Origin of the sequence: Paenibacillus sp. FSL H8-0260 (genome assembly GCF_045040625.1) — a bacterium.
Taxonomy (GTDB): domain Bacteria; phylum Bacillota; class Bacilli; order Paenibacillales; family Paenibacillaceae; genus Paenibacillus_AQ; species Paenibacillus_AQ odorifer.
This window is the reverse complement of record NZ_CP150298.1, coordinates 5,824,059-5,881,729: the sequence shown is the minus strand read 5'-3', so window position 1 is coordinate 5,881,729 and position 57,671 is coordinate 5,824,059. Positions and strand designations below refer to the sequence as shown.

43 protein-coding genes (2 of these 43 cut by a window edge) are annotated in these 57,671 nt (G+C 45.6%); 24 read left to right on the top strand and 19 right to left on the bottom strand.

Translation table 11 applies throughout. The features are described from left to right. Positions 1 to 1,370, bottom strand: partial view of an exosporium glycoprotein BclB-related protein gene (locus MHI51_RS26070; RefSeq protein ID WP_405173360.1) — the 5' portion only. The gene continues 562 nt to the left of window position 1, outside the view; the window shows 1,370 of its 1,932 coding nt (coding positions 1–1,370); the start codon lies at positions 1,368 to 1,370; its stop codon lies off the left edge, out of view. Between the two features lie 200 nt (positions 1,371 to 1,570). Then, positions 1,571 to 2,563: a LacI family DNA-binding transcriptional regulator gene (locus tag MHI51_RS26065; RefSeq protein ID WP_076220791.1), complete on the bottom strand. Its 993-nt coding sequence runs from the start codon at positions 2,561 to 2,563 to the stop codon at positions 1,571 to 1,573. Between the two features lie 372 nt (positions 2,564 to 2,935). Between MHI51_RS26065 and gtfA the strand changes: the two genes are divergently transcribed. Further along, positions 2,936 to 4,378, top strand: a complete 1,443-nt coding sequence (gene gtfA, locus MHI51_RS26060) for a sucrose phosphorylase (protein WP_342410144.1) — start codon at positions 2,936 to 2,938, stop codon at positions 4,376 to 4,378. Between the two features lie 86 nt (positions 4,379 to 4,464). Here the strand turns inward: gtfA and MHI51_RS26055 are convergent, their stop codons facing one another. Continuing rightward, positions 4,465 to 6,699 carry an AraC family transcriptional regulator gene (locus tag MHI51_RS26055; protein WP_342410143.1) on the bottom strand — a complete coding sequence of 745 codons (2,235 nt, stop codon included), beginning with the start codon at positions 6,697 to 6,699 and terminating at the stop codon, positions 4,465 to 4,467. A gap of 503 nt (positions 6,700 to 7,202) precedes the next feature. Here MHI51_RS26055 and MHI51_RS26050 point away from each other — a divergent pair. The 3 genes from MHI51_RS26050 (at position 7,203) to MHI51_RS26040 (ending at position 10,662) form a co-directional block, all read left to right on the top strand. Further along, positions 7,203 to 8,078, top strand: coding sequence for a sugar ABC transporter permease (locus tag MHI51_RS26050; protein ID WP_144024754.1), 876 nt, complete (start codon positions 7,203 to 7,205; stop codon positions 8,076 to 8,078). Between the two features lie 11 nt (positions 8,079 to 8,089). Further along, positions 8,090 to 8,983 carry a carbohydrate ABC transporter permease gene (locus MHI51_RS26045; RefSeq protein ID WP_036685379.1) on the top strand — a complete coding sequence of 298 codons (894 nt, stop codon included), beginning with the start codon at positions 8,090 to 8,092 and terminating at the stop codon, positions 8,981 to 8,983. Between the two features lie 68 nt (positions 8,984 to 9,051). After that, the gene (locus tag MHI51_RS26040; protein WP_143761921.1) at positions 9,052 to 10,662 is read left to right on the top strand and encodes an extracellular solute-binding protein; all 1,611 of its coding nucleotides are present in this window, start codon (positions 9,052 to 9,054) and stop codon (positions 10,660 to 10,662) included. 77 nt (positions 10,663 to 10,739) lie between these two features. Here MHI51_RS26040 and MHI51_RS26035 read toward each other — a convergent pair whose 3' ends face one another. After that, a complete protein-coding gene (locus MHI51_RS26035; protein WP_076220150.1) occupies positions 10,740 to 11,621 on the bottom strand; it encodes an AraC family transcriptional regulator in 882 nt (293 codons plus the stop codon). 159 nt (positions 11,622 to 11,780) lie between these two features. On the opposite strand from MHI51_RS26035, the gene MHI51_RS26030 reads away from it, so the two are divergent. Then, positions 11,781 to 13,181 (top strand): MATE family efflux transporter, encoded by a 1,401-nt coding sequence (locus tag MHI51_RS26030; protein WP_405174076.1) that lies wholly within the window; start codon positions 11,781 to 11,783, stop codon positions 13,179 to 13,181. Between the two features lie 317 nt (positions 13,182 to 13,498). Here the strand turns inward: MHI51_RS26030 and MHI51_RS26025 are convergent, their stop codons facing one another. Together MHI51_RS26025 and MHI51_RS26020 are read right to left on the bottom strand one after the other, a co-directional pair. Continuing rightward, entirely contained in the window at positions 13,499 to 14,362 is an 864-nt protein-coding gene (locus tag MHI51_RS26025; RefSeq protein WP_405174048.1) for an IS3 family transposase, read from the bottom strand. 11 nt (positions 14,363 to 14,373) lie between these two features. Further along, the gene (locus tag MHI51_RS26020) at positions 14,374 to 14,691 is read right to left on the bottom strand and encodes a transposase (protein WP_036683594.1); all 318 of its coding nucleotides are present in this window, start codon (positions 14,689 to 14,691) and stop codon (positions 14,374 to 14,376) included. Between the two features lie 1,249 nt (positions 14,692 to 15,940). Between MHI51_RS26020 and MHI51_RS26015 the strand changes: the two genes are divergently transcribed. Together MHI51_RS26015 and MHI51_RS26010 are read left to right on the top strand one after the other, a co-directional pair. Beyond that, on the top strand, positions 15,941 to 16,657 hold the full coding sequence (locus tag MHI51_RS26015; RefSeq protein WP_339188459.1) for a hypothetical protein: 717 nt from the start codon (positions 15,941 to 15,943) through the stop codon (positions 16,655 to 16,657). A gap of 131 nt (positions 16,658 to 16,788) precedes the next feature. Then, a complete protein-coding gene (locus tag MHI51_RS26010; RefSeq protein WP_076128027.1) occupies positions 16,789 to 17,799 on the top strand; it encodes a ketoacyl-ACP synthase III in 1,011 nt (336 codons plus the stop codon). A gap of 121 nt (positions 17,800 to 17,920) precedes the next feature. On the opposite strand, the gene MHI51_RS26005 is transcribed toward MHI51_RS26010, so the two are convergent. Continuing rightward, on the bottom strand, positions 17,921 to 18,940 hold the full coding sequence (locus tag MHI51_RS26005) for a LacI family DNA-binding transcriptional regulator (RefSeq protein ID WP_076128026.1): 1,020 nt from the start codon (positions 18,938 to 18,940) through the stop codon (positions 17,921 to 17,923). Between the two features lie 306 nt (positions 18,941 to 19,246). On the opposite strand from MHI51_RS26005, the gene MHI51_RS26000 reads away from it, so the two are divergent. Both MHI51_RS26000 and MHI51_RS25995 read left to right on the top strand, forming a co-directional pair. Further along, positions 19,247 to 20,605, top strand: coding sequence for an S-layer homology domain-containing protein (locus MHI51_RS26000; RefSeq protein ID WP_405173359.1), 1,359 nt, complete (start codon positions 19,247 to 19,249; stop codon positions 20,603 to 20,605). Continuing rightward, complete coding sequence (locus MHI51_RS25995; protein ID WP_405173358.1) at positions 20,596 to 24,483, top strand: carbohydrate binding domain-containing protein; 3,888 nt, start codon at positions 20,596 to 20,598, stop codon at positions 24,481 to 24,483. The genes MHI51_RS26000 and MHI51_RS25995 overlap by 10 nt, the downstream gene beginning before the upstream one ends. A 74-nt stretch (positions 24,484 to 24,557) precedes the next feature. Here the strand turns inward: MHI51_RS25995 and MHI51_RS25990 are convergent, their stop codons facing one another. Then, a complete protein-coding gene (locus MHI51_RS25990) occupies positions 24,558 to 25,115 on the bottom strand; it encodes a GbsR/MarR family transcriptional regulator (protein ID WP_036685364.1) in 558 nt (185 codons plus the stop codon). A gap of 256 nt (positions 25,116 to 25,371) precedes the next feature. Here MHI51_RS25990 and MHI51_RS25985 point away from each other — a divergent pair, with 256 nt between their 5' ends. The 8 genes from MHI51_RS25985 (at position 25,372) to MHI51_RS25950 (ending at position 33,900) form a co-directional block, all read left to right on the top strand. Next, positions 25,372 to 26,565: a glycine betaine/L-proline ABC transporter ATP-binding protein gene (locus tag MHI51_RS25985; protein WP_036685362.1), complete on the top strand. Its 1,194-nt coding sequence runs from the start codon at positions 25,372 to 25,374 to the stop codon at positions 26,563 to 26,565. Continuing rightward, the gene (locus MHI51_RS25980; protein WP_076099393.1) at positions 26,565 to 27,398 is read left to right on the top strand and encodes a proline/glycine betaine ABC transporter permease; all 834 of its coding nucleotides are present in this window, start codon (positions 26,565 to 26,567) and stop codon (positions 27,396 to 27,398) included. The genes MHI51_RS25985 and MHI51_RS25980 overlap by 1 nt, the downstream gene beginning before the upstream one ends. Positions 27,399 to 27,411: 13 nt before the next feature. Further along, positions 27,412 to 28,281 (top strand): glycine betaine ABC transporter substrate-binding protein, encoded by an 870-nt coding sequence (locus MHI51_RS25975; protein WP_038573223.1) that lies wholly within the window; start codon positions 27,412 to 27,414, stop codon positions 28,279 to 28,281. 287 nt (positions 28,282 to 28,568) lie between these two features. After that, the gene (locus MHI51_RS25970; RefSeq protein WP_076099392.1) at positions 28,569 to 29,180 is read left to right on the top strand and encodes a TVP38/TMEM64 family protein; all 612 of its coding nucleotides are present in this window, start codon (positions 28,569 to 28,571) and stop codon (positions 29,178 to 29,180) included. Positions 29,181 to 29,334: 154 nt separating this feature from the next. Further along, the gene (gene yunB / locus MHI51_RS25965) at positions 29,335 to 30,414 is read left to right on the top strand and encodes a sporulation protein YunB (protein WP_076184782.1); all 1,080 of its coding nucleotides are present in this window, start codon (positions 29,335 to 29,337) and stop codon (positions 30,412 to 30,414) included. A 69-nt stretch (positions 30,415 to 30,483) separates the two neighbouring features. Next, a complete protein-coding gene (locus MHI51_RS25960) occupies positions 30,484 to 31,968 on the top strand; it encodes a hypothetical protein (RefSeq protein ID WP_405173357.1) in 1,485 nt (494 codons plus the stop codon). Beyond that, complete coding sequence (locus MHI51_RS25955) at positions 31,965 to 33,170, top strand: hypothetical protein (RefSeq protein WP_076184780.1); 1,206 nt, start codon at positions 31,965 to 31,967, stop codon at positions 33,168 to 33,170. The genes MHI51_RS25960 and MHI51_RS25955 overlap by 4 nt, the downstream gene beginning before the upstream one ends. Beyond that, the gene (locus tag MHI51_RS25950; protein ID WP_076193397.1) at positions 33,163 to 33,900 is read left to right on the top strand and encodes a glycosyltransferase; all 738 of its coding nucleotides are present in this window, start codon (positions 33,163 to 33,165) and stop codon (positions 33,898 to 33,900) included. Before MHI51_RS25955 ends, MHI51_RS25950 begins: the two co-directional genes overlap by 8 nt. Positions 33,901 to 33,925: 25 nt before the next feature. Here MHI51_RS25950 and MHI51_RS25945 read toward each other — a convergent pair whose 3' ends face one another. From MHI51_RS25945 to MHI51_RS25925, 5 genes are all read right to left on the bottom strand, one after another. Continuing rightward, entirely contained in the window at positions 33,926 to 35,875 is a 1,950-nt protein-coding gene (locus MHI51_RS25945; RefSeq protein ID WP_405173356.1) for a glycosyltransferase, read from the bottom strand. A gap of 15 nt (positions 35,876 to 35,890) precedes the next feature. Next, entirely contained in the window at positions 35,891 to 37,312 is a 1,422-nt protein-coding gene (locus MHI51_RS25940) for a glycosyltransferase (RefSeq protein ID WP_405173355.1), read from the bottom strand. Further along, entirely contained in the window at positions 37,309 to 39,354 is a 2,046-nt protein-coding gene (locus MHI51_RS25935) for a TPR domain-containing glycosyltransferase (RefSeq protein ID WP_076277204.1), read from the bottom strand. Before MHI51_RS25935 ends, MHI51_RS25940 begins: the two co-directional genes overlap by 4 nt. Positions 39,355 to 39,467: 113 nt before the next feature. Then, complete coding sequence (locus tag MHI51_RS25930; RefSeq protein WP_342410139.1) at positions 39,468 to 40,844, bottom strand: DUF6385 domain-containing protein; 1,377 nt, start codon at positions 40,842 to 40,844, stop codon at positions 39,468 to 39,470. Positions 40,845 to 40,872: 28 nt separating this feature from the next. Then, entirely contained in the window at positions 40,873 to 41,211 is a 339-nt protein-coding gene (locus MHI51_RS25925) for a DUF6385 domain-containing protein (RefSeq protein WP_076128014.1), read from the bottom strand. Positions 41,212 to 41,594: 383 nt separating this feature from the next. Here MHI51_RS25925 and MHI51_RS25920 point away from each other — a divergent pair, with 383 nt between their 5' ends. From MHI51_RS25920 to MHI51_RS25905, 4 genes are all read left to right on the top strand, one after another. Beyond that, a complete protein-coding gene (locus MHI51_RS25920) occupies positions 41,595 to 42,131 on the top strand; it encodes a hypothetical protein (protein ID WP_076220368.1) in 537 nt (178 codons plus the stop codon). Positions 42,132 to 42,149: 18 nt separating this feature from the next. Then, positions 42,150 to 42,731, top strand: a complete 582-nt coding sequence (locus MHI51_RS25915; RefSeq protein WP_036685335.1) for a hypothetical protein — start codon at positions 42,150 to 42,152, stop codon at positions 42,729 to 42,731. Between the two features lie 155 nt (positions 42,732 to 42,886). Further along, positions 42,887 to 43,555: a carboxylesterase gene (locus MHI51_RS25910; protein WP_076220367.1), complete on the top strand. Its 669-nt coding sequence runs from the start codon at positions 42,887 to 42,889 to the stop codon at positions 43,553 to 43,555. A 243-nt stretch (positions 43,556 to 43,798) separates the two neighbouring features. After that, on the top strand, positions 43,799 to 46,762 hold the full coding sequence (locus MHI51_RS25905; RefSeq protein WP_405173354.1) for a carbohydrate binding domain-containing protein: 2,964 nt from the start codon (positions 43,799 to 43,801) through the stop codon (positions 46,760 to 46,762). 481 nt (positions 46,763 to 47,243) lie between these two features. On the opposite strand, the gene MHI51_RS25900 is transcribed toward MHI51_RS25905, so the two are convergent. Next, positions 47,244 to 48,272 carry a LacI family DNA-binding transcriptional regulator gene (locus MHI51_RS25900; protein WP_076128009.1) on the bottom strand — a complete coding sequence of 343 codons (1,029 nt, stop codon included), beginning with the start codon at positions 48,270 to 48,272 and terminating at the stop codon, positions 47,244 to 47,246. 122 nt (positions 48,273 to 48,394) lie between these two features. Between MHI51_RS25900 and MHI51_RS25895 the strand changes: the two genes are divergently transcribed. Beyond that, on the top strand, positions 48,395 to 50,095 hold the full coding sequence (locus MHI51_RS25895) for a glycoside hydrolase family 13 protein (RefSeq protein ID WP_405173353.1): 1,701 nt from the start codon (positions 48,395 to 48,397) through the stop codon (positions 50,093 to 50,095). 38 nt (positions 50,096 to 50,133) lie between these two features. On the opposite strand, the gene MHI51_RS25890 is transcribed toward MHI51_RS25895, so the two are convergent. Continuing rightward, entirely contained in the window at positions 50,134 to 51,234 is a 1,101-nt protein-coding gene (locus tag MHI51_RS25890) for a M23 family metallopeptidase (protein ID WP_341003800.1), read from the bottom strand. Between the two features lie 254 nt (positions 51,235 to 51,488). Here MHI51_RS25890 and lipA point away from each other — a divergent pair, with 254 nt between their 5' ends. Together lipA and MHI51_RS25880 are read left to right on the top strand one after the other, a co-directional pair. Continuing rightward, positions 51,489 to 52,394: a lipoyl synthase gene (gene lipA, locus MHI51_RS25885; RefSeq protein ID WP_036685320.1), complete on the top strand. Its 906-nt coding sequence runs from the start codon at positions 51,489 to 51,491 to the stop codon at positions 52,392 to 52,394. 236 nt (positions 52,395 to 52,630) lie between these two features. Then, a complete protein-coding gene (locus MHI51_RS25880; protein WP_081387600.1) occupies positions 52,631 to 53,323 on the top strand; it encodes a YutD family protein in 693 nt (230 codons plus the stop codon). 569 nt (positions 53,324 to 53,892) lie between these two features. On the opposite strand, the gene MHI51_RS25875 is transcribed toward MHI51_RS25880, so the two are convergent. The 4 genes from MHI51_RS25875 to ylbJ all read right to left on the bottom strand — a co-directional run. Continuing rightward, a complete protein-coding gene (locus MHI51_RS25875; protein ID WP_405173352.1) occupies positions 53,893 to 55,332 on the bottom strand; it encodes a S41 family peptidase in 1,440 nt (479 codons plus the stop codon). An 81-nt stretch (positions 55,333 to 55,413) separates the two neighbouring features. After that, the gene (locus MHI51_RS25870) at positions 55,414 to 56,598 is read right to left on the bottom strand and encodes a copper amine oxidase N-terminal domain-containing protein (RefSeq protein ID WP_076218719.1); all 1,185 of its coding nucleotides are present in this window, start codon (positions 56,596 to 56,598) and stop codon (positions 55,414 to 55,416) included. A 146-nt stretch (positions 56,599 to 56,744) separates the two neighbouring features. Further along, complete coding sequence (locus MHI51_RS25865; protein ID WP_036685317.1) at positions 56,745 to 57,548, bottom strand: NAD kinase; 804 nt, start codon at positions 57,546 to 57,548, stop codon at positions 56,745 to 56,747. Positions 57,549 to 57,622: 74 nt separating this feature from the next. Next, positions 57,623 to 57,671, bottom strand: the 3' portion of a protein-coding gene (ylbJ, locus tag MHI51_RS25860; protein ID WP_076277554.1) for a sporulation integral membrane protein YlbJ. It continues 1,214 nt past the right edge of the window; only the last 49 of its 1,263 coding nucleotides appear in the window; the start codon falls outside the window, past its right edge; it ends in the stop codon at positions 57,623 to 57,625.

The following is a 57,671-nucleotide window of genomic DNA, read 5'->3' as shown; positions in this document are numbered from 1 at the left end:
GCGCCGGGATCACCCGTCGCGCCCGTTGCCCCCGTAGCTCCGGCAACGCCGACCGCGCCGGGATCACCCGTGGCACCCGTTACACCGGTAGCTCCGGCAACGCCGACCGCGCCGGGATCACCCGTCGCGCCCGTTGCCCCCGTAGCTCCGGCAACGCCGACCGCGCCAGGATCACCCGTCGCGCCCGTTGCCCCCGTAGCTCCGGCAACGCCGACCGCCCCCGGATCACCCGTCGCGCCAGTCGCCCCCGTAGCTCCGGCAACGCCGACCGCGCCCGGATCGCCAGTCGCGCCCGTTGCACCAGCAGGGCCCGCCAAGCCGGCAGCACCCGTCGAACCAGTCGCGCCCGTTGCTCCTACACCTGGACCTGCTGGTCCTTGCGCACCTGTTGGCCCTTGAATTCCTTGCACACCCTGTGGTCCTTGCGGTCCCACCGCGCCACCAGCGATTAACAAGTAATCTGGTGAACTCCCGGGTATTCCAGTAGGTCCGGAAACGGTAGCTATATAGGTGCTGCCATTGAAGGTTACTACTTGACCTGCTGGATAAGTAGGACTTTGTGCAGGATTAAAGATTACAATCCCTTGCAGCCCTACCCCTTGTGGTCCCTGAGGTCCTTGAAGTCCAGGCGTTCCTTGAGGGCCTTGTGGTCCTTGCGGTCCTTGGGGGCCTGTGGAGCCACCAGCAATTAATAAATAGTCTGGTGAACTTCCAGGTGTTCCCGTTGGTCCAGCAACAATAGCAATATAGGTACTGCCATTAAAGGTTACTACTTGACCTGCTGGATAAGTAGGGCTTAATGCAGGATTAAAAGCAACAATTCCTTGCAGCCCTGCCCCTGTGGTTCCCTTTACGCCCGGAACCCCTTGCGCTCCTTGCGGACCCTGAGGTCCCTGTGGCCCTTGAGGTCCAGTCGCACCTTTAATAGGCAATCCGATTGCTTGTGTAATAGAAGCTTGAATATGTCTGATCTGAATAATCAACTGATCTTTACAATTAGAGTCAATCTTCGTGGCGAGAATAAAAGATAATAACTCAGCTAACAACAGTTGAAGATTGGTGCCCACGCTTACGACAGAGAAGGGACTGACTTCGGTCGATACAATGGTTATCTCTACTACAGAAAGTAGCTCAGTTCTAAAAGGACTGCATAACTTAGAGGTATGCAAGAATTCCAATAATTCTCTTAACACTCTTTGTAGATTGGCAATATGAAGTGTTGTGGGATTCGTAAGTACGGGGGGTACCACTGCAGAGAGATCAGTGACTATTTTTAATAGTGCGTTACACTCCCTCTTTCTAATAGGACTGCTGATCCTTCCATGCTTGTTTAGGATAGCATCGCCTTTAAATGGTCTGTAATCAGGCATATTTCTATATCTCCTCCTTGAACTTCTCCTGTTCATTCCTTTGAAAAATGGGAACCTGCCCAATCAGCATATTCTGAGAAGCGGAAGTTGTTACAAAAATCGCCCTAAAAGCCGTTATTCCTGAAAGTCGTTATTAATGAAGCAATACAAAAAAGGCAGGCCACCGCTAATTACGGTAGTCTACCTTTTTAATAGATACGTTAAGTAGTCTCTCCTTTAATGAGAGTTACGTCTACAGTAGTGTTGTTGATTAGCTCTCCGTCAGCACTTTCGATCATTTGCAGGAGAGTATTGGTCAGCATGACCCCGATCCGATCACTAGGTTGCATAATGGTAGTCAATTTAGGACTCTGAAGCATGCGGGTAAAGCTGTGGTAATCATAACCGATGATTTTCAGTTGCTCGGGCACTCGAATGCCTTGCTGTTCAGCATAAATGTATAAAGCATAAGCCACAATATCATTACTGCAAAATACTCCATCATATTCTCGAAGTTGGGCCGGAGAGATATTTTCGGTGACAAAGGACCAAAAATAATCAAAGGTAAGCTTGTTGTGCGCGCCTTCGATAATATCGTAAGTTACACCATGTTTCATACTTGTGATGACAAAAGCATCCCGACGACGATTCGCAAGAATATCCAGATCTAGCGGGCCGGAGATATGTAGCAGCCGTTTACAGCCCAGCTGTATCAAATGTTCGGTAGCTAGCTCACCACCGCGGTAATTATCCGATCCCACACAAGGGATATTGGAGGAAATAAAACGGTCAAAAGAGACAATAGGGAAAGGGACCTTTTTATAGCTTTCAATATTCATGGTGTGGCTGCACATGATAATGCCATCTACTTGATTCTGGCGAAGCATGCTAATATAGTTGGCTTCCTTCTTAGGATCATCAAGAGAATTGCATATTAGCAATTTATAGTTTTTTTCATTAGCACTCATTTCAACATACTTGATGAGATCGGAAAAGAAAGGGTGATTTGAATCTGGAACAATAATCCCAATAAAAAAGGATTGATTCTTCTGTAAGGCTCTGGCGATTTGATTAGGATGATAATCTAAGGCGTCCATCGCTTTTTCAACTTTTTTACGCGTCTCTTTGCTGATATATCCCCGGTTGTTCATTACTCTGGACACGGTAGCTACAGCAACGCCCGCTTCCTTGGCAACATCTTTAATACTTGCCATACCCTCATCCCCGTTTCATAAAATGCTCTAATCTATATTCTACAACTTTCTTGGATTGTTGACACTAATCGAGACTAACAATTGTAAAAGCATAGATAGTTTCTGATAGTTATAATAGGTATGTTATACGTTACCACAAATATTTGGATATAATATTAAACATTAATCATTATACCTATATTTTATTGATTTAATTATATGAAAACGTTTGACATATTATATGCGCGTCTATAAAATTGGTTTTGAATAAACCTTCATCTAGGGAGGAACAAGATTGTTAGGATAACGCTTTCATAAGTTGCATTAGTTTGATGATTTCTCAGACCTTATGAAGCAAGAGTGTATAAATTGAAATAGAAGGAGAACGCCAATATGCAGATTAAAAATGAAGCTATGCTTATCACTTACGCAGATAGCATGGGAAACAATTTAAAAGAACTAAACGAAGTACTGGATACACACTTGCAAGGAGTCGTGGGTGGGGTTCATTTATTGCCGTTTTACCCCTCTTCGGGCGACCGGGGATTTGCTCCGATGGATTATACGAAGGTTGATTCGGCTTTTGGCGACTGGGCGGAAATCAAAGAGATGAGCGAGAAGTTCTACATGATGTATGATTTCATGATCAATCACATTTCACAGCAGTCTCCATACTTTCAAGATTTCCTTGAGAAGAAGGATGAATCGCAATACAAGGATTTATTTATTCGTTACAAGGATTTCTGGCCTAACGGTGAACCAACTGAGGTTGATGTGGATTTAATTTATAAACGTAAACCGCGGGCGCCATACGTAGAGGTTACTTTTAAAGATGGGACGAAGGAAAAGGTTTGGTGTACGTTTGATGAGCAGCAGATCGATCTGGACGTGACTACCGAAACCACGAAGAAATTCGTGAAAGACAATCTGACCTTCCTTGCTGATAAAGGAGCATCGATTATCCGGCTGGACGCTTTTGCCTATGCCAACAAAAAGATGGGTACCAGCTGCTTTTTCGTAGAACCGGATATTTGGGAAATGTTAAATTTGTCTAAAGAAGTAGTGGAGCCTTATGGCGTAACTGTTCTTCCGGAAATCCATGAGCATTACAGCATTCAATTGAAGATTGCAGACAAGGATTATTATGTCTATGATTTTGCCCTGCCAATGTTGGTATTACATGCTCTATACAGTGGACAAGTAAATCGGCTTGCGCATTGGCTGGAAATCTGTCCGAGAAAACAATTCACTACCCTGGATACACATGACGGCATCGGTGTGGTGGATGTTAAGGATCTGATGACCGACGAAGAAGCTGAAATGACCAGAGAAAGCCTATATAGCCAAGGAGCAAATGTTAAGAAAAAATACAGCTCCGCCGCTTATAATAATCTGGATATTTATCAAATTAACTGCACTTATTATTCTGCACTTGGCAATGATGATCAGGCGTATCTTTTGGCCAGAGCTATTCAGTGCTTCGCCCCTGGTATTCCGCAGATTTATTATGTAGGTCTATTCGCTGGCGAGAATGATATTGAACTGCTCGAAAGCACAAAAGAAGGGCGCAATATTAACCGCCATTATTATTCTAAAGATGAAATTGCTGCTGAGGTACAACGTCCTGTTGTTCAAAAGCTGTTCGCATTGTTGAAATTCAGAAATAGCTGTCCAGCTTTTAATGGTGAGATCAAGATTGAACAAGGTAGTGAGAATGAGCTGAACATCACTTGGAAAAATGAGAACAGTGTAGCGAAGCTTGAAGCTAATCTGTTGACCAAAGAATACACCATTCTTGCAGGTGAGAATGAAGCAAATATTACGAAGTTATTTTAATATTTCATATGTTATCGAAGGGTGTTCCAAAGGCTGGGTCAATGGCTGCTGGAGCACCCTTCGTTTTGGAGTATAGGTGATTCATGTTATGAACTGTTTTTGGTCCGTCTGAATTCTATTGGTGTAAGGCTGAAGTTGCGTTTGAACATCCGGTGGAGATAAGAACTGCTGGTGAAGCCAGTTACTTCAGCAATATCCGATACCGATAAATCACTCTCTACAAGCAGGCGGCATACTTCCTTCATCCGTACCTCCATGATGACATCCACAATAGTGGTTAGGGTCTGCTGCTTATAAAGTCTGCTGACATAGATTGGAGACATATTAAGTTCATCGGCAATTTGGTTCAGACTTAAGCAAGGGTCCATGTAAGATTGCTGAATGGTTTGGTTGATTTGCCGGATTAGATCGCTTTGCTTGGAGCTGCGCTTATCCGCTTGGAATTCCTGAATATGATCAAAAAGCTGGTAAAAAGCTGCCTCAAATTCTTCTATTGTTTCATAATGTTCAAGCGAAGGCATCACCATTATCCCTTCGGTGGGGGTAGGACTAAGCTTCTTGATGTTATCGACAATTCGTTTAATCGTTAGCGTCACCCTTGAAACAGTAAGTTCCAGCACATGATAGGGATATTGCTCCATTTGACGTACCATTTCGGAGAAGTGACTGCGGGCTTCGTCTGTTCTGCCACTTGTGAGCGCATCGACCAGCTTTTTTTCGCTGTCAGCCGGGTAGGAGTAAAGATTGTTCTGAAGCTCGCTAATGCGCTCAGCATTGATCAGGCTGCCATGACCATAAAACAGTCTATGTTTGGAAGCTTCTCTGGCCTGACTGTACAGCCGGTTTAGTACATCTGGATTATCACTGATAGGGCTGTACACTAACGACAGTCCGATTTTTAAATAATCACAACAGGCCACACGGATCTGCCGCAGCAGCACTTCAATCAGCTCGGTATCCAGATGCTCAGTGGAGGTCATGCTGCTAAGCAACATGACCACACTATCGTCATTCATATCTACAGTTTCCACCTGATAAGTCTGTCCACAGATCTCTGAGGCAATATTCATGATGGCAAACTTGTACGGAAGGAGATAAGAGCCTCGTTCCTTTCGCAGAGCTTCGTACTCATCAATGCGTAGTAATACTAGCCGGTAGCCCTCGTTTAAATTAAAAGAAATACCCAGTTGTTGAACATCATTTTGCCGGCTGTTATGAGGAGATTTAATGCCAAGCACCAGATTGCGTAATGAGTTCTGCCTGATCGTGAACATGCTGTTACGTTTATCTGCCTCAAGGGTGTTCATTCGGCTTACGATCGAATCAATCGGCAGATAAAGCCGTTTGGACAGTACCCTAGAAATAACAAGACCGAACAATAAAATAATTAAAGAAATCAGAAGCGTAGTATTGCGGATATGATTGGTCTGTTCAGTAATTACCTCATAAGGAGTAATGCGCACATATTGCCAGCCAAGCGAATCGGGCGAAGTATAGGACACCAGTGATTTATTCCCTCTAAAAGGGGCAGTAAAATAGCCGGCAGAACGTGCTTTTACTTGATGCTCCAGCCAACTGTTTTCATCCCCGGAGAGCTTCTCCAATGTCAGCTTATTCCCCGACAGAAAACGGCCTTGGTCATCCAAAATGTAGGTACTGCCACTACCGGGTGTATTGCCGTTAGCCAGTTCTTTATTGATCCAAGCCGCGGATATGTTAACAATAACCGCAGAGTTAATAGAGCGGTCCCAATTGATCGCATCATAGCAAAGGTAAGTATAGACTGAGATGGTTTTTTTCTCAGGTTCATCTATGGAATAGGTTCGCGGAATCGGCGTAAATGTTTTGTAATCCTGATAATGATTCAGCATCTGAATAATTTCAGTGTCCACCAGTTCGCGGGTGGTGAATACGCCATTCTGGCCCTGTGCTGCCGAAATATAAACCGTGTCATTATTCGGATTATATACATAGATGGATTCAATATAAGGCATGGAATTTAAGTAGTTTCCGAGATCGGACATCGCCGCGGTTACCTCATAAATAGAGGGCTTGTTGTAGAACAACAGATGAGAAATCGTGCTGGTTCGATACAATTGAAATGAAAGCGTTTGCGCGACTTCAGCCATGTTGACCACTTTTTTGCCAGTCTGGGTCAGATCCCTTAGATCGGAGCGAAAGGTTTGCGTCTTCTCGACGCCGATGTAGTACGTATAGTAAACAAAAGTAGAGATAAGAAGGGTTAACGATATGCACAGGGTTATGGTGGTGAGCAGCTTGCCATACAGTAGTCTTTTTCTCCGTAGATCATTATTCTTCATACCGTCCCCCCTAATCATCATATGACTTACTCGGACAAGACTCTGGATGAATTCATATTATGAAGTTCCTTTATTATAAGTCCCCAAGAGTGAACAGAACAGTGGAGCAACCTTAGAATCCTGCATTTTTCCAATCTGAAGGGAGTGAACAAATTAAATATTCGTGTACAAAACAGTCTTTTCTACAAGGATTATAAGGAGTTAGCGAAGCTTGAGAAGCTCAGTGGGTCTCCGAAGACTTTTACATAAACATCCTGATTGTTCAGTTCCTGTTTCGCCAGTTTGTGCAGTAAGGCTTGTAAGCTTCACTTCTGTGTTCAGAAGAATCCCCCTATAGTGGAATTATGCAGTTTCTATATTAAGGGGAGTGAGAGATCTTGAGCCAAACCTCATCCAAAGGAATTTCAAACGTCGAACTTGGCATCCAGGCTGATGGTAGAGCACGCTTACGAACGACAAGAAAGAAGAAAGGATTGTTGTATGAGCTGGTGCACAATCGGGTAATGTTTCTGATGCTGCTGCCCACCTTGATCTTTTTTCTGGTGAATTCCTATTTTCCAATGGTAGGCATCTATTATGCGTTCACTCAATTCGACTTTAACAGCAGCATGTTCAACTCCAAGTTTGTGGGATTACAGAATTTCGAGTTCCTCTGGAGATCCGGTACGCTGGTGAAGCTCACGATGAACACGATAGGATACAATATTGCTTTTATTGTACTAGGGAATGTGCTGGCAATTGTCTGTGCGATCCTGCTGAGTGAGCTCAATGGAAAATGGTTTAAAAAGATTAGCCAATCAGTAATGTTTTTGCCTTACTTCGTATCTTTTGTAATTCTCAGCGTAATTGTCTACAACTTGTTTAATTATGACAGCGGTTTCTTAAATACAATGCTTACCCAATTTGGCCTTGATCCGGTCGACGTTTACAGTAAACCTTGGGCATGGATCTTTCTGATCATTATCTTTTATCTATGGAAAAATCTTGGCTACAGCATGGTGATTTATCTGGCGGCGATTACGGGGATTAGTGACGAATATTATGAAGCGGCCCAAATTGATGGCGCTAATATTTTCCAGCGGATTTGGTATATAACGGTGCCGATGCTGAAATCAACCTTTGTGGTGCTGCTGCTCTTTGCGCTCGGGAGTATTATGAAGGGCCAATTCGATCTTTTCTATCAATTAATAGGCAATAACGGGCTGCTCTACAATACGACGGATATCCTTGATACCTATGTATACCGTTCGCTTAAAGTAACCTTTGATGTGGGCATGGCAACGGCTGCCGGGGTCTATCAATCCTTGTTCGGCTTCGTCCTCATTATGACGGTCAACTACATTATCCGCAAAATAAACGATGACTACGCCCTGTTCTAGGAGGATAAGAAATGAAAATTCAAAAGGATAAATATACGCGAATGCTTCATTGGATTGCCTATGTGGTCATTATTGGCCTGTCGATCGCTTGCCTGCTGCCCTTTTTGCTAATTATCTCTGCGTCTTTGACCAGCAATGAGTCCATTATTCGCGATGGCTATCATCTGATTCCGGCACAGTTCTCACTGGAGGGCTACAAGACGGTATTCATCTTCCCGGATGAGGTGCTGCGGGCATATGCGGTCACAGTCAGCACAACTGCGATTGGAACGGTAATGGGACTATTTTTCATGACTATGGCGGGTTATGTACTGGCGCGTAAAGATTTCAAATATCGAAATAGCTTTTCCTTCTATATATATTTTACGACTTTGTTTGGGGGAGGACTTGTCCCGTGGTACATCATGATTACGAAATACCTCGGTCTGCTGGATTCCTATGCGGTACTGGTGCTTCCAGGTCTGATGACGCCATTTTTGATCATTTTAATGAAAAACTTCATCAAATCAGCAGTTCCTGAGGAATTGTTCGATTCTGGCAAAATAGACGGGGCCGGTGATTTCCGGATTTACTGGCAGATTGTACTCAAGCTTTCCATGCCGGGCATCGCTACAGTCGGTTTGTTTCTGGCTTTGTATTACTGGAATGACTGGTTCACCTCTTCACTGTTCATCAATGATACGCATAAATATCAGCTGCAGTTCTATCTGTACAATGTTATCAATTCAGCACAGTTTATCGCACAGATGGGGGCGGGAACCGGGGTGTCACTGGCTACGGAGGTCCCTGCTGAGTCTACCAAAATGGCGATGGCAATTGTCGTGACGGGACCTATTCTTTTTCTGTACCCGTTCGTTCAGCGTTATTTTGTCAAAGGCCTAACCATCGGCGCTGTAAAAGGTTAGAACCGCAACCTGCCCACTACCGGGTTAAGGTACAGTCGGCTAACATAGAAGCATAGTGAAAAGGGAGGATTCAGATGAATAAACAACGGGGCAAACGCATGTCTATTCTGCTTACGTCAGTATTGGGCTTGACGCTGCTGGCAGGCTGCGGGGGGAATTCTAATTCTGCAAACGGAGACAATGCGGCGGTAAAAGAGAGTAATAGCGGAGGAAACACAGCACAAAGTACGAACGCAGGGACGGAGGAGAAGACCGGACTGGACACTTCCAAAAAGGTCGAGCTGCAATTCTATATGCTAGGCGATGCGCCGAAGGACCTCTCAAGCATTGAAGCGGAAATTAACAAAATGGCCGAAGAGGATCTGAATGCAACCGTTAAATTCAACTATACAACCTGGACAGATTGGGATCAGAAATATAAGCTGCTGCTGTCGTCGGGTCAATCAATCGATCTGATCTTCACTGCGGACTGGACACAATATCAGGCTTATGCGAAAAAGGGAGCTTTTTTAGCTATAGATGATCTGCTGCCGAAAGCTGCCCCAGAGCTCCAGCAATTCGTACCACAGGAAATGTGGGATGCTGTGAAGATTGATGGCAAGATTTACACCGTTCCAGCGACTTATAAGGAGTATGTAACGAACGGCTTCGTATGGCGTGAGGATCTGCGCAAGAAATACAATCTGCCTCAGCCGACAGATCTGGCTAGCTATGAAGCATACATGGAAGGAATCAAGAAAAATGAACCGCAGATGTCACCTGCTTCTTTTAACAGTGATGTTAGAGGTAACATTCATGATGTATATTCAACACTTACCGCACAGGTCGGCAGTCCGCTGCCTTATGGTATTGGTATTAAGTACGATGATCCTTCAAAAGCTTATCTGTATTGGGGCTCGGAGGAACATAAAGAAGAGCTGCTGACGATGAGACGCTGGCAGGAAAACGGATTGATTTCCAAAAACGTCCTGAACTTGAAGGATACCATCCAGGCTCCGATTATCGCGGGCAAGGCAGCAAGCATCTTCGGAGATAATCCGACTCGCTTCAACGATACGTTGATGAAGGTGAAAGCAGCACATCCGGATTGGGATCTAGGTTACTATCCTTATGGCAATACCATTGGTTATGCAACACCAGTTCATCCTATTCATAATGGTTTCGCCATTCCGAAGAGCAGCAAGAACCCTGAACGTGCACTGGCCTTCTATGAAAAAATGGTCATGGATAAACGTTATAATCAGCTGACACAATACGGTGTGGAAGGAAAGAACTATAAAATTGATGCGAACGGCTACTATGAACTTATTGGAGATGCTTCAACGAACGGTTTTACACGCGAGGGAATGAATGGCTGGGCCTGGCGGAATCCGGAGCTCATGCTATTTGATAAATCCTATGATGGCGTGAAGGAAATTTTCGCTGAGCTCGACAAAATTCAGAAGCCGGATATTTTCACCGGTTTTGCTGAGGATTATACCTCTTATCAGGCGGAAAAAGCAGCACTAGAGCAGGTGGAAAAGCAATACCTGTATCCATTGCAAGCTGGATTAGTAGAGGATGTTGATGCGGGTTTAGCCACCTTTATGGAAAAGGCTAAGCAAGCCGGTCTTGAGAAAATCCAGACCGAATATATCAAGCAATGGGATGCTTATGTGCAGGAGAAGGGTTTGAAATAATAAAAGTAGCAAGGGAGGTTCCTTAAGCCTAATGGCAAGGAGCATCCCTTTTTTTGTGTTCTTTAACGTACTCAGATTTACGAGAAACGTTGACGGAATTCCCGTGGAGTGGTTCCTTCTATTCGAATAAAGCTGGAGCTGAAGTAAGGCGCCTGATTGAAGCCAACTTCCTCGGCTATACGGGCAATTGTGTAGCTGGTCTGCATCAGCAAAAGTTTACTTTGCTGAATCCGATAATGCAGCAGATATTCCATCGGCGCACAGCCGTATTCCTTCTTCATGCAACGAGCGATATATACAGGGTGAAAGCTTAGACTTTCCCCGAGCTGCTGCGCAGTGATATGCTCACGAAAATGGCTGCGTAAATAGGAGGCCGCTTGCTCTGCACATATTTTGGAGGGTGAGGGGCGCTCATGGCTGAGGGAGGCGGATAACTGCTGAATAACCTCCTGAAACAACAGCTGCTGCTGAAATGGAGTATCGCTTAAATGGGAATTAGGCACAAGCTGATTCAGCTGTGAGAGCAGCTCTTCCATCTTGGACGGCTGCAGCAGAGTTGTATATTGAGGCAAGCGTAAGCTAAACGGCCGGATATCAAATTCGTCAGATTGCAGGGAGTTCTCTATTTTGACGTTGTCTTTCTCAAACGTAGCAGTCGTATCCTCGGTCATATTCCAGTCGCCCACCGTTTGAAAATGCAGCCAATAATAAGAGGTGGATTCCTTGCAGCTATCCGTACTGAAATGATGGCTGTCTGGACGAAGTAAGAGCGCCTGACCTGCTTTTACTTGAAAAGGGAGACCGCCTTCACTCATATATAAACAGCCTTGTTTAACTACAAGCAAATCGAACACCCGGGTATTATGGCGGCTCATATGATAATGGCCGGGGGAGAAAGTATGGAATCCGCTTACAATGTAGTACAGCAACGGAGGAACGGTGAAGTTCAAGATGTTCATGTCAGAAGCTCCTTTTAGTGAGGTTGGAATAATGTAATAATTGGTTTGAAATCTGTACCATCATCCAAAGTATATCATCTATAATTTAGTCTGAGCTAATGAATAAAGATGTTATTTTTTAGGCTGAGTCTGTAGGCATGGTTTACGAGGAGGGTTTGTATAGTGAAAAAAGAAAGACAGGGTTTTGGACTCTGGGTATTGGCTTGGCCTATATTTATAGAGATATTTCTACAGACTCTGCTGGGTACGGTAGATACATTAATGGTCAGCCGTATCTCTGATGATGCAGTCGCCGTAGTCGGCATTTCCAATCAATTGTTCGGTGCATTGACCACACTTTTTACAACATTTGCGGGTGGAGCGGGGATTCTGATCGCACAGAGAATGGGCTCCAAACGTTTTGGTGAAGCGCGCACGATTGCTATTATGGGGGTAACGGTTAGCCTCGTGTTGGGGATTGTCGTGAGTATTGTATTGTTTTTCTATGCGGGCCCTATTGGTGGGGTTCTAAATATAGCACCTGAGCTATTGTCACTTTCCAATGTCTATATCTCCTACGTCGGCGGTGGACTTTTTATGGTCGGAATGATTGCTTCCCTCGGTACCGCTATCCGGAACACAGGGAATACCAAAGGGCCGATGTACACAGGGATTATAATCAATGTCATCCATATAATTCTGAACTATATTTTTATATTTGGTGTATTCGGACTGCCACAGCTAGGCCTTGCGGGCATCGCGATCTCCAGTATTGTCAGTAGACTGGTCGGAGTGATTATTCTCTACTCCTTATTCCGGCGTTCTTTCGAGATCAAGGTTAGACTTAGAGATTTCCGTATATTCAATGGCAAGCTGTTCAAGCAAATTCTGAAGATTGCCTGGCCTCTCGGGATCAATTCTTCCTGTTGGGTATTCTCCCAGCTTATTGTGTATTCCTTTCTGGCTGCACTTGGAGCCGAAGCGTTAGCAGCACGCACGTATCTTAACACCCTGGAGTCCTTTTGCTTCACGCTTGGTTATGCTTTTGCGCTGGCGGGTCAGATACAGATTGCTCATTTATTCGGAGCAGGCAAACTGAAAGAAGCTTACCGCAGTGCATATCGTACACTCTTCATTGGTTTGAGCATTGTGTCAGCTAACATGCTGTTACTATTCCTGTTCGGAAAACAGCTGCTCGCTTATTTCACATCTGATCCGAAAATTATTGCGATCGGGGTTTCTTTGTTAGCTCTAAATCTATTGCTCCAGCCCTCCAAAATGCTGAATATGGCCCTCGGCAACGCGCTGAATGCCATCGGGGATACGCGTTATACGATGTATACTTCCATCGTGTCTATGTCCCTCATTGGCGTGGGCTGCTCCTATTGGTTAGGAATCAGCTTCGGCTGGGGACTCATAGGTATCTATTGTTGTATGATAGCCGACGAATTGGTGCGAGGTTTGCTTGTTTTGGCGCGCTGGAGGGGGCGAAAGGTTCTCCGCCAAGCGGACACCGGCTTGAGTGAAGAGAATGCTTCACTACATGGAGCGGGGAAAAGAAGCGCCTCGTTAACCACATAAGCGGGACTCTATAAGCCCAGCTTGATGGGCAATGGAGTGGTTTTAGAGTAGGACGTTGTTTGTGGAGTAGTGCTGCAGTAGTGCGACAGTAGTGCGACAGTAGTGTGATAGTAGGGAGGCTGTGGGAGGGCGGTAGTGGGGTGGTTGCGGGAGGGATGACGTTGTGCTTTCGGACTCAGATGCCGCTATTTGCTAATTTAGAGCCTTTTCCGGTTAGTTTCGGACTGGAGGGGCGCTATTCCTCGTGAAATGGCTCATGTAGGGGTAATTTTGCGGCAATAGTGACACTGGTGGACCTCTGTCAAGAAAGTGGACAGTCACGCAACAGACATTCTAGTCAATTGCTCAGCAAAACGAACTGGAGAAAGATACCCCAGCGCGCCATGCATTCGCTTGCGGTTATAGTAAAACTCAATATATTGAAAAAGTGTTTGGTAGGCTTGCTCCTTAGTTTTGAATCGCGGATTACAATAAATGAGCTCCTTTTTCAAAATGCTGTGCCACGACTCGATACAGGCGTTATCATAACAGTTACCTCTGCGGCTCATGCTGGACTCCATGCCATACGCTTTCAACTGCTTCGTGTATTCATGAGAAGTATATTGAGAACCTCTATCGGAGTGATGTAATAGACCCTTTTCCGGTTGTTTAGCTTCGTAAGCATCTTGTAAGGCGCCCGAAATTAAGCTAGTTTCCATATGGTTCTCCAAGCGCCACCCCACGATTTCGCGCGTGCAAAGGTCCATCACACTAGCCAGGTACAAGCGCCCTCCCCGGCAAGGAATGTACGTAATGTCGGTAACCCATACTGAATTGGGTCTGCGTATTTTAAATTGCTGGTTCAGCGTATTCGGGGAAATCGGATGGTCATGATTGGAGTCAGTGGTCTGTACCCGATACGTTTTGGAGACAATGGAGCGAAGCTTCATATGTCGCATGTACACACTCACCGTGCGTTCGGTAACGGTATAACCTTCTTGATGTAACAGGCGGGTGATCTTCGGACTCCCATACCGCTTTTGATGGTCTGTAAAATGATACTGAATTCGCTTCATTATCGCAGCCTTACGAAGCATATGCGTACTGGTTTTTTCTGTCCGCCACTTGTAGTACCCGCTCCGTGACACATGTAGGGTCATGCACATCTTCTCCAAGAGAAACTCGGAGCGATGTTTTTCAATAAACTGGAATCTCAGTTCCTTGGTTTGCTGAAGATGTGCACTGCTTTTTTTACGATCGCTAATTCCTCTTCCACATCGGCAATCTTGTTATCTTTTTCTTGAAGTTGACGGCTCATTTCTTTCAACTGTGCCTCGAGTTCCCGTACTCGATCCACGCTAGCTGCCGGTTCATTCTTTAGTTCTCGATACTGGCTCATCCATTGATGCAGGGTACTTTTTGGGATGTTAAGCTCTTCCGCCAAGTCGCCCACTGTCTTTGTTTGCTCTTGAATGAACTGCACTGTCTGTTTTTTAAACTCTTCGTTATACCGTTGTCGATGTTCTCCCATGTGAACACACCTCCGTGGACTCATTATCGCCAGTCTGTTAACTACTGTCCACTTTTTATTCTAGCTTCATGGAGTCCGATAGCTTATGAAAAGAGACGTTTGTGCGGAAATAACGGCTCTGGAGTCCGAAAGCGACTTTGAAAGCCCAAGTAACACCGTGCACCCAAGCGACAACGAGCACTTCAAGTAACATAGAGCAACTCTGTGGCTTAAAAATTGATTAGTTTAGGGGCAGTAGGGCGGTTGCGGGAGGTCTGGCGTTGTGCTTTCGGACTCAACTGCCGCTATTTGCTAATTTAGAGCCTTTTCCGGTTAGTTTCGGACTGGAGGGGCGCTATTCCTCGTGAAATGGCTCATAATGGGGTCGTTTTGCACCAATAGTGACACTGGAGTCCGATAGCTTATGAAAAGAGACGTTTGTGCGGAAATAACGGCTCTGGAGTCCGAAAGCGACTTTGAAAGTCCAAGTAACACCGTGCACCCAAGCGACAACGAGCACTTCAAGTAACATTAAGCATCCTGAGTAACGGCGAGCACTCTAGGTAACATTAAGCATCCCGAGTAACATCGAGCACTCCAAGTAACTTAGAACATCCCGAGTAACATCGAGCACTCTAGGTAACATTAAGCATCTCGAGTAACGGCGAGCACTCCAAGTAACATAGAGCAACTCTGTGACTTGAAAATTGATTAGTTTAGGGGCAGTAGGGCGGTTGCGGGAGGGAGGGCGTTGTGCTTTCGGACTCAGATGCCGCTATTTGCTAATTTAGAGCCTTTTCCGGATAGTTTCGGACTGGAGAGGCGCTATTCCTCGTAAAATGGCTCATAATGGGGTGATTTTGCGGCAATAGTGACTCTGGAGTCCGATAGCTTATGAAAAGAGACGTTTGTGCGGAAATAACGGCTCTGGAGTCCGAAAGCGACTTTGAAAGCCCAAGTAACACCGTGCACCCAAGCGACAACTAGCACTTCGAGTAACATTAAGCATCCCGAGTAACGTCGAGCACCCAAGTGACAACGAGCACTCCAAGTAACATCAAATTTGCTGATGCTTTTTTGAAAGAGGTTACCTCATGAGTAATTACTTCTGTGAGGGCCTCTTTTTTATGCGCGTATAAAGTTTAAGTTTGACGGTCCTCAAATTTGATTATTCATTCATATAGAGTTTGATTCTATGATATAAATGAGGTAGCCTTTATAGAATGGGTAGCCGTTATATAAATACATGTCAGTGAAGGGTTTGAGGGAAATGTTGTTGTCAAAATGGAGAGGGTTTTCGTTACTAGGGCTGCTCTTAATGCTTGTACTATTATCAGGCTGTTCTAAAGGAACAGCGCATGTCACAGTGAATAAGAATGGAAGCGTAGATTTTGCAGTGAATATGAAAGTGAATTCGCGGGCAGAAGCGTTGATTAGCGGAAAAATGGAAGATGCTCTGGTAAACAAACTTAAAGATCAGGGGATTGAGCTAGAGAAAAGCCAAGATGGAAAATCTACAGTCTATGAATTCATGAAATCTTATGCCTCTTTTGAGGAAATGAAAGCACTCTCTGGTGACTTGGATATTGTGGACCTGAAATTAGATACCAAAGATTATTGGTTTTATACCAAATATGATGTTGAGGCGAAGCCCAAATTAAATAGTTACATAGACACCATAATGGATAATATGGGATCGCTCAGCTTATCGAAGCCGATTATTCGGGCGTTTTTGCAAAACATGGCTTTTGACTTTAAATTAACGTTACCTGTGGATTTATATGGAGACAATAATGCAAATGTAGAAGACGGCAGAACCCTTACTTGGAATGTTACACTAGCGGATACAGAGCCAATTCAAATGCAGGTTTATGTGCCTAATGTATGGAATATCGTGATTGTGCTTATCATTTTAGTGGTGGTTATTGTAACTGCGATTATATTGTTTATCAGAAAAAGAAAGCAGCGTAATAGAAAACGTTTCTAAGTGGGTTCGTAAGGTTTAGGAAGTGCCGGGAAGCTAAGATGCTTTACCGGCCTTCTTTACTTTTTAGCAGGCACAGAGTTATAATTAGTACCAAGTACTAATATCAGATACTAAATGAAGAGGTGATTGGAATGACAGGTGCAAAAATTACCGCTATCGGAACCTATGTCCCAGCCAAAAGACTGACTAATGCCGATCTGGAGCAGATCGTAGATACAAATAATGAATGGATTGTACAACGGACCGGAATCCGTGAGCGCCGAATTAGTAGGCAGGATGAGTATACAAGTGATTTATGTGCAGCAGCTGTGCAGGATCTTATGACTCGTTATGGAAAAAGCGTTCAGGATGTCGATATGGTCCTGGTAGCTACGAGCACACCTGACTTTTCCTTTCCCTCAGTAGCTTCTTTGATTCAAAATCGTTTTAACATTCCACAGACTGCGGGTGCTATGGATTTGAGCGCAGCATGCGCGGGTTTTGTCTATGCACTGCATACTGCTCACAGTTATGTGGCTTCAGGAATGCATCGTAAGGTCCTGGTTATTGGTGCGGATACGATCTCCAAGATTACGGATTATACTGACCGCAGTACATGTATTCTTTTTGGGGACGGAGCGGGAGCTGTACTTGTGGAAAGTGATGAGCAGTCGACGGGATTTTTGGGCTTCCAGCTGGCAAGTGATGGCGGTGGGGCACATCATGTGTACCGTACGGGGCTTGCCCATACTGTAAACAATATTGAGCTGGTAGATACACAAATGCTGGTACAGAACGGACGTGAAGTGTTTCGCTGGGCGGTCAGAACGGTTCCTTTAGGTGTGCAACAGCTGCTTGAAAAAGCGGAGGTAACTCTGGAGGAAGTAGACTGGTTTATTCCACACAGCGCTAATATGCGCATGATTGAGCCAATTTGTGAGCGATTAAATTATCCGCTGGAGCAGGTGCTGCACAGTCTTGTGAATTTCGGCAATACTTCTGCTGCCACGATTCCTTTAGCACTCGATTTGGGCATCCGCGAGGGTAAAGTACAAAATGGACAAAAGATCCTGATGTATGGTTTTGGTGCCGGATTGACCCAGGCGGGGCAATTGATTGAGTTGAATTTGGATCATCAGGTAGGGATACCTACTCCATATTAAGAGGTGGAATTTGGCGAGTTGATGTCCAATGAATGTTTATAACGAAACGTTTCGGTTAATCAAAAAAAGACAACGCCGTTTGCGGAAACCCGCTTACCTTGGCTGTTGTCTTTTTTTTTGATTACTGAGTATTTAATTGACTGCCACAGGATTCACGTACAATAAGCACAGGCTCCACTACAAACGATCCACCGCCAGACTGATTGTTAATCAAGTCATAGAGCATATGGGCAGCGAGGATGCCAAGCCGTTCTTTGTTCTGGCGGATGGTCGACAGTTTTGGACTGGTATATTTACAGGCTTCAATGTCGTCACAACCGATAATTGCAATATCTTCAGGAACGCTGAGGCCGTGTTCTTTCAAAGCCCGGATGGCTCCCAGAGCCAGCAAGTCAGAAGCCGCAAAAATGGCTTTTGGTAAATTTCCGGCTTGAATTAATTGCTGCATAGCCGTATAACCGCTGGGCTCAAAGAAATCGTCGCCATGAACAAACCACTGACGGTTCAAAGTGAGGCCGAAGCTTTCAATAGCTTTGACATATCCAGATTCCCGCAAGTTAGAAATATCTGAATCCGCTGCACTTCCGATAAATCCAAGCTCTCTATAGCCAAGTAGATAAAAATGCTCCACGACCTTGGAAGAAACCTGAAAGTTATCTGACATCACAAAGCCAGATTTTTTGCCCTTTAGCTCAAGGTCGACCCCGATACAAGGAATACTGCTCATATCCAGATCGCGGATGGTAGGCTCCATCTTTTGCCCGGAAATAATGACACATCCATCCACATTAAAATGAACAGATCGAGCGAAATAATCGCCGCTGCTGATGAATTTCTCGTTGGAAAAGAAAATGAGATCGTAGCCCAGAACGCCCATCTGCTTTTTAAAGGAATTTAGCACTTCTACGAAAAAGGGATGGGTAAATTCGACATTAAGCTCGCCAGCAAAAATAACCCCGATCAGATTCGACTTCTTAGTTGCGAGTGTCTTGGCGGAGTTGGAAGGTGAATATCCGGTTTGTTCGATGATCTCCAAAACTCTTTGCTTGGTTTTTTCGGAAACATCGCTGTAATTGTTCATAATTTTCGAAACAGTCGAGACAGAAACGCCGGCCATTTCGGCAATCATTTTGATATTCATAGTTAATAAAGCCACCCTCCGCTAAATAGTTGAAATTTGAGAAAAAGACTGTTCTAGAGCGGTTATTTGCGAGTTATTATGAATAGGGTGAATGAAAATTCAATTATTTTCAGTCTATTATTATTGCCGAAACAAGTCAAATATATATTTCACTATGCAGATTTATTCCAAAATAATCTATGTAAAAAAATTCAAAATTACATCTTTACAAAAATAGAAAACTAAGCAACAATAGCATTGTCGAAACCGATTTCGATTTTTCGCTTGAATTACGAATATTACGAAATTCGAGGAGTGATGTTTAGGATGAAAAGGAATTTCACAGCAGCGCTTGCTGCTATGCTCCTTGTCACCGGGCTGCTATCACCGGTTGGGAGCATGAATGCTTCAGCGGCAGAGGCGTTAAAGGAAAACTCACCTGATTCAGCGGCAACGAAAGTGGAAAATGAACCAATCAATGGATTGAAAGCGTTTACCGATGTATCTCCAAGTCATTGGGCCGCAGGCCCATTACAGCGTTGGAGCGCAAATGGGATCATAAGCGGATATGACGACGGGTCGTTTCGTCCGGGTAAGGAAGTCACGAAGGCAGAATTCGCAGCTATTATGAATCGTATATTTAATTATCAGGAGCAATCGGATAAGGTTCCCGCTGATGTCCAGGCTACAGACTGGTATAAAAATGATATAGCCAAAGGGATTGCAGCTGGATATTTAAGCAGTGATCAGAAGAACAATATTTATCCTTCAAAAGCACTTTCGCGCGCGGAGGCGGCGTTAGCATTGGAGAAAGTGTTTCGTTTCAATGCAGACAAAAGCAGTACAGCAGCATTCACCGATCTGAACGGAGTCAGCGATGAAACCGCAAAAGCAATAGCTGTTCTATCGAGTGCAGGTTTTGTAAAAGGATATCCTGGAGGTTTGTTTAAGCCAGATGGTGGGATCACCCGTGCAGAGTTAGCTCAGTTGGCTGATCGAATGGTTTCGGGACTCCTCCTGAAATCAGGAGAGACTTCACTAGGAACAGTTAAGGGCAATGTAGTCATTAATCGGGCTGATGTGATTCTTAAAGACACGGTCATCCAAGGTAATCTTTATCTAACCGAGGGGATAGCTGACGGGAATGCAAAGCTTGAAGGTGTAAAGGTAACAGGGACTACTTTTGTACGGGGAGGCGGCGAGCAAAGTATCGGCTTATACCATACTTCTCTTGGACTGCTTCAAGTAGCCAAGCCTAATGGTAAGGTTCGGGTTTATGCCAGCGGGTCGACAGCTGTGGGTACAGTGCAGCTGCTATCTGGGGCAATCTTAGAAGAAAGCAGCGATCTTACCGGGGCAGGGTTTGGGGATGTTGAGATGAATGTCGTTCCTCACAATATTTCGCTTCGCGGAACATTTGCAGCGGTTCGTTCGGCAGACTCAGCAGTCAGCGGTTCTTTGTTAAGAATCCTTGGAACTGTCGGCAGCCTTACACTGGGAAGTCCGACCCAATTAACATTGGAGAACAATTCACAAGTGGCGGCACTAATCCTATCTGCGAGCGCTGGAGGTACAGCAATTCAAGGCAGCGGAAGCGTAACCACAATAGATAACAAAGCCGATGGAGTAACGATTGGCGGTGTAGCATTAAAAAAGGAAGCACTGGCAAAACAACATTGCCAATAGCAAGCTCAGCGCCAAGCAGTTCGGGGAATGTAGGTCCAATATCGACACCAAACTCCACACCTGAAGCAACGGCGGCACCTACGGCAACTGCTATGCCAACCGAAACACCAACACCAACACCAACACCAACACCAACACCAACACCAACACCAACAGCCACACCGACACCAACACCAACACCAACAGCCACACCGACACCAACATCAACACCGACACCAACACCAACACCAACACCAACAGCCACACCGACACCGACACCAACAGCCACACCGACAACAATACCAACAGCCACACCGACACCAACAGCCACACCGACACCAACACCAACACCAACACCAACACCAACACCAACACCAACACCAACACCAACACCAACACCAACACCAACCACTGATCCGTGGACACTGGTGTGGGGGGATGAGTTTGATGATGGAGAGATTGATGCCACAAAGTGGACCTATGACCTTGGAGATGGATCGCAATACAACAATCCAGGTTGGGGAAACAATGAGAAGCAGTGGTATACCAACGATGAGAAGAATGTAAAGGAACAGGACGGTAACCTGATTATTACGGCCCACAAAGAAGAAAAAGCTGGCAAACAATATACTTCTACACGGATTAAGACTAAAGGGTTGTTTAGTAAAAAATATGGCAAATTTGAAATTCGGGCCAAAGCACCTACTGGAAAAGGGTACTGGCCGGCGATCTGGATGCTGCCGGAGAACGATGTGTACGGGACTTGGGCTGCTTCCGGTGAGCTTGATATTATGGAAGGCTGGGGCAGTCGTCCAAACACGGTAGCGGGGACGATTCATTACGGCGGTATGGCGCCGAACAATGTATACTCCGGCAAAGAGTATGTATTTCCGGATAACGCTACGATTGAGCAGTTCCATACGTACTCTATTGAGTGGGAGCCGGGCGAAATTCGCTGGTATGTGGATGGTGAATTATATTCGACCAAAAATGACTGGTACAGCATCAGCAATGGGCAGCCTGCCAATAATGTGTATCCAGCGCCGTTTAATCAGAAGTTCCATTTGCTGATGAATCTGGCCGTAGGCGGTAACTTTGATGGTGATCCGACTAGCGAAACCGTATTTCCAAAATCGATGGAGATTGATTACGTTAGAGTCTACGAGCTGACAGGTCGTGAGTACCGCGAGCCTATTCCAGTTACACTGGAGAAGGAAGCCTATCCAGAAGGCTCCAAGCTTGCACTGGCAGACGGCAACATGGTCTATAACAACAATTATTCGGAGCAGGTGCCGGGGGATGGCGGTATGGGAATCCCAAATACCGCACATTGGGCACTTTATAAAGAAGCAGGGGCTGAAGCTACGGTTTCTACCGTTCCTATTGGGGAGCGCAATTATGTGAAGGTAGATATCAGCAGTGGGGGCGGGAATTTTTATTCGATTCAACCCCAAGCTATCGTATCTATAGCTAAAGGCAGGTTCTATAAACTCAGCTTCGATGCCAAAACCGATATGTCCCGCAGTATGAGCGTTCGGTTAACAGGTGGAGAATCTCGTGGATTTGCAGCGTATTCTCCATCGCTTAAGGTAGATCTAACTTCAGCGATGACGCATTACGAAACGATGTTTCAAATGAAGGAGAACTCAGATATTGCTGCACGCGTCGAGTTCAACGTGGGTACCAATACTTCACCGGTATGGTTTGGTAATGTCAGATTAGAAGAGATTGAGAATATTCAATTCCCGCATGATAGTGCGAAGGAACCGCTGGCCAACGGTAATCATCTGTACAATGGTACTTTCGATATTGGGGAACCCAATCGGATGAGTTATTGGCATACGGAAGCAGCTGGTGGTGCCACGGTAGAATCAAGCGTTAATGACGCTGGCCAGTTAAAGCTGCAGATTGGCGGCAGTGAAAATGGTGAGGTTCGGTTACTTCAGAAGGGAATTCAGCTCATTCAAGGGCAGGACTACGAGGTTACCTTCAATGCTTCAGTCTCCTCTGCACGCACAGGAACGGTCCAACTACTAGGAAAAGACGGCAGTGTACAGGCAGAACAACCGGTTAACTTAAGCGAAGGTGAGCAAAAAATTAAAGCCACCTTTATCAATCTTAGAGGTGCAACCGATCATGAAGGACAATTCGTATTATTGTTAAACGGGGCAGCGGATACAGTCGTTCTGGATAACTTCCAGATGATACGTACTAGCTTCTATTTTGATCCATCGCTAATATATTACCCGCTCCTGAATGGTGAATTTAACTTTGGGTTTAGCGCCTGGGACCGCCTATTGACAGAGCAGGGTGGTCAGAGCAGCGCTACGGTTGTAGATGGAGCAGCGAAATTTAGCATTACGAATACTGGCAGTCAGGCTTATTCTGTAATGTTGTTTCAGAACAACTTGAAAGCTGCTGCTGGAATGGATTATGTGGTTGAATTTGATGCCAGTTCAACCGTAATCCGCAAAATCGGGGTGAACGTAGAAAATGGTACGTATCAGGCCTCGTTCAGCAATATTCTGGAGGTAACGCCGGAGACGAATCATTACAGATTCGAATTCCGGCAAGGCAGCAAGGATACATTGTCTCTTAAATTCCTGCTTGGGAAGGTTGAGGGGATTAGTATTCCTCAAAACCATGATATTATCATTGACAATGTGAAATTTGAGATCAAAAATGCACCGGCCAAACCGCAGGAGCTGCTGAGCGACAGCAGTAATAACAGAGTTTCGCAGCCGATTGAGCTTACTTTTATCGACAATGCAAATTGGCGGAATCAAATCATGGCGGTAAAGGTTAACGGTACAACACTTAATGCAGAGCAGTACACTATTGAACCGGGAAAAATCACAATTGAAGCAGCAGTATTTCCGGCAGAAGGAAGTTATACCATTACTGTTGAGGCTGAACATTATGTTACTGCAACTGTCGCGCAGACTATTCTAGCTAATGATAACAATCTAGTCATCAATGGTTCGTTTGGCAGCGATAAGACGGGCTGGACTACATGGTCCGGAGAAGGTGGCGTCTCCGCGTTTAATGTGAAGGATGGCGTAGCTGAAATCCTGATTACGTCGGCCGGATGGGAAGCGTGGCATACACAATTTTTCCAAGAGGGTATTCCACTGGAGGGCGGAAAAACATATGAGGTGAGCTTCAAAGCAAAATCAACGATTCCGCGCCAAATTGTGTTAGAATACTCCAATACTTCAGCTGCTTCCGCGCAAGCTAAGTTTGATATTCATGCGGATTGGGCTACTTATACAGCACAATTTACGGTGTCGAACAGCAACCCGCTGAAGCTTAATTATCTGATCGGCAAAACGCTGGGCGCTGATCCTGCGGCTAACAGTACACCGCATACGATTTCTTTTGACGATATTGTGGTCAGGGAGGTACAAGGGGGTCCACCAGTAACACCGCCAAGCGGTACCCTGGATAATGGAACCTTCGATGTAGATGCAACGGGCTGGAGCCAGTATTTTGACGGAATCGGAACTGCTTCTGTTCAAGAGGGGGAATTTGCTATCAACTTAACAGGTACCGGGCAAGCCCCTTATAGCGCACAGGTGGATTACGAAAATCTCAAGCTCGTTCAGGGAAAGACGTACACCTTGAAGTTTAAAGCTCGTTCTACAGTAAACCGCAATATTCAGGTAGCTGTGGAGCATAAGGGCGGGGACTACACCAAATATATGGAAGCTGAGCTTGTAGCCTTGACCCAGAATATGGACGAATACAGCTACACTTTTACCATGAATGGGGCAACAGACGCTGGTGTTCATCTGGTGTTTTTGCTAGGGCTTATAGATGGGAATAGTACGGAGACGAATAGTGAAATTAGCGCGGGCAGTACAATTTATTTAGATGATGTAAGCTTGATCGAAGGGTAAACGAGAAAAAACGGCAGTGTTTTCCTTTTTACAGGAGCACTGTCGTTTTTTTGTGTGTTTTTTGTGGGTTTGACTTAAGTTTCTTTAGGGATAAATTCAAAAATTTTGCCACTCTCAAAAGATTCTATTAGTTTCAGCAACCAGCGGTAGTAGTTAATGGATTCAGTTATTTTTTCTTCATCTGTATTTAAGAGCTGCATAAGTTTACTATCGTCACTATACTCTTTTTTCATATCGTTAATTTCTGCAAGTGATTTCGCTAGTGAGATCATATTACCTTCGACGGCTTTTCTCCATTTAATAGAGAAGTAATCACTGAAGTTCTGATGCCAGTCAGGCACAGTGGTGAACAAGTCTTTGCGCGTCCCTCTCCCCCATACTTTGTCGATCATTTTCAGATCTAGAAGGGTACGGACTCCCGTACTCATGGACGTTTTACTCATTCCCATTGTTTTACTGAGTTCATCCAGTGTCACTGGACCTTGATTGAAGTACATATAACCGTATAAATGTCCAATAGACAAGGTAATGCCATACAGATCCATGTTTTTGCCGATAGAATCGATCACACGTTCACGGGCTTTACTAATCTTCTCTATTTGTTCGGGCGTAAGCCCTTCTAAATCGTTCATGATGTCCCTCCTGAGGAATAGGTCGATAGACTGCAACCTTATACAATGTATTGTAATCAAATCCCCCTCCATAAGTAAAGAATTCATGAAGAAAGGAATTTGGCGTAAAACAGAGTATTCCATACATAAAGTTCATAAAGTTAAAACTGTACACTAAATTTTATCCGTATATGGTGTTTGCATGAATTTTCAATAGTCCGGTAAACTACTATAAGTGAACTAAACCCGGATAACATTTCGGGAGAAGGAGGACGGCATGGCTATTATAGAGGTGAAACAACTAACCAAAGTATTCGGTCATGATGCGGGACGCGCGATTCCTTTATTAGAGCAAGGGATGTCGAAGGAAAAAATTGCTCAGGAATTGAAGTTGACAGTCGGAGTCAACAAAGCCGAATTCAGCATTGAAGAAGGAGAAATATTCGTCATTATGGGTTTGTCCGGCAGCGGTAAGTCGACGCTGGTTCGTTTGTTGAACCGCTTGATTGAGCCTACAGGGGGGCAAGTTCTTTTTAAAGGGAAAGATGTTGTGAAAATGAATCCGGAGCAGCTGCGCCAATTCAGACGGAAGAACATCGGCATGGTGTTTCAGAAGTTCGCATTATTTCCACATCGAAGCGTACTGGAGAATGCAGCATACGGGCTTGAAGTTCAGGGCGTAGATAAAAAGAAAAGAACTGAACTGGCAACAGAAGCCTTGCATCTGGTAGGTCTGAAAGGTTGGGAGAATCATCGTCCTGATCAACTCAGTGGAGGGATGCAGCAGCGTGTTGGACTGGCACGGGGCCTTGCTAACGACCCGGATATCCTGCTTATGGATGAGGCATTTAGTGCACTGGATCCGCTTATTCGTAAAGACATGCAGCAAGAGCTGCTGGAATTACAGGCCAGAGTGAAGAAGACCATCGTGTTTATCACTCATGATCTAGACGAAGCTTTGCGGATTGGAGATCGGATCGCACTGATGAAGGACGGAGTCATTGTGCAAATTGGTACACCGGAAGAAATCCTCATCCAACCTGCCAATAAATATGTAGAGCGATTCGTGGAGGATGTGGACTTGTCCAAGGTGTTGACTGCAGCTCATGTAATGCGTCAGCCGGAAACAGTCAGACCTGAACGCGGGCCTCGGGTAGCGCTTCAATTAATGCGTGACAGTGGTATATTCAGTCTGTATGTAGTGGACAAGGAAAATAAGCTTCTGGGTGTTATTACAGCTGAGGATGCCCTTAAGGCACTGAATGATAATAAATCTATTCTGGAAGTAACGCGGAGAGAAATCCCACGTGTTCAACCGGAAACGCTACTCAATGATTTCTTTGAATTAATATCTGAGACACATTTGCCTGTAGCCGTCGTAGATGAAGCGGATAAATTGAAGGGTATTGTGATTAAAGGAGCCGTTCTTTCCGCACTCGCCGGCAACGCGGTACCGGAAGGAGGATTATAATGGACATTCCTAAACTGCCTTTGGGAAAGGCACTCGAGTGGTTGGAAAATTGGCTGACGACTTATTGTGGGCCCCTGTTTGACTTCATCCATTCGATTATCGGTGGTATGGTGGCTGGCATTGAAAATGCACTTACCTTCCTGCCAGCATTAGTACTTATCGTGCTTATTGCAGCTTTGTCTTATTGGATCGGTAAATGGCGCATGGCACTATTTGCGGTCATTGGGCTGCTTCTGATTGATAATCTTGGATTATGGGGACCTTCTATGCAGTCCTTGGCCCTTGTTCTAACCGCCTCGATATTGGCTGTAGTAATTGGTGTGCCGATTGGTATTTTATGTGCGCAGAGAAATACCGTTAGAAATATAGTTACGCCTATTTTGGACTTTATGCAGACGATGCCGGCTTTTGTATATTTATTGCCAGCGGTATCCTTTTTCTCACTGGGCGTAGTTCCAGGGGTTATTGCTTCGATTATTTTTGCAATTCCGCCAACGATTCGCTTGACCAATCTCGGAATTCGTCAGGTTTCGGAGGAACTGGTGGAGGCAGCAGATGCTTTCGGATCGACACCTACTCAGAAATTGGTTAAATTGCAGCTTCCAATCGCTTTACCAACAATTATGGCAGGTGTGAACCAGACCATTATGTTGTCACTGTCAATGGTTGTTATCTCATCGATGATTGGTGCACAGGGCGTGGGTGCCTATGTATACCGTGCGGTATCACAGGCTAAGACAGGAGACGGATTCGAAGCAGGGATTGCGATCGTTATTATCGCCATTCTGCTGGACCGTTTGACACAGAACGCACTAAAACCAAAACAAAGATAGGAGTTTTAAATAAATGAAGAAGAAAAATATAGGGGTATTCCTGTTAGTTATTATGATGATTGCTGTTATTGCTGGATGTTCTTCATCAAGTAAAGAGAAGGTAAAATTAGCATATGTAGCATGGGATTCGGAAATTGCGAGTACTTATGTAGTAAAGGAAGTACTTGAAACTAAGCTTGGAGCTACCGTTGAAATGCTGCAGGTAGATGCTGGTCCAATGTGGGCTGGGGTTGCAGACGGTAGTGCGGATGGAATGGTTGCAGCTTGGCTGCCAAGCACCCATGCGGCTTATTTAGAGAAGTACGGTGCAAAAATTGAAGATTTGGGTGCAAATCTAAACGGGACTAAGGTTGGCTTGGCTGTTCCGGCCTATATGGATATTAACTCTATTGAAGACTTGAAGAACAGTGATATGGCAGCAAAGCTGAACAATCGCATTATCGGCATTGAGCCAGGTGCCGGCATTATGACAACCACAGAAAAGGCTATCGCGGAATATGATCTTAGCGATTACACACTTCTTGAAAGCTCATCCGCAGCGATGGCTCAGGAACTGCAAAAGGCTTATGACAACAACGAGCCAATCGTTGTTACAGGCTGGACACCGCACTGGATGTTCGCCAATATGGATCTGAAATATCTGGAAGATCCAAAAGGGGTTTACGGTGCGGATGAACAGATCCACACGATGGTTCGCCAAGGTCTGAAAGATGACATGCCCAATGTCTACAAATTCCTGGATCAATTCGAATGGACAGCAGAAGATATGGCCAAAGTAATGATCGAGGTTCAGGGTGGGAAGTCCCCAGAAGAAGCCGCTAAAACTTGGGTGGAAAGCAATCCGGATAAAGTGAATGCTTGGGTTGCAGGTATAGAATTGTAAGTAGATTAAAAACTGTGTTATGATGTGAAGAATAAATGGAAACAAAAATGTAACTTGTACGCTAACTACTGTTCTTTACACATTACACTTCATAAGCAAGCTCATTCAATAAAACACCCCGTAAGGGGTGTTTTTCTTGGGAATATAAGCAAAGTATTACAAGCTCTTAGTGTACCCTGCTTATATTTCAATAAGAATGGATACCTAGTTTACACACTTAGACTTATGCTTTGTCAAAGTAAATCAGGAGGCAGCTGCTGCAAGGAGTCAAGAGAGGAGACTGCTTCATGACAGAGACCATAAATACCTGGATTGATTGGCTGCTGCAAACGCTGGGCCTTAGCGGGCCATCTATTTTATTCGTGACCATCCCGCTCGCACTTTTGCAGAGTATATTAGGATTTTTTCCATTCGTAATTTTGATCGTGCTGCATGTCTCTGTTTTTAACGTAATTGGAGGCATGCTGATCAGTTGGCTGGCCTGCAATCTGGGCGGAATACTGATGTATTTTCTCATTCGGCGATATCTGTATAACTGGTTTGACCGAAAATGGAGAAGCAAACTGAAGCGCTATGATAAATGGCAACGTTACTTGGATCGATATGGGATTTGGACACTGGTGCTATTGCGTACGATCCCGATTATTCCGAATAATGTAATCAATTTCATGTCTGCTGTTTCACCGATTAAAGCCTCATCTTTTATATGGGGAACCGTACTTGGTAATTTGTCTTATATATGGTTATTCGGTACGATCGGATCCACCCTAATTGTTCCGCGTGAAGAATGGAATGGTTATCTTACCTGGTATGCGGTGTTTATAGCTATTCTCATTGGCATCTTTATTCGGCGTCATTGGGACCATTTGCAGGAGGATAAGCGGAGCAGAATGCACTAATATCATCTTCCCAGTTCATGATCTAAAGGATGAAGAACGTTACTTCAGGCGCAGTTTGCCGGAGGGAACGTTCTTCTTTTTTGTCCTCTTAGCGAATACCTTAAATTAAGTGGAGGTGGCTTGACCTCTGCGTAAGGCGGGAGGGACTGTTGCAATGGGCAGATTGAAAAAATGGGGAAACCGAAGGCTGAGAATACCTGATCTAGGCCATTTTCGGCTGCCAAAAATAAATGGGGACACGAATCGGAGATTCTCAGCGAGAAGCTCCGCATTCAAGTCAAAACCCAGCCGGGCAGCGGTTAGGCCGCAGCGTACGCGCTTTGAAGCCAAACGTAGCAAAGGCCGCTTTAGATTATCCAGCCGGCCAGAGAGTAAGGTAACGGTTGCAGGCGGAAGAACACATAAGCCAAGAAGCCGACGTAAATTTTGGCTGATAGCATCCTTAGTAATACTTGTGCTGGTGCTGCAATCCTTGCGCTATGTGGAGCTGCATATGAAACCGCCCATCCTGCATTTAGCACAAATACGTGTGAAGCAAATCGCTACGGAATCGATTAATAAGGCGATTACCTCACAGGTTGCGAATGGAGGGAATGCGGAAGAGCTAATTGATTGGAAGACGGATAAGAACGGGAAAATATCAGGGTTCATGCTCAACTACGCGGAGCATATGCGTATTACTTCGCAAGCGGCACAGGTCATTCAGTCTACGCTGCAGGAATTGCATAATCGAACAGAATATATTCCGCTGGGGCAAGCGCTGGGCAGTCCCCTTATTGCTTCTTATGGACCCGATATTCCGATCAAGATTGAACCACAAGGTGCGGTTAAGGTTGAACTCAGCACCCGCCAGCAAAACGCTGGGATCAATATGATTCTGGTCGAGGTATACATTCATATTGTGACAGAGGTTGCAGTCGTCATTCCTTTTGATATGGAGCCGCAGGTAGTGGATACAGAAATTCCTGTGTCTTATCTGATGGTTGTTGGAGATGTACCTATGTATTATTACGATAATCAAGGTCAACCTGTGGGGGCGAACGGCAGCAGTGCTCCGGGAATTGCCATTCCTGCTCCAGCTGTAGGCGGGGATAAGAGTGGAGTAGTGGATCAGGGCAAGGATACCACCAGTAACAGTCAGAAAGATAACAGCTCGTCTCCAGCGGCAACCGATCCCGCGAGTACGGGTGCAGATCATACGGAAGAAGACAAAGGCGCGGGCGGAGGAAATTAAGGGGATATCACGCTTCAGCGCTCATAGACTATAGGTAGAACAGCTTTAATAAATGGAGCGTGAATCCTAATGTCGCAAGAATCTCTGAATGTGGAACGCTTGGCGGGAAGGTATGGGTTCTTGGAGCGCACGGGACTACTTCCACTGCCGAGTAAAGATGGACTTACCCTTGTAGTTGAGCTAAGCCGCCTGGAATGTGCCGCAGCTTGCTTACCCTTGCTGCTGCTCCATTCTGGAGAGTCTGTGCGCATTATTGCTGTGGCGATGACTCCTGATTTTCCTATGGAAACTTTAGCGGAACAGGTCTCACCGGAGCAGTCGATTCTCTTTCTTCCTTATGAAAAGGAGGAGTACATGCCTAACCAGGCTTTGGCACAGATCGAAACCAGTTTCGCGGTTTTGCTTGAAGATTCGATCATGGTATCGCCTGGCTGGCTAAGTGAGCTATTGTGGGTTCCTTTTGATGACGCTTCAGTTAAGGTGGTGGCCCCTCGCTCTTCAACCGAAAGAGGGGAAGGGAAGAAACGTCTTCACTTCGGCACCTATGATGAGTTTGCTGCTCATGTAAGCTACAATCTTGGCCGGCATCAAGGAGAATGGCGAGAGATGGATGTACTAACGGGTTCTTGCCTCCTGTTCTCTAAAGAGCTGCTTCAGCGTATCGGAGGGTTGGACACCTCGCTTCAAGTGCGGTCTCTTATGATTGCCGATTGGTGTCTTCGAGCGCGGCAGTCTGGAGCCAAGCTGGCGCTAAGTGATGCTGTGTATGTTCATGCTATACATTCACTTGATAGGGGCCAGAGAAGGATGAACGGACCAACACTTGCGGATGGCTGGCAGGCGTATAGTACAAAATGGGCACTGGAAGATGTCTTAGAAGCCGAAGAACATCTTGTACCGCAGAATGGATTCTTACAATCAACACAACCTGTTATTCCACTCGGTAAGGCAACCTTGCAAACGCCATTAGTGACGGCGATTGTTTATTGTGAAGAGGATGGGAATGGGGACCATCTTCCGCAGGAATGGGCAGCTACACAGGAGCAGCAGAGCTACAAGAATATTCGCTGGATCTGGATCAAGGACAGATGGATGAACACAGCTTCCGGCTTGCCAGTAAATGAACAGGATGTAGTGATTGCAGTTCGTGGTCAAGAGGCTTGGCTGCGGGCTTTGAAGAATGCATCTGCATTATTTGAGAGTGAGATAACTGTGTATTTATCAGACTCTATCAGGTATGAGAAATATTACGTTGAACGGGTAGTGAAGGCGATCACCCAAGGTTCCGCGGATCTGATCGTTAGTTTATCTACGGATATGGACGAAGAGGTGGGGCGGTTGCTTAGGGGGGACCCTTCGGGAATTGTTTTTCCATTAGAGCGAGTTGCTCATAAAGGCGGGAATGTGCCTGGAGTGATTACCTGTAAGGCGTCTACTTCGCACCAATTGCAGCTTCACCCTGAAGCTTCACTAACTATAGGTTATGTGGGGGATTTGTCCGAACCGCAGGGGAAGAAGGCAGATAGGAGCAGGGGCAAGGAGGCGCAGTCATGAAATATTTAATTCTGAGCAGAGGCTCCTGGGAGGAATACGAATATAAAAGACTGTTGGATCTTCTGCCCGAGCGGGAAGAGGTCTGTTTTGCCGGAAGAATGACTCTTGAGCAGCAGACTAACAGCCAGATCAAGCCGGTAATGATCGCGGATATTCATACTCTCAAGGCGAGGGAGTACACATTTCTGGTCTCTTCTCCCTATTGGCTACCAGAGGTTCTTTCTTTGCAAGCGGGATATATAGTGGCTTTATTAGAGCGCTGTCCGGAAGAAGAAAATAAGGTCTTATGGGATAAATACAGCGGCTTGCTTGGAGCAAAGGCCGATCTAGTAGGAACCCGGTCAGAACGGATCTATTTGGAGCAGAGCTTGTGCAGGGAGAATATTATTTATCTCGACGGGGATCAGCAGGAATCGTATGGAGTTGTATGTCAGCGCGAGCGGATTTATTTTCTGACAGATTATGAGATGTTGTGGAGTAAGGCGATTGAGAACTTATGGCAGGAGGAGCCCCTCCTTGCTACGGACTGGTTTAGGATTCAACTCCAGCTTAGGGCGGATTATTATACCTCGATGTGCGCCAAGCTGCCCAGCCAGCCTGTTGTACATTATTTGGCAGCATCTTATTTGTATTTGCTTGGGGACTCCACAGCGAATCGATATCTGGCGCAATCCTTTGAGTTAATGGTGCTGTATGAATATTTGGATTGCCTTATTTCACACTTCCGGTTTTTTTCTGCAATAGAAGCCAAGACAGGGAATTTGGAAACGGCGGTCCGCCAATTTGCGATTACAGCATTTACCGCAGAGGAGAAGCAAGCAGTAGAAAGGATGGAGGGCTGGCTCCATTCCGGGCAGGATGAACTGGTTCGCGCGGAGTTGTTCCACCTGAATGAGGATGAGGCAGCGGCAGTAAGAATTTTAAGTCCGCTAACTTCTCCCGAGGCAAAAGCGTTGCTGGTGCAAAATTATGTGCGGACTTTTCAATGGGAAAAGGCAATAGTGCTGCAACATGAGCAGGAAGAAAATGTGGATGAAGCCATGGAAGGCACCATACACTTGCTGTATGGCAGGCGGCACGAGGCCATTCGCAGCTTTTTAAATGCAGGAGGGCAAGACAATCAGGCATGGCCACTTTTGTCAGAGATGGCAGATCTCGAAGAGGCTGTAAGACGATTGAGAAGGAGAGTGGAGGATGAGTAGTCATAGAGGGCCACTCCGCAAAACATCAGGCAACCGTCTGACCGCTATTATGCAGGTTAGGAACGAAGCCGGAAGGTATTTAGAGCAGGTGCTGGAGGAATTAAGTGAGTTCGTGGATGATATTGTGATCGTGGATGATGGAAGTACAGATCATACGGCTCAGTTATGTCTCTCTTTTGCCAAAGTTAAGAAGCTCGTAACCCTGCAAAGCTCTTTGTTTAACCGTGAATGGGAGCTACGGCAAACATTGTGGGAGCTGGCGGTATCTACGAATCCGGATTGGCTGCTGTCTGTGGACGCCGATGAGTTCTATGAAGAGTCTGCTAAACGGGAGATGAGGCGACTCATCGATCAGGATGTGTATGACTGGGTATCCTTCCGATTATTTGATTTTTGGGGCGGCACCACACATTACCGTGAAGATGAGCATTGGAATATCCACACGAAGCATACCCGTACACTAGTCCGCTATTTGCCGAACTTTCATTATTTTTTTCCGAAAATGGATCATCATGTGCCAAGACTTCCGCTCTCTTATTCGGTATTGCCGGGGTTTCTTACCGAGCTGCGTGTGAAACATTATGGTTGGGCGATATCCCCTGAGGAGCTTCGGCGAAAATACTCGCGTTACCTGGAGCTTGATCCAGAGGGGCGCTGGGGTAGTCTGGAGCAGTACGAATCTATCCTTGATGAGCAGCCCCATCTGGTGGAATGGCAAGAGGAGCTTTGAAATCCGCATCTGATCTGCCAACCGGCTAAGTCCGGCTGGCAGATCTCAGAAGCAGCGCAGAAGGGATATGAGCTGATGGTATCCCTTGCGGATATACTTCTGCTGCGAGCTGCAGCTTGTAATAAGCGAGGCTCACGGCTGCGGTAGCCCCCCCGACTCTACGCAAAGCGGCTTCATCCTCTACATGAAGGATGGGCATCTCTCCACAGGAGTAGGCTATCGCAGCGTATAATTGCCACTCGGTACAGTCCGCAGGTGTATGATATTGAGGGTGCTTGCTGACATAAATAGAGCACCATTGTTTTTTTATGGAGGTGGGGGCTTCAAGTAATCCGTAGAGTAAGGGCTGCGGCAGACTGGACCAGTGTAAGGAAGATCCTTCCGAATGGCGATAAAGTGCTAATAAACTATTCCAAGCACCAGTCTGAAGCAGCAATTGTGCTGCATAGCTTAGATCCGAAAGATCAGCTTTAAGGCTATAATTCCCTGCTAAAATATGATGGATCGATAAAATCCCCGGTCTGTAAGGCAATAGACAGACAAGCCAGCGCATGGCAGACTCTGTATCTCCAATACGGCAAGAGAAAGCCCACAGGTAGCCAAGTACAAAGGATCGGTTGGAAAGATGGGAAGGATCATGAAGCAGCTGTTCAAGCGGTGCGAGTGTCTGAAGATGTTCCGGTTGATTGTTTATTTCCAGAATCGCCTGCAATGCAGCCTGAACAGATGAGGGTAACTGGCTGGCTGTAGAAAGCTCAGCTTGCCATTCCGGATCGCGGGCATTGAGCGCTGCGGGCAGAAGATAACTCAAAGTATCAGGAGATAAAGAGTGCAGATGGTTGTGGGTCAATGCTCGTAGTTGTGCCTTCTCTCCAGATAGAAGGCTTAGTGGGATGAGTTCTTTCCACGCCTCGCTATAATCAGGCTTATGTTGTATGGCAGCCTCGTAATGTCTCCACGCATCCGGATATTGGTATAACTTCTCACAGACTCTTCCGGCTAGTAGTTCTGTCCGATACGTTCCACTGCCTGAGGAAGAAGGGTATTTATGTGCTGTATTTCCGCTCTGAAGTGCGTTCTCCAAGAAATGCTTGGCTGAGCTGAGCTTCCCTTGTTCCAGTAACAGGAGGGCATAGCTTTCTAATAAATCAGTGAAATCGGGAAAAAGACCGCTCCCCATACGAAAAACTTCCTCGGCTTCCTGCTTTCGGCCACATAGTTGTAAGGCGTACGCCGTCTTAAGGTAAATATCTGAGACATAACCGGAAGGGGCTGGAGCATCGGTGAGCAGCGGAAGGAGGATCTCTGCCGCTTCTTTATATTGACCCTGCTGATAATACTCTGCCCCTAACGCGTAACGAAGAAAAAGATGGTTCGGTTGAAGCCGCAGACCCCTGTTGATGAGTGCTAAATTGCGGTTATATTTATTTTTACGCAGCAGTTCATCTTCTAAATATCCGTAGTGGAAAATACGCAAATCTGCATAAGCGATCTCCCCCGCTGGAAGCTCCCAAATGCTGCTGGCAATCTCCTCATGAATACTTCCACGAAAAATAATTCTTTTATCATTTTTGAATAATCGACAGACATGATCTGTAACAAAATCCGCTTCAGGTATTTCACCGACATAGTGGATAATAGGCAGCCAATACCCATGAATATACTCGGCACCAAGCAAGGGCTGGAGCAGCTCCTCACTCCAATGATCCACAGCCTCATCAGCATCCAGTACCAGAACCCAAGCGGAAGTTGCATACTCTAGGCTTATATTCCGCGCTTTGGAAAAATCATTTTCCCAAGGAATGTCGATAATCTTTGCACCGAACCTCTGAGCGATTTCTTTACTGTTATCCTCTGAGCCTGTATCCGCAATGATAATCTCAGACACTAGCCCGCGTACAGAGGATAAGCATTTCTCCAGATGGTTTGCCTCGTTCTTAATAATCATGCAAAGTGTGATATCCGGTGTGGTCATAGGAATACGTCCTTCCTAATCTGAAACTCTGGGCAGTGGGATTGCGAGCCGCACTCTTTTAGCCGCTGGAGAATAGGGGGTTGAAGAGGAGAGGGAGGCAAGCAGACGATCCGCCAACAAAAGCTCCGAACGCCCTGGGTGATTGGCTGGGTTGAATAACGAGTCATTAGATGAGGACTGCCCTGTGGTCTTCATCAGCTGTTTTGCTGCCTCTTCACATCCCTCAATCCGCAATAAATCTAAGAGAAGTCCGCTTTTAGCAGCTGTGTATTCGGGTAGATGAGCGTGAAGCCAGCCCAAAATTTCATTTTCGCGCTCAGCACATTTTAAGGCTCGGATCAGTCGGGTTATGATGGGTGTTGGCTCGGGATGAAGCTGAGCAGCTTTGGTATAACAGACACAGGCCTCGGTCTCATCGCCTATTTCTTCGCATAACTGTCCCAGCAAATAAAATGTCAAATAAGATCCGAATCCGGACTCGGTATGGTAACCGGAAGGAGCTTCTCCAATGACTAAGGCTTGCAGCAATGCTGTTTTGGCCTCAGCTAGGGCCCCCATTTGAAACAGCAGCACACCTTTGATATGAGCCAAGTCAGGATAATCCGGATGTAAGGTTATCCCTGAGTCGCAAGCTTCCAGCGCCGCGCTGAAATCTTTTAATTCTGCCAGGCAGCGGATTTGATATTTGTGCAGCAGATGAACGTAACTTGTGTCGGGTGGAGCTTCGTTAAGTGATCTTTTGATATGCTCTAGAGCCGGTTGATATTCACTAAGCCGCATATATTCAACAGCCATATTGAAATGGTGGAAGGGGTCATTGGGATTTAACTTTAGCTGTTCCTTGAGCAGCTCTACATTTCGTTTGATCTTATCTTTTTTTGCTACTACGCCGTCTGCATAACCGTAATGATGGATGACTACGTTGCTTAAATGCATAGCTGCTTTGGGTGTAGCTCTTACGATCGTTTCTGCAATCTGTTCGTGGATGATGCCGCTGAAACGGTACTGCGGGCGGTTACGGAATAGCCGGATAATCGGATTAACAGTAATGGTCTGGGAAGCTGCGGTTAAACCTTTATGATTATGAATGCGCAGAAAAAAAGCTTCATACTCCAAATGCTCCGCACACAGCAACAGCTCCCCCTTACTTTTCGCATCCAGTTCCTCGTCTCCATCCAGAATGAGAATCCATTGTCCGTGGGCTTGCTGAAGACCCGCGTTGCGGGCAGCGGCAAAATCGCCATTCCAAGGATGGTGAACAACTTTAGCTCCAAAGCTTAGAGCAATTTGTAGCGTGGAGTCGGTAGAGCCGGTGTCGACTACTATGATCTCATCGGCGACACCACGTACACTTTTTAAACATTGGCTTAGGTTATCTCCTTCGTTCTTAACGATCATGCATAGAGAAATCAGAGGTTTTTGGCTTGGCATGCTCATTTGGCTGTCCTCCCCTCACTCTGGCGGAAGCTCCACTGTGTGTGCCACGGTGTACGATTTAGTAAAAAGATGGATTTATGGATGGCACCAATATCCGTTTGCAGTGGACCATGAACGTTAGCTGCATCCAAGCTGTTCAGTGCCTCCTCCATGCTAAGCTTCGCTTGCTGAAGGTAACAGAGTGCTAAACCCACTCGGGCAGCCTCATGCTCAGGCATCTGCTCCAGTGCTTGTTGAAACCATTCACTGGCTTCCGTGTAATGCCCTTTGTCAAAGACCATCTCACCTATATAAAAAAGAACCTTCGCATCAGCTGCTTGATCGCTAACTAACCTGATAAAATGCTCACCGGCTGCATTCCTATTCCCTTCTTTATATAATGCTGCGGCTAATTCAGACCGGAAGGGAGGGAACAGCTTTATCAAAGCTTCGCTTAACGCGGGCTGGTGTAGTTTTACTGATTGTTCGATCAAATCTGAAATGAATGAGGAATGTAATGTTAATGAATCTACCTCTGCTTCAGCGGGATCTACCTTTTGTTGCTGGTGGCACTTCTGAATGTATTGCAGTCCGAAACGGAGTTCGTCTGGTGCATAGGTTAGCAGGTCATTGTGGAATTCTCCAAAAAGCGCCCAAGAGCAAATAGCCCAGAGGGTAGCCCACTTTTTCAGATATTCTAAATCATGGTTATCTTGCGTAGCTAAGGAGGTCATTTGTCTTATGGTTGTATAGGCGTCCTCTAGCTTGCTGGTGATGAGGAGTGAAGAGATCATCCAATTTGCCGTCTCTAATTCCAAGGGAAAAGTGTCTCGGGATAAGTTAGTGATGGTCTCATTAGCATTTATCTCAAATAAGCTGTCAATGATTGCAGCTCGTTGGGCAGCATTAGTTGGGGGGACGAGTTGTATCAGCAAGCCGGCAATCTCCTCATCGGGTACAGCTAAGCGTTGAAAAGCAGAAGCTATTCCCTGCAAGGCAGGCCTATATAAAGAGTGGTGTTGAAGCGCACGGTGGTAGAATCTCGCAGCGTCCTCCTGAAGCTCAAGCCGCTCTGAGATTAAGCCTAGTCGATAAAGTGGGCGGAAGGTGTTCATCCCTTGCTCAGATACATATTTTTGACTAACATGATCTCCAGAAATGGATGCTGCACGCTGATAAGCTTGAAAAGCACGTTCTAACAAGCCTTGACTCTCCAAAGATTGGCCTAATAAAAAATGCAGGTCAGGGTAATCCTCATAACGCTCCAATTCAGGCAACAGCAAGGGATCTATGATATTGGTTTTTCCTTGAGTCAGATAAATTTTACAGAGATCTCTAATCATCGTAGGACGGTAAGAAGCTTCAAGTGGCACATGGTGAAGGGTCTGGCGAAGTAATGTCTCTGCTTCCTGAAGACGACCGTCCTGACAGCAGGTGACTGCTAAATTATACGAGTGAAAAGGATCTTCCGGTTGTTCGGCTAAAGCGCGTCGCAGCAGCTGCTCATTGCGTTTGATTTTATTTTTTCGTGCCATGATTTCCGGCAAATATCCGAAGTGTTCAATCTCAATATCACTATGCACAATCGCCGAGATGTTATGTGATTTAAGGATTGCAGCGTCAATTCCTTCATGAATTCTTCCGCTATATCGATAACCCTGTCCATTTCGGAATAAACGAACCGCACTGTGCTTTACCTTATCCTCAGGCCGAACGCCAAGCCAATTATCAATGTGTACTGTAAAAGCCTGAGCTTGCGTGTTTTGCAGGAGGCTGCGGAGTTCCGGAAGTGGAGTTTGCAGGCGTTCATCGGCATCAAGGACTAGAATCCAATCGGTATCCGCCTGATCGAGACCTTCGTTACGTGCTGCAGCAAAGTTTTCTGTCCATTCCCGTTGGAATACTCTAGCCCCGTGCGCTTGGGAAATAGCTATGGATTCGTCAGTAGAGCCTGTATCTATGACCACAATCTCGTCAACACCTGCTACGCTTGTGAGACAGTGGGGCAGAAGATCAGCTTCATTGTTAACGATGAGGTGGACGCCAAGCGTAATATTGTTCACGTTGTTTCCTCCTTGTTACATATGTAGAAGTTGAAATCAGCTTTTGCTATCAAAAGAAAAAGCACATGGATATCCATGCACTCTTTCGTTACAACATATGATGGGCATCTGCATTACGTTCCCTGTGCGTTGAAACTTACATTTATTGTTGAGGCGGCCCCTGCATTCGTTGATTGATAGGATAAGCGTGTATATTTCAGGAATCTGGCTGGAACTATCACATCGATAGAACCTGCTGCTAAAGGATTATCTCCTGTGGTATCGACGAAATAGTTTGTTCCGTCAGCACTGATTTCTACTCGTGTGTTGACTGGGTTAGCTCCAGTGTTATTGATGAAAAAGGAATAGGTACCCAATACGCTCGTAGTCACTGCTGGCAGTGGAGTATAGGCATTAGCAGTTGCAATACCCGTCGTCGTCTGTTCGATAAAGCTGCGTTGTGATATAGAGGTCACACTGCTGAGCGTACCAGCGGTAATGGTGGCTCCAAGCACGCTGGTAATGGTCCCGTTTAAGAGATTGGTTACTGTACCTGCGGAGGACAGAGTACCGGCTGTGATTGTGGCTCCAAGCACGCTGGTAATGGTCCCGTTTAAGAGATTGGTGACCGTACCTGCTGAGGACAAAGTACCCGCGGTGATTGTGGCTCCAAGCACGCTGGTAATGGTCCCGTTTAAGAGATTGGTTACTGTACCTGCGGAGGAAAGGGTACCGGCTGTGATGGTAGCTCCAAGTACGCTAGTAATGGTCCCGTTAAGAATGTTGGTGACCGTACCTGCTGAGGACAAAGTACCGGCGGTGATGGTAGCTCCAAGTACGCTGGTAATGGTCCCGTTAAGAATGTTGGTGACCGTACCTGCTGAGGACAAAGTACCGGCGGTGATGGTAGCTCCAAGTACGCTGGTAATGGTCCCGTTAAGGATATTGGTGACCGTACCTGCTGAGGACAAAGTACCCGCGGTAATAGTTGCGCCTAGTACACTAGTAATGGTACCAGCCGTAATCGTAGCTCCGAGCACGCTAGTAATCGTGCCTTCGAGAATGTTAGTAATGGTACCTGCGGAAGACAAAGTACCCGCAGTGATGGTAGCTCCAAGTACGCTAGTAATGGTCCCGTTAAGAATGTTGGTGACCGTACCTGCTGAGGACAAAGTACCGGCGGTGATGGTAGCTCCAAGTACGCTGGTAATGGTCCCGTTAAGGATATTGGTGACCGTACCTGCGGAAGACAAGGTACCCGCTGTGATGGTAGCTCCGAGTACGCTGGTGATTGTCCCGTTAAGAATGTTAGTAACTGTTCCCGCTGAGGACAAAGTACCCGCAGTGATGGTAGCTCCGAGTATATTGGAAATCGTACCATCTAGGATAATTGTCGTTAGATTTCCGCCTGGATCTGTAGTGAGCGGATGATCAATCAGCGAGGCATCCCGGCCAAAAATAAGCGTTCGTAGATTATCGGGATTAGCTTGAAAAGAGCTGTAGTTAGGCAAAGTTCCTCGTCCCTCTCTTATAAAATTGTTAACTCATACCTATAGACTGGGCTTGGACGTATACATCAATTTTGCCTAAACCCGTTGACTGCTGCGTGGAGGCGGATATCCGAGTCCACTTTAAAAATCTGCTTGGCACTAGCACCTTCATTTCTTTTGCAGCCACGATCTCTTCTGAATCTATAAAAGAATCAAAACTGTTCGGACTAATCTCCAAGCGGACGCTAACAGGGTGGTCTCCTTGGTTCATAACTGCGTAAGAGATCATCGTTTTAGTTCCGCTTTTTTGCCAAGGCAGAGGTGAAATGGAGCTGGACACGGGGAATCCGATAAATTGATGCTCGGAAAATAAAGGACTGATCGTCACCTTACGGCGGTTTCTTCGACCCTTTGGAGGTGGAAATGATTGCGGATTTCTAGAACAATTCCCCTGTTTTTTTGAGTGTTTTATTTTGCTGCGCTTTTTTAGTTCCAGACCGTTATGGATTTCATTCACCTCCTACGGGTTTTCTGGAACCCTATCCATAAAAGGACCCTAACCGTCGTTTGAGCCCTGAGCATCAATAAACCGCAGTTCAATAAGCCGCGAACCGTTAGGGACAATCCTTAGCCATTCGAATGGTGATAATAATATATGGTGAAAAATAAGAGGTGATTGGGCTGTGAAAGCAAAAATACGCACATTCCCAAACAACCTGTTACTTAGAGCGGCATAAAATAAGATAAGCTCAAGTACGGGGAGGGTAGCGCATGCCAAACGATTCAGTCTTTAATCAGAGTAGCCAGCCACTCTTTACAGAACAAGTCAACACGTATGTTGCACCTGGTATAGATTCAGCTCCGGAGGGAGGAGCGGCTAAGGCGGGGCTATTGTTTGGAATCCCTTTTACTTCTACGGTAACGACTGCTGCACCGTTAGTTGTTCAGATTAGTAATCCGGCAGGCAGCGGACGTACATTGTATGTATCCCGTGTTGCAGCTAGCTCGGCAACAGCTGCTGTTACTTTGTCTCTGCTTCGGAACGCTACGGTCACCGGGACTACCGTTACACCGATAAATTTTAATTTTGGAAGTGCGTTAACCAGTGTGATGACGGCCAGAACCTCGACTGCTGCCCCTACGGGAGGTCCGGCCACTCTAGTATCTATATTACTGGCAGCGGGTCCCGTCATTGTTGATTTTACTGGACAAATCGTTGTTCCTCCCGGAAATTCCATAACCACGTCCATCACGATTGCATCGGGAACTTCAGCAGCGACAACATCTATCAGCTGGTGGGAATATTAGAAATGGGAGGGGATAATCATGCCTAATCAATATGTGTTTAACGACAATGATCAACCTCTTTTTGTGGATATGGTCAATACCTTCCAATCTCCGGATATCAGCGCGCCACCTGAAATAAGTGCTTCGAAGGCTGCGGTCTTGTATTCTACCAACACATCCGCGTCTAGTTTGGTCGTACTTAGTCTTATTTCTGCAATTACTTCTATTCGGATTAGTAATGCTGCTGGTAGCGGGAAAACCGTATATATCTCTCGTATTAGCGGCAGTATCGGCGGATCTTCTCTGCTATCGGCTATGTCTGGAAGCTTTACAATTGTAAAAGGAGGGACGTTAACCTCTCCTGCAACCTTGACACCAACCAATAATAATCTCGGAAGCGCGGCTACAAGTGCGATGACCGTTCAATCTTCAACAGCGGCAATTAGCGGGGGGACGACACTTTACAATTATCAATTAGCTCCAGGCGCTTTCTCACAGAACTTTACGGGCAGCATCATCGTTCCGCCGGGGACTGCTATTTGTGCTAACGTAACTTCATCTAGCTCGGCTGTAGGCTTAACGATTACTTCTGCACTTGGTCTTCTTTGGTGGGAGCAATAGAGTTTATATTTTTTTTTGAACCTATAACGGTGGTAAACCTTGACATCATTTGGTTAAGGTTTTACATAGAAGGTTGGAATGAATAGAAAATAAAGGGGATTGGCATTATACAATAAAGTTGGAATTCAGTTTGGAATGTGAAAAGAGGGACAATTATGGAAAGTTGTTTATTTATTCATGGCTTTACCGGAGGTGAGCATGAAATCTCTCCCTTGTCCCAGTTTATGGAGCAGCATAATTATCGTTCCAGAACATTTACCCTGAAGGGGCACGGGGGCAGCAGGAATGATCTACTGCATTCGGATCGACATGATTGGCAGCAAAGTGCTGAGGATGAATTAACAGAGCTGTTAAAGACAAATGACGGCGTTCATCTGATCGGTTTTTCAACCGGTGCTCTTATTGCTTCACATCTTTCCGTGCGCTATAAACCTTGGATTAAATCTCTCACTTTGTTGTCTACCCCTGTGTTTCCGCTGAATCCTGTAGAAATTATTAAGACTCTTGGGAGCTTTTCCATGCTAAAAACTTATATTAGTAAATTCAGTTCAACGCCTCCAAAAGCAACTCGAGAGTTCCAGCGATTGGTTCGTGAGAGCTTTTCTGTCTATCCGCATATTGAGACTCCAACCCTGATCGTGCAAGGAAAAAGAGATCATCTAGTGAAGACTAGAAGCGCCGATTACCTACGACATCATATGATCAAGGCAACCCAAAAACAGGTGCTGATGGTCAACAACAGTGGTCATATGGTGTGCCATTGTGAAGAGAAGGACCGAATTATGAATGAGGTCTTGCAGTTTATTCAGACGGCGGGACGCTGAACTCAAACAGTAAATATTCAACTCCAAGAGCTTCCTAAATAGGAGCTTTTTTTTTGTTGTGCATTTCAATTTTAAGGCTTGACAACGCGTCCGGTGTCATGGTAATTTTTAGTAGGGAAACCGGTTTCCCTAAAATTCGTTTGTTTCTATGCCAAAAACATCGCTGGAAAGGTCGTTTTTAATCCAAGAAGTAGGTTTTAGTGTGTTATGAATACGCTTTAATAAGAGAGGGAGATGCGCGCGATGAAACGTAAGTTATGGTACGTGCCCGTTCTGATTACATCTATTCTTCTTTCTACTGTGATTAATTTATTCGTCTTAGCGCCACAACAGGCAGATGCAGCCAGCATCGGTACGATTAACGAGAATGATACCATTTATCAGATTATGGTTGACCGGTTTAATGACGGGGACTCTTCCAACAATGCTACGGGAGCGGCAATTCGCTATGGCGAGAACTCTGAAGAAGATTTCCGTTATATGAAAGGCGGAGATTGGCAAGGAGTGATCGACAAGCTGTCTTATATTAAAAATATGGGCTACACCGCGATCTGGATTTCCCCAGTGGCGGAGCCGCAGATGACGAATCGGGAGAACAATGGCAGTGGTAAAAACACGGCGTATCACGGGTACAACGTTAAGGACCCTAACGCAGCCAATCCCTACTTCGGTACAAAGGAGAAGCTGAAGGAGTTAGTGGATTCCGCACATGCGGTTGGCATCAAGGTAGTTATAGACGTTGTGCCAAACCATATCGGGGATTATATGCTGGGTACCCAAGCCTACTATGATATCCCTAGTCTGCAGCCAGCAGCTCCTTTCAATAACCCGGCTTGGTATCACCATAACGGAGATATCAACTGGTCTTTGGCAGACGGAAGATACGATCAATGGGCACAGGATTACTTAGAAAATCATGATCTAGGCGGACTGGATGACATTGACTTCGATGTCCCTGCTGCTAAAAAGGCCATATTTGATTCGATTAAAGGCTGGTTTGACTATACAGGGGCAGATGGTGCGCGTGTAGACGCAGCCAAGCTGATGAAGCCGACTGATATTGGTGAATTGCAAAATTATCTGGGGGTTAATACCTTTGGCGAGAATTTTGACGGCAATGCTGAATTTGTCTCGCGCTGGGTCGGCAACAACAAGGAGTGGGGCATGCTTGATTTCCCAATGTTCTTCTCCGTTCTAAATAGCTTCGCATATGGGCAGTCTTTTGACTCCAATATTAAAAGCACCTTGGCACAGGATTCCTACTATAACGGAAATGCAAATCACATGGTTACCTTTATCGACAATCATGACCGCAATCGTTTTCTCACAGAAGCTGGAGGAAGCGTAGATAAGCTGCAGAACGCTTTGAGTTTTATTTTTACAGTGCGTGGAACACCCGTTGTCTTCCAAGGTACGGAACAGAACAAAGGCAATGGTAATGGGCAGATTATGACGGGAGGCATCGCCGATACCTGGAACCGCTGGTCAATGGTGAAACGGGATGCAAACGGCAATGTAATAGAGAATTATTTTAATGAGAATGCCAGCACCTACAAGCACGTAGCCAAACTTAATGAGATTCGGAAAAATAATCCGGCTCTCCGTACAGGCACTCAACGTGAAATGTGGTCTGCACAGAACTTATATGCTTTTTCACGTCGTATTGACACTGGAACTAATTTGGGGCAGGAAGTTATCTCCGTATTCAGTAATAAATCCAGCGGCTCGCAGACCGTTACCATTCCACTGCGTGCAGAGAGCAGCTTGGCAGTCGGGACGGTTCTTTATAACCAGTTGAACACTTCGGATACGGTAACCGTACAATCGGGTGGAGCAACTGGCAAGCAGATCACTGTAACCGTGGGTGCAAATGCAGCCAAAATCTATGCCAAACAACAGCTTCCTACAGATACAGTTGCTCCAACTGTACCCACTAACGTGACCGCAACCGTTCAAAATGCATCCAGTGCTTTAGTAAGCTGGACCGCTTCCACCGAGAATGTAGGTGTGACCGGATATGAAATTTATCGCAACGGCGTAAAAGTGGGTACATCCGCAACTACTTCATATACGGATAACGGATTATCTGCCAGTACTACGTATGACTATACGGTAAAAGCAATGGATGCAGCAGGCAATCTATCCCTCCTTAGCGCGATTGCTTCAGTGACAACACCAGCGGGGAACAGTGTCACTATTTACTATAAGCAGGGCTATACCTCGCCTTATATTCATTATCGTCCTGCAGGCGGAACTTGGACGACATCACCGGGTGTGGCGATACCTGTCTCTGATGTAGCAGGCTACAACAAAATAACGATTAATATCGGCTCAGCCAGCCAGCTTGAAGCTTGCTTTAACAATGGCAGCGGCACTTGGGACAGTAATGGGGGCAGCAACTATTTATTTAGTACCGGCACCTGGACCTATACACCAACTGGCAATATTCAATCGGGTGGACCCGTGACGCCGACACCAACGGTAACGCCGACACCGACACCGACGGTAACACCAACGCCAACTCCGACGGTAACGCCGACACCGACACCAACCGTAACGCCAACACCGACGCCAACGGTAACGCCAACACCAACGGCAACACCTGTCGGTAGTACGGCAACGATCTATTATAAGAATGCGGCTTATAGCAGCTCTTATATCCATTATAAGCTCGATGGTTCAACGGTCTGGACGACGTCTCCAGGCGAGCAGCTTCAAGCTTCTGCTTTTACAGGATATAAGGCGGTTACGATTCAGTTGGACACGGCAGCTGGGCTGACCGCAGCCTTTAATAATGGCAGTGGCACATGGGATAACAATGGAGGCAATAACTATCATTTTGCTGCGGGCACCTGGAGTATGGTGAATGGCAACATCACCGCAGGAGAGCCACAAGCGGATAGTGTTACATTCCGAGCAACTGTTCCTGCGTCTACTCCTGTGAGTGGTCCCGTTTATCTCTCCGGTTCCTTCAATAGCTGGAATGCGGCAGATCCGAACTACCAACTGACGAAGGGCAGTGATGGTATTTACTCCATCACACTAAGTCTACCGGCGGGAACAGCAATTCAATACAAAGTTACACGAGGTGCTTGGACTAATGTGGAGGTGAATTCGAATGGATCGGATCTTTCCAATCGAACCCTTACGCCATCAGGCGGTGCACAAACCGTAAATCTGACGGTTCAGCGCTGGAAGGATCTATAAGCTTCATAATATCTACAGCTTAAACACAACAAGGAGCGGCTCCCGTATGGGGCCGCTCCTTGGTAAGCAGTATGAAGCTTTTTAATTGCAGAAAGTACAATTAAACTTTCTGTTTGAAGCTGGTAGAAAGCTTTAACTGTATTTTGTGCAGTAGAATTCAGGAAAAAGGCTGTTTTTTACCGATTTTATGAGTTTTGACTGCACAAAGTGCAATTAAATCGAATGTTACCCATCCTATAAGGATTTGTATTGCACAAAATGCAATTAAATCCGATGTAGCCATTTTAGCTACTCAAATTCGATCAAGCTAAAGCAGTTACTCCAGACAATCAAACCGAAACAGCACTCAGCGCAATAATGTTCAGTCAGCTATACAAGCTCAATCAAGCTCAGTTACTCTAGACAATCAAGCCAAAAACAGCACGCAGCGCAATAAAGTTCAGTCAGCTATACAAGCGCAACCAAGCTTCCCGCCTCTTCACTACGTTCCCGCCGGGAACTGCGATCTCATAGTTGACTCACGAGGAATGAGTTCTGGCTCGAGAAGCAAATGCCTAGAGGGTATGTTGTTATTACGAATGCGTTGCATCAGCAGCTCGCCTGAAGATACCCCCAGCTGGAAGGTGTCGATATTTAGCGAGGTTAGAGGAGGCGTAGTGTAACGGGACAGAGGATATTCATCAAATGCGGCAATGCCGAGCTGTGAGGGAACATGAATATCCAGTGATTTTGCAGCTTGAAGCACCCCGAAGGCAACATAGCTGTTCATGCATACTACGGAGTCTGGTCGATCTTCGCTCTGTAGAAGCTCAAGTGCAGCATGATAGCTCTCATGTTCATCAGCCTTACAATTGATAATCCATTGCTGCTGATCGGCAAGATCTGCTTGCTGCAATGCTTGCAAATATCCACTCAGACGATGGGTATAAATCTTTTCCTGCTGCTGCCCGCCTATGAAGGCTATTTTGGAGTACCCCTGCTTTATTAAATGTGAGGTCAGCATGCTGCCGCCTGCCTCATTATCGAAATCAACCCAGCTTCCGGGAGTCATAATTTCGCCGATGGAGATGTAGGGAAACTCCAAGCGGTTCAGTTCTTCGCAAAGCTCTTCCGTTAGTACGGAGTTATTCGCTATGATTCCGTCGACACGTTTGCTGAATACAAGTCTATTTAGAAAATGTCCTTCCGGACTACTATGCTGCACATTGGAAATAGTCAGCTCGTATTTTAAAGGCGCAATTACACTTTCTATTCCACCGATGATGTTGTAGAAAAATTGGTTTAGAAATTCACTTTCCTTGGACATATCGACCAGGAGACCAATATTACAGCTGCTTTGTCTGGCTAATCCGGTAGCGATACTACTTGGTGTATAGTTCATTTGCTTCATAATTTCGCGAACTTTGTGTTTCGTTTCCTGTGATATTTTTGGGGAATCGTTTAATACTTTGGATACGGTAGATTTAGCCACATTGGCTGCTTTGGCAATATCAGAAATGGTTACTTTCATTGTCTTCCCCTCATAATCCGGAACGGTATTTGTAACCATAATAACACAAATTTAGCAGTCTCTCTAATCACAATAAGTCTTATAGATTTAACGATAAAAGCATAAAAAGGAGTTTAGAAGTTATGCCTCATACATGGTTTTTATATCATACAAGTGAAGATCCGTTTGCCTATCCTATGGGTACGGGCATCTTGAAGCTCAGACTGTTCACGCAAGCTGGACAGCAATTATCCTGTACCGTCATCTACTCAGACCGTTATGATTCTCCGGGGCATGAAGTTCCCTTGCAGATGGAGCGGATTGGGTCGGCAGGTGTTTATGAGATACATGAAGCGGTCATTGAGACCCCTACTAAAAAATGCAGATATCTATTCCATGTAACTAATCCTGCGGGTGAATATGTCTGGTATGGAGAGAGAGGGGCGTCGGAGAACCGGGAACGTGTGGGTTCTTTTCAATATGCATATCTCCATCATTCTGAGGCGTTGAAGTTACCTTCATGGAGCATGGATGCAGTAACCTATCAAATCTATCCCAGCAGTTATAACGAAGGGACCTTACAAGGCATCTCTGACAAAATGCCCTACCTGCAACAGTTAGGAGTAAACGTTGTTTATATGACGCCTGTCTTTGAGTCTCCTTCAGAGCATAAATATAATACCTCCGATTACTATAAGGTTGATCCAGTATTTGGGGATACGGAAGGATTGAAGGCACTGGTCGGCCAGGCGCACAGACATGGAATCAAAGTGATTTTAGATGCTGTGTTTAATCATTCGGGAGACCGCTTTTTCGCGTTTAAGGATGTGTTGGCAAAAGGAGAGCAATCTCCGTATAAAGATTGGTTCTTCATTCATTCCTTTCCGGTTACGCAGACCCCTGTACCCAATTATGAAACGTTTGCCAAAGCTGAAGCGCATATGCCAAAGCTGAACATGGATAATCCGGATACGGCGAATTACATGATTGAGGTTGCGAAGTATTGGGTGCGCGAGACAGGGATTGACGGCTGGCGTCTGGATGTGGCCAATGAAGTTAATCCGCGTTTTTGGTCCCGGTTTCGGCAAGAACTCAAATCTGAATATCCTGAAATCCTGCTGATCGGTGAGATTATGCATGCTTCTGGGCCATGGCTTAGAGGGGATCAGTTCGATGGAGGAATGAATTATGTGCTTCGTGATGCAGTATTAGAATTTTTTGCGGAACAATCGACGGGGCCAGTTCGCTTTATGGAGCAATTGCTCCATCAGGAGGCGTTGTATAATGACCAGGCGAATTCGGCTATGTTTCAGTTGCTTGGCAGCCATGATACCCTGCGGTTTCTTACGGCGTGTAAAGAAGGTGGGCGTGGTTGGGACCGCTTGGGTACCGCTGTTGAACGTATGATGCTGGCTGTTTTTTTCCAGATGACCTATATCGGCATTCCAATGATCTATTACGGGGATGAGGTTGGGATGGAAGGGGCGACGGACCCCCACTGTAGAAAAGCTATGATATGGCAAGAACAAGCTCAGAATGCAGTGCTGCATAAGTGGTATCAACAGTTGATTTCTCTGAGAAAAAGTCATGAGGTTCTGCGCAAAGGTTCCTTCCGTCCTTGGTTTACTGATGAAGTTCGTAATGTGCTTGGTTACATACGAGGTGTGGAGCACGAAAAGATAGGGCTGATTATCAATAATTCTCCAAACCCTTACCAACTAGAGCTTAGCCCATATCGAGCTGATAAGAACGAATTAACTGATTTATTGTCTGGAGTAATTTTTAAAAATAATAATAAGCTTACGGTCAGCATTGAACCATTCGGCTGTTTGATGTTGTATTAAAAAAGAAAAGGCCCCTCTCTAAGGAAAGGGACCTTATTCTAATTTACGGCACTTTTTTTGCTTCTTTTGTTCTTTAAGTCTCTATATTCCTGATTCTCCCATTGTTTCAGCAACGGAAACGGATCAAAAGCCCATTCGGTAATTCCGCGATCGCGGTAAATGCCAAAATGTAGATGCGGAGGAAATTTCCCTTGTGTTCCGGGATTGCCGTAACCCGAGCTGCCTACCCAGCCAATAATTTCACCGGGGGTGACTATATCTCCGCGAGAAATGGTTTTGTTATATCCAGATAGATGAGCGTAATAATGGTAACGGTTCTCAATATCGCGAATCCCGATTCTCCAGCCGCCGTACCGGTTCCAGCCTTTTGTCTCCACTAAGCCAAAGCAGGTGCTTCGGACTGGCACTCCTTGAGGTGCAAATAAATCTGTTCCTTCATGGATACGTGCTCCACCCCAGCTTCTTCCAGTGCCCCAAGTGCTACGATAAGAATAAAGGTTACTTAAGGGAAGCGGGAAGGCATTGCCGGATAGGTCCAGCCGTCCAAAATGTTCATATAACTTCGCGAACTGGGTAATGCGCTGCGAGGCGCGGCCATTGTGATAATACTCCCAGACCCCGATACTGAAATCACTAGCGGATTGTCCATACTTCAATAAGTGTCTAGCCATACTATACAGAACGTCCGCATCATTCTCTGGATCAGCAATCCCGTCTCCTGAGCCATCACTGCCAAAACCATCAAAGAAGCTAATGGAGTTCGGGGAAGTATCCCCTTGATCCGGATTGAGTGGACCAGCCCATACCGGTGCCGGGATCTTTATGGCTGTAAGGCGCGTGGAGACAGGCTGCCCTGAGGCTCCCTTTTTGGCGAGCGTGCGTTCATATTGATCAATGGCTGCGAACCTAAACCACGGGATACCAGTAGCTGCGCTCATTTGCTCATAAAGCTGTCTTCGGCCAGACCATTGCGCTTCTTTGCTAGCACTAGCGGGATCCCCGCTGCTCATCACCGGTTGGATTGTAGGCCGCGCTACAGCTGCTGAAACGGGAAGGTTTAAACCACCCCAGAGGATAGCGGCCGCGGACAGGCATAACAGGGTTCTCCGGTCTTTAATATTCTTCAATAGGGCCAGCAAGATAACAGCCTCCTTTTGTCCGGGCATTAAATTGAATGTAGTTACTTCGGATGAAGCTTTTTTATAGATTGGTGCAAAATGCTACTTTTTATCCGTTCTTGTCTAAAGGTACCAGAAAAATCTCGCTGGAAATTCCAGATGATACACCCTGCATATTTCACAAAAACAGGCAATTGTAAATCGCACATGTTATAATATGAGGCAGCAACTTTCATCTGCAGCATCACATTCAGGAGGAAGCGGGGTTTATCATTTTGTCTAATAAAACAGCAAAGCAACCTAAACCGGATTGGATTAAGATTAAGCTAACTACCGGTGACAACTATCAGGAAATCAAAAGCATGATGCGTTCCAAAACTTTACATACCGTATGTGAAGAAGCTAGGTGTCCGAATATTTATGAATGCTGGGCAAACCGTACGGCTACCTTCATGATTTTAGGTGATATTTGTACACGCGCATGCCGTTTTTGTGCAGTGAATACAGGGATGCCTACAGAACTGGACCTGCAGGAGCCTGAACGTGTAGCTGAAGCTGCAGAGAAAATGAATCTTCGTCACTGTGTGGTGACTAGTGTGGCCCGCGATGATCTTGCGGATGGTGGCGCTCAGATTTTTGCTGAGACGGTAGCGGCGATTCGTAAACGCCTTCCGTTATGTAGTGTTGAAGTGCTTATTCCAGACTTTTTAGGAGACCGGAATAGTCTTGAGATTGTCATGAACAGTAATCCAGACATTCTTAATCATAATATTGAGACCGTGGAACGGATGTCAGATCGTGTACGGGCTAAAGCGAAGTACCCTCGTTCCTTGGAATTGCTGCGTAGAGCCAAGGAAATGAAACCCAATATTCCAACCAAATCGAGCATCATGCTTGGTGTCGGTGAAGAGTGGAATGAGATTTTACAAGCAATGGATGATTTGCGAGCCGTAAATTGTGATATATTGACTTTAGGACAATATTTGCAACCCACTCCAAAACACTTAAATGTGGAGAAATATTATCCACCGGAGGAATTTGCACTGTTGAAGGAAGAGGGAATGAAGCGTGGCTTCAGCCATGTGGAATCAGGCCCGCTAGTTCGCAGCTCTTATCATGCGCATGAGCAGGTGAAGTCTGCAGCTCAAGCTCGCGAGGAGCGTGCGGTTTCTTCTAGCTAATTATTGCTTTTCTGTGGTTTAATTCACGGAGAATGTTAGTAAGAGGAGGAAGAAGCGACAGCGTTCTGATATCTCTGCTCTTAGGTTACCCATAAAAATCGTTGATTTGCGTCATCGGAGGGGAATATTGGTGCTGTAGGAGCGGTTCTAGAACAGCGATCGAAAGCCCAATATTCCACATAGATGGCGGCATAATCAACGCCACGATACCCAAAGAAAGGCAGGCGACAAAAGGTTTGATCGTAATAGGCGGAAAAGGCTATGAACTTATGTTGGATCATAAGGATGGTTGGAATCCGGAGGCGTTTCGCGGGAGATATAGCGAGGTGCTGGAAAGATACGACTATATTATCGGTGACTGGGGTTACAGTCAGTTGCGTTTGAAAGGTTTTTACCGGGACAACCATCCTAAGGTGAATCGGGATACAGCGATTTCGGGTATGGTTGATTATATTAATGAATACTGCAATTTTGGCTGCGCTTATTTTGTGCTGCATAAATTGAAAGAGGTACCACAGGAAGGCATGTTCAAGGATATTTTAATCAAAGAAATACCAGAGCCGAGTGATGAAGAGGCCTTGGAGCAAGAATCGGAAGCTAGTGATGAAGCGGCTGCAGATAAAGAGTTCTCTGTTAAAGAAACATCCTCTAAGCAAGGCTCGAATCACTCATTGGCATTTAAAGAGATGACTTCTTCTAAGGACAATATGGCGAAGGATAGACCTGTGAGAGAACATCAGAGCCGAAATCACCGGGGCAAGGATTCACAGGGCAAGAAATCCAAAAAGGATTTCCAAGGCAGACCGCCACAAGGTCAGTCTCAGAAGCCCCAAAACACACCAAAACCTCAAAGCGCTCAAAACAACCAAAACAACCAGAACAATCAAAACAACCAGAACAATCAAAACATAGAAAATTCACAACCTTAATGATGAAAGCTGAACCATAAGTAGAGTCCTTCTACGAATGAGCCAGCTTTTTTTCTTATAAAAAATAGCAGAGCAGCGTTTCTCCCGTTACTTGGAGATCGCTGCTCTGCTGTTGCTGTGCCGCTCGGTGTTGCTGTGCCGCTCGGTGTTGCTGTGCTACTGTGTGTTGCTCTGCTGCTCTTTGCTGTTAGTCGTTGGCTGCTTGACCCAGCAGTTTCATCATCCCCTAAGGCTTAAGGACCCAGATGCCGTTATTTGCGAATTTTCAGCCTTTTGAGCGGGGTTTCGGACTCCAATGAAGCTATTCGTTAGAAAGAGGCGTAATTATGGTGTTTTTCATACCAATAGCGACTATGGAGTCCGATAGCATAACAAATATGGATTAATATTGCGTTTAGGGTCATCCATGTCCGATAGGTGCTACAGATGTTTCGTAGGTCCAAATATTATCAAACTAAACAAAGAACAGGAGTTGTCCCAACGGCCATTTCATGGCTTATGTGAGACAACTCCTGTTTTTACTCATTGGTGCTTGATTCAGCAGCTTAATGATTAGTGAGATTAAGGATCTATTTTACAGATAATTTCAATTGTTTCTGTGTTGCATTGTAACTCCATACAAGCGCAGGGAACTTCTTCTTAAAGGCATTTAATTCAATGAAGGTCTCGCCGTTCTGAGAAAGCGCCTCTTTGGAGGACAATGTAAAGCCGGTCGCTTTACCTGCCCCGTTCGTTACGATGACTTTTTTGTTCTTGGCATCCCATGTGATGTCGCCTTCGATCAGTGCACCTAATACGAGCGAAGAAGCATAAGTCTTATCTCCTTGCTTTATTAGACCCACATTACCAGCAAAGGCAACCCCGTTGACGTTCAAGATATGATGATCACCGGAAACCTCAATGCTTTTCATTCCTGCAATCTGAAGAGCGGTAATCAGCTGTGCAGTTTTGCCTTTAACCTCAATATCCGGTGCAAGGCCGATGTGATTAAAGTCTTCTTTATTTGGAGTTAGGTATTTCTGCGTAGTCAGCTTCAGCATGTCTCCATTAGACATTGGAAGCAGGCTCTGAATACGTGCTTTGCCGAAAGAACGAGTGCCTACGACGGTAGCGAGCTTATTATCACGTAATGCGCCTGTAAGCGCCTCAGAAGCGCTGGCAGTGTACTCATTCGTTAGAATAACGACGGGTACGCCTATTTTGCTGCCGCTGGTAATCGTTACTGGAGTAAGTGCTCCGGTTTGATCAGAGGTATACATCATAATGCCTTTATCCATAAAATTGGAGGTAATGTTGTATGCCGAATCCATATAGCCGCCTAAGTTGTCACGCAAATCAAGCACCATCGATTTCATACCTGCTGCGCGCATATTTTTCAGCATGGCGGCAAATTCTTCATCGGAATTCTGTGTGAAACCGCTCAGTGTGATGTAGGCTATCTTCTGTCCAACAATGGTTCCGGTAACGGAAGTTGAGCTGATTTCATTCCGGGTTACACGAAATGATTTAGACACTCCATTCCGGAGCACCTGCAGAGTGACCTTGGTGCCTGCGGCTCCGCTTAACTCGTCACCTTCAGTCTCTTCAACGGGGATTCCGTTAATTTTGACTATCGTATCGCCGCGTTTCAGACCTGCTCGTTCTGCAGGCGAACCGGGTGTTATGTCTTCGATGTAGAGCTCTGTTGCGGTATATTGCAATCTAACACCAATACCAACGTATTCCAGATCAACATCATGTTCAAATTGTGCCGCTTCCTCGGTATTGAAGTATTGGCTATAGGGATCATCCAGGGTGTTCACCATGCCGTCAATGGCTCCACGAATCAAGGTATCCTTATCTACACCGGAGAGGTTATAGTTCTCCAGAATATTCATGACTTCATTGATAAGATCACGGTTATCTGTAGATGCCTGAGCGGCATCGGCAGCAGACACCACTGGAGCAAAAGTTAGGGATAAAGCCAGACAGCTGCCTAGAAGTGCACTTATTACTTTATTGGATTTCATGGAATCATACGCCCTTTTTATATAATTTATAAGATAAGAAAGTATACACTGCACGAATTAACTTTCTGTGACGTATGGTTGTTAGGATTTCACAAGTTTATAGTAAACGCTGTAGGTATTATCAGTAGTCCATACCCCGTTATCCGACTTGGATAAAATGAAGATCGTGCCTTGCTCAAAAGTTTCCTCTTCACTGGCATCCTTCTCTTTGCTTTCTACATAAATAGCGGCTTCTTTGGCGCTAAAATAGTAGATATTCGAAACGCTTGGAGTATAAGTGACGTCATATGAAGTAAAGAAATCTTCCAGATCTTCCTTAAGGGAGGTATCATATTCTTCTCCGTATGAAGTCATGGTGGAGAGAACAGCAGCCGAATTTTGTTCATTCATAGCTTGATAATATTTGGTGATATTACCTTTGATGGCATCCGCATCATTTTGAGGAATGTTAGCTGCTGTTTTTAGAGCTTGTTCACGAGTCAGCAGTATCACGGAGCTTTGGGATTCCACAGATGATATTTTCCAGCTTCCATTCTTACGGACAAGTGTATACATGTATTCGTCCTCTGTATCTGGCGTATAGGCCCCACCTGTCCGGCGAGAGCTTTCCAGTGTATATACAGTAGCGTCATTGCCTGAAATATCAATGATTTCCAAACTCTCAATAGTATTTTTTATATCAAAAATCTCAAAGGATGCATTAAGATCCGCCACCGACTCCGCATTAGAGGATTCTGAATCCATAAGGGAATAGAAGCTAATTGCTTTTTCTTCATTGAAATATTTATTAGACAAACGGATTAATGCTGTAATCGCTGCTTCGTCCTTATCTTTGGATACTGGGGTGGTAATTTGCACGCTTCTGCTGGTTGAATTCCAGACGGCTGTGCCTCCGGTTGCCTCTGCGATAAAACGTAAAGGAATGTATGTAGTGCCAGCTGAGGAGACTGGTGCGGTGGTCAGTTTTTTCACGGTTCCGTTAACGGTTGCGCGGTTGCTGCCAATTTTCAGGCTGATCGCCAGATTTGAACTTTTACCTGTTACTGTTCCAGTCTTGGCATCCCAAAGCACCTGGAGTCCAAGCTTTTCGAAGATGACCCGGAAAGGGACAAGTACAGAATTGTTCGCTAAGTATGGGGTTCCTGCGGTAAAGGAAACCTTACTGCCGTTGATATAAACATCAATCGGTTTTGAAGCAGCAAAAGCCGGGACCGCCAGTATCAGGGCCAGAAGACTTATGCTCAAGAGGGATAATAATTTTTTCAACAGTACTCTCTCCTTTTATGTAACTCTTTGTAAAATAGCCTCATTATACCATTTGATTTCTCTCTATGTCTATCAATTGGTGTTAGTTTTGTCACACCAAAAAAAGCCGGAGATATTGAAATCTCCAGCTTTTTGATCCCCTGATTTCAGACTAAGAAAGCTTCACGGACACGGTTCCAGAATGGAAACGGACGATACCTTGCAAAGCTGACTTTTTTGTCTGAAACTTGACAGCGTACTGAAATCAGGTCATCAACAGGAATGTTGTTATGATCTACGGTGAGCAGCAAACGCTGGTCTTTACATGAAAAAATGTCACAATGATGATGCTTCGGCAGTAGTAGCGGAGAGCCCATTGTCCGGAATACACGGTTGTTAATAGACGCGATTTCGGCAATCTGCAGCGCTTCTATTGAAGGGTGAACCATAGCGCCCCCAAGGCTTTTGTTATAAGCGGTGCTGCCAGAGGGAGTTGAAATACAAAGTCCATCGCCCCGGAACATTTCGAAGGTGACATCATTGATGTCGATTTGGATCATTATAGTTCCATCCACCCCTTTAAGGGTAAATTCGTTGAGGGCAATGTGAGACGAAGATCCCGATTTTTTGTGAATCTCCAGCTCTATTAATGGATATTTCACAATGCGCGGTTTCTGCGGCTCAGAATCACCGGTTCCGCACATATAATCGATTAAGGTGGGCAGCTCTTCTGCTTGCCAGTCCGCATAGAAGCCGAGGTGTCCTGTGTGCACACCTACAAAGGCTAAGTTGGGAATCTGATCGATAAAGGTATGAAAAGCGTGCAGCATTGTGCCGTCTCCACCTATCGAGATGACGATTTCCGGAGACTCGGCATCCAGTTGCAAATCCCGCTCCGCCGCCAGCTTGTGAAATTGCTCGGCAAGTTTGATTGACAGCTCATCACCGCGGTCCAGAACATAATATCTCAAGATGTACAAGCTCCTTTATATAATTCCGTCATACACCGATCATAATCAATCTTGCCCCGGAACACAATATGTAATCAACTTCGGCGCATCAATCGGAGCATTGCCATAAAGACAGGAATAAGC

Coding starts and splice junctions, on each gene's coding strand:
- MHI51_RS26065 (WP_076220791.1), bottom strand. CDS start 2,563: ATGGCAAGTATTAAAGATGTTGCCAAGGAAGCGGGCGTTGCTGTAGCT.
- gtfA (WP_342410144.1), top strand. CDS start 2,936: ATGCAGATTAAAAATGAAGCTATGCTTATCACTTACGCAGATAGCATG.
- MHI51_RS26055 (WP_342410143.1), bottom strand. CDS start 6,699: ATGAAGAATAATGATCTACGGAGAAAAAGACTACTGTATGGCAAGCTG.
- MHI51_RS26050 (WP_144024754.1), top strand. CDS start 7,203: ATGTTTCTGATGCTGCTGCCCACCTTGATCTTTTTTCTGGTGAATTCC.
- MHI51_RS26045 (WP_036685379.1), top strand. CDS start 8,090: ATGAAAATTCAAAAGGATAAATATACGCGAATGCTTCATTGGATTGCC.
- MHI51_RS26035 (WP_076220150.1), bottom strand. CDS start 11,621: ATGAACATCTTGAACTTCACCGTTCCTCCGTTGCTGTACTACATTGTA.
- MHI51_RS26020 (WP_036683594.1), bottom strand. CDS start 14,691: ATGGGAGAACATCGACAACGGTATAACGAAGAGTTTAAAAAACAGACA.
- MHI51_RS26015 (WP_339188459.1), top strand. CDS start 15,941: ATGTTGTTGTCAAAATGGAGAGGGTTTTCGTTACTAGGGCTGCTCTTA.
- MHI51_RS26010 (WP_076128027.1), top strand. CDS start 16,789: ATGACAGGTGCAAAAATTACCGCTATCGGAACCTATGTCCCAGCCAAA.
- MHI51_RS26005 (WP_076128026.1), bottom strand. CDS start 18,940: ATGAATATCAAAATGATTGCCGAAATGGCCGGCGTTTCTGTCTCGACT.
- MHI51_RS26000 (WP_405173359.1), top strand. CDS start 19,247: ATGAAAAGGAATTTCACAGCAGCGCTTGCTGCTATGCTCCTTGTCACC.
- MHI51_RS25990 (WP_036685364.1), bottom strand. CDS start 25,115: ATGAACGATTTAGAAGGGCTTACGCCCGAACAAATAGAGAAGATTAGT.
- MHI51_RS25985 (WP_036685362.1), top strand. CDS start 25,372: ATGGCTATTATAGAGGTGAAACAACTAACCAAAGTATTCGGTCATGAT.
- MHI51_RS25980 (WP_076099393.1), top strand. CDS start 26,565: ATGGACATTCCTAAACTGCCTTTGGGAAAGGCACTCGAGTGGTTGGAA.
- MHI51_RS25975 (WP_038573223.1), top strand. CDS start 27,412: ATGAAGAAGAAAAATATAGGGGTATTCCTGTTAGTTATTATGATGATT.
- MHI51_RS25970 (WP_076099392.1), top strand. CDS start 28,569: ATGACAGAGACCATAAATACCTGGATTGATTGGCTGCTGCAAACGCTG.
- yunB (WP_076184782.1), top strand. CDS start 29,335: ATGGGCAGATTGAAAAAATGGGGAAACCGAAGGCTGAGAATACCTGAT.
- MHI51_RS25960 (WP_405173357.1), top strand. CDS start 30,484: ATGTCGCAAGAATCTCTGAATGTGGAACGCTTGGCGGGAAGGTATGGG.
- MHI51_RS25955 (WP_076184780.1), top strand. CDS start 31,965: ATGAAATATTTAATTCTGAGCAGAGGCTCCTGGGAGGAATACGAATAT.
- MHI51_RS25950 (WP_076193397.1), top strand. CDS start 33,163: ATGAGTAGTCATAGAGGGCCACTCCGCAAAACATCAGGCAACCGTCTG.
- MHI51_RS25945 (WP_405173356.1), bottom strand. CDS start 35,875: ATGACCACACCGGATATCACACTTTGCATGATTATTAAGAACGAGGCA.
- MHI51_RS25940 (WP_405173355.1), bottom strand. CDS start 37,312: ATGAGCATGCCAAGCCAAAAACCTCTGATTTCTCTATGCATGATCGTT.
- MHI51_RS25920 (WP_076220368.1), top strand. CDS start 41,595: ATGCCAAACGATTCAGTCTTTAATCAGAGTAGCCAGCCACTCTTTACA.
- MHI51_RS25915 (WP_036685335.1), top strand. CDS start 42,150: ATGCCTAATCAATATGTGTTTAACGACAATGATCAACCTCTTTTTGTG.
- MHI51_RS25910 (WP_076220367.1), top strand. CDS start 42,887: ATGGAAAGTTGTTTATTTATTCATGGCTTTACCGGAGGTGAGCATGAA.
- MHI51_RS25905 (WP_405173354.1), top strand. CDS start 43,799: ATGAAACGTAAGTTATGGTACGTGCCCGTTCTGATTACATCTATTCTT.
- MHI51_RS25900 (WP_076128009.1), bottom strand. CDS start 48,272: ATGAAAGTAACCATTTCTGATATTGCCAAAGCAGCCAATGTGGCTAAA.
- MHI51_RS25895 (WP_405173353.1), top strand. CDS start 48,395: ATGCCTCATACATGGTTTTTATATCATACAAGTGAAGATCCGTTTGCC.
- MHI51_RS25875 (WP_405173352.1), bottom strand. CDS start 55,332: ATGAAATCCAATAAAGTAATAAGTGCACTTCTAGGCAGCTGTCTGGCT.